The following is a 57671-nucleotide window of genomic DNA, read 5'->3' as shown; positions in this document are numbered from 1 at the left end:
CCGCGCTGCGAGTGCGGTAAGTAATCACCGTGGCGGCCAACGCGGCCCGATGCCGGCCGTATTTTTGGTAGATGTATTGAATCACTTGCTCGCGGCGTTCGTGTTCGAAATCGACATCGATGTCCGGCGGTTCGTTGCGCTCGCGGGATAAGAAGCGCTCGAACAATAGATTCATCCGGCCGGGATCGACTTCGGTGATCCCTAGGCAAAAACACACCGCCGAATTAGCCGCCGAGCCGCGTCCTTGGCAGAGGATGCCTTGTTCCCGCGCGTATCTGACAATGTCGTGTACAGTCAGAAAATACGGCTCGTAAGCCAAGTCGGCGATCAGAGCCAGCTCGTGTTCGATTTGTTGGCGGACTTTTGCCGGCTCGCCATGCGACCAGCGTTGGCGAACGCCGGCTTCAGTCAAATGCCGCAGCCAGGACGTGGGCGTATGCCCATCCGGCACCAGTTCTTGCGGATACTCGTAACGCAATTCGTTCAGCGAGAATTGGCAGCGTTCGGCAATGATTAACGATTGTTGCAGCCATGCCGCTGGATAAAGCTCGGCCAGCTGGGGCAGGGGGCGTAGGTGACGTTCGCCGTTGGTGAACAAGGCATAGCCCAGTTGTGATAAGGGTTGGCTGAGGCGAATTGCGGTCAGTGTATCTTGCAAAGCCCGGCGCGAGCGGCGGTGCATATGCACATCGTTGCAAGCGACAATTGGAATATCTAATTGCCTAGCCGTAGCTTGAGCCTGTTGGCAATAGCTTGCGTCGAGGCCGGATAGAAACAGGCCGATCCCCAGCCACAGATCGTCGGCAAACAGCTTTTTCAACCAGCGGCCATCGTCTGCCATGAATTGGTCGTTGGCTAACCAGATGGCCAGACAGCCTTGCGGAAAATGCTTGGTTAAATCGGGTCTAGTCAGCCGATAGCTGCCCTTTTCGGCTTGGCGGCGGGCGAGGGTAATCAAGGCGGACAGGTTGCCGTAGCTGCTTCTATCCGTTGCCAGCAAGACCAGTTTCAGACCGCCTTCCAAGACAAACTCGCTGCCGATGATCAGTTTGATATTGTGTTTCTTAGCTGCCAGATGCGCTCTTACCACGCCCGCCAGTGAGCATTCGTCGGTCAGCGCCAGTGCCTGGTAACCCAGGCTGGCTGCTTCCTCGACCAGTTCTTCAGGATGCGAGGCGCCGCGCAGAAAGCTGAAGTTGGACAGGCAGTGCAATTCCGCAAAACCGAGGTTTGGCGCGCGGGCCTCATCCGAACAGGCCATGGATAAACCACTGTTGTCTGGCGGTTAAATCGCGATATACCCACAGCTTACGACCGCGTTTATCTTGGGCGATGTGATAGTCGCGGCGGATCGGCAGGTCGTCCCACCAGCCGGACTCGATGCGTTCCGGCGAGGATAGCAGGCTAAGGCCGCTTAGCCGCACCGGTTCGGGATTAGTCAGCAGCCACAAAGGTCGAGGCGCTAAATCGGGATTTGCGGTCAGCCGGTTTGGCATGTCGGTCATGGCGCGTTCCGGGCGATGGTCGGCTTGCATACCTGGAAATGTCAAGGCGTGATGGCCCAGTCTGGCCTGCAACTGATCCAAAACCGCTTGCCATTCGGCTTCGCTGCCTGGGGTTTCGTGGTCGTCGAACAGGCTAAAGCGTTCCGGCTGAAACGGCGCTATGGCTTCGCTCTGCAAAGTAACGGCCAGCACCGGCGCGGGTAACGGCGAGCGTTCCAGTTTTTCGTACAGCAAGCCGCACCAGTGTTTAGGGTCGCGACTGCCCGCGCGAAAATCCAATGCTAAGCGAGTGGCGGGACGGTCGTAATGGTGCAGTTCCAGGGTGATGCCTAGTGTTGTGGCGTCGCGGTTTTTTAGAAATGCGGCAAATTCGCCGGCCAGCTGTTCGACAGCCGGAAAGAAATGCTCGATACGTTCCAACTCGATCGGCATCTCTCTGCTGGCCTGGAAGTGGGGTGGACGATGGAAAGCTTGTAAAACTTGAGTTTGTTGGCCGGCGAGTCTATCCAGTTGTTGCAATAACACGGCGCCATAGCGCTTGGTCAGACCGTCGCGCGGCAAGCGCCACAGGTCGGTGAGTTGGCGAATGCCGGTGCGGAATAGCCGGCGTAAGATTTTATCGTCCAGCGCCAAAGCTGAGATGGGCAACGGACCCAGTGCCGAGCGCAAGGCCTGGCGGTCGGTGACTATAATTTCCAAGCTTAGTCTTGCCAGTAAGGTGCTGGCAGCTGGGGATGGGCTAATGGCGATGAGCGGACGATGCCTAGCGGTTTGCAATGCCGTTCTTAGCTTATCTTGTAAGCGCTCTACACCACCGAATAGGGTCAGACAGGAACGAATTTCCAGTAGCAGGCAGTCCGGCTGATCCAGGCTGACCCAGGGACTGAAATCCAGCGCAATTTCGGCGAGTTGTTGTAATGCCTGGCGTTCGGCGAACGGATCGCGGTTCCGAATGCTCAAGCCGGGACACAGGGCTAAAGCGGCAGCGGGGGCCATGCCTGGTTCGACGCCGGCTTGCCGGGCTGCTTCCGAGACCGCATATAAAGGAGTTTGGCCTTTGCTCTGCGCCGAACAGGTGACGGCCTGATCTAAATCCAGATGCAGTGCGGCCAAAGCCAAGTCGGGAAAATACGCGCATAACCAAAGTTGGCTATTGGCTGCGTTGGGTTTGGCAATGGCATCGACCCGGTGCGCCGGGGTTGGCGATAGTGCTTTGGCGGTTGCAGCCATCGTTTTCTTATAGCGGCAAGATTAATGACGCGCGTTGCAAACTGCCGCGCGCCTTCAAAATGTGCAAGGCCAGGCCGGTCTCCGCCGGCTTGACTTCCAGACGTAATGCCGTATAGCCGCTGCCGCTACGTTGCTTTGGAAACAGTACTGCCAACGCGGAACCGGCTTCGGCGGCCAATTGTAAGCGGCGGATTTGATGATCGCTGAGCCGGCGCGGCCAAGCCAAAGTCATGCCGCAGCGGCCGCTACGCAGTAGTTTTTCCAGACTCCAGGGAATATCCGACTCTTGCCGGCAGTCTACTACCAGAACATAGGCTAGATCGATGCCGGCCTGCGCCAATGCCGGTGCGTAAGCTTGCTGCGGCGGGGCGATCCAGGCTATCCAGCGTTTGCTTTGCGTCATGCCGGCCATGGCCGGCAGCAGCAGGCTTAATTCGCCGATGCCTAAGCAGGGCGATAGAATTTCCAACACGCCGCCTAAGGGCCAGCCGCCACCTGGTAGCAAGGCATCAAGCTCGGCAAAGCCGGAAGGAATGACCGGCCAAGCTTGGTGTTCCGAACGCAAGCCGCGCCAGACGCCGGTTTGCGAGCGCAAGAGTTGGTCCAAGGCGTTTGCATTCATAGCCCGCTGCGAATCACGCCGACCACCACGCCTTCGATCACCAAAGGCTCGCGTTGCAAATTCACTACGATTACCGTGAAATCCGGATTGGCCGGTTCCAGATAAGCCATATGCGTTTTACTGTCCAGACGCAATCGCTTTACCGTGGCTTCGTCGTGAATCCGCGCCACGACGATCTGGCCGTTACGCGCTTCCGGCGTGCGTTGCACGGCTAACAGATCGCCATCCAGAATGCCGGCATCGCGCATGCTCATGCCTTGTACCCGCAACAGATAATCGGCGCGGTTGTCGAACAACTCCGGTCCCAGGCGGCAATAGCGCTCGATATGTTCTTCGGCCAGTATCGGCTGACCCGCCGCCACCCGGCCGACCAGCGGCAAGCCTTGCTCGGGAGCCGGCGTCGGTTTCAGTAGGCGGATACCGCGCGAGGCGGCCGGTACCAGTTCGATGGCACCCTTACGTGCCAAAGCCTGCAAGTGGCCGCGAATGCTGTTGGTGGAGCGCACATCAAAGGCAGCGGCGATTTCGGCGATAGTCGGCGGAAAGCCGTCCTGTAGCAAACTGCGCTCGATGAAGTTCAGGATTTCTTGTTGGCGGTCGGTAAGTGGTTTCATACTGTTTATATAGTTACTGCTTTTATGAGCAGTATAGTGCTGTTGGTCGGATTGACGCAAGCGGTCAGAACGGAAAGAGACTCCCGCTTGCTTGGCAGCGGTGGCAGAGATATGTTGGATTATGAAGGGATGTTAATTAGCTGAAGATATGCTCAAGCATTGGCCTAACAAGCGCTTACTTGGTACAGACCGGCAGAGCCCAAGAGTGCAGACCAAGGGCGAGTTATGGCAGGTGAAAAGGGATAGGCCGCCGGTCTCTAGCTGTTGGCGGATGGGGCGGTTAATCGGGATAAAGCTTAAGCAAGCTTCAATCCGGTTCCAACACCCGAAACAACATTTCCTTAACGGTCTGCGGGTCGAAAGGTTTGTCGCAAATCGCCGAGACCCCGGCTTTGTGGACATTGCTGAGGCGGGTTTCGTTTTCTTCGCTGGTGACCATCAAGATCGGTACGATGGAATTACCCAAATCCTGGCGGATGGTTTTTATCAACTGCTGGCCGTCCATCACCGGCATATTGTAATCGGTGACGATCAGGTCGAAGGCGTTTTGGTCACGAGCGAATACATCAACGCCTTCCTTGCCGTCCTGAGCCTGGGTGATTTTGACGATGCCCATATTGTTCAACACCCGGCTGATATGCTTGCGGGCCAGCGGACTGTCGTCAACCACCAAGACCCGCACGTTTTCGATGTCGTAATGTTCCAGGCTGATTTCTTGCGGATCGATGAACTCGATAGTGGCCCGTAAGGCGTTTTTCAAATCGTCGTGAGCGAAGGGCTTGGGTAGAATCGCCACCACGCCGGCCTGGCGGATGGTATCCAGCACCGCGAAACTCGATTCGCTGGAAATCAGCATGAAGGGGACATGGCTCAAAGCCTCGTCGCCGCGCAGATGCTCGACCAGTTCGGTAGCCATCATATCCGGCAGATACAGGCTGCTGATAATCAAATCCGGGCGATGATTATGCAAGCTTTCTAGTGCAGTTGCCGCATTGGCAACACCTTCGATTTTGGCAATTCCTTCGTCACGTAAGTGCTGCATGATGACTTTTAATTGCGTGGCTGAAGGTTCAATCAGCAAAATCGATAAGTCGGCAATATCTATAGCATGCATAATCGTCTGGCCTGGTTAATGTTGATCGAAATTGCATCCTGCATGCGCCGGCTGGAAAAAAAATCCCCAAGGGTAGCCGGCGAGATTAAAATTGCGCGTTGGTTTGCCGGTAAACCGGCAACATTTCACGCTTCAGGATAGACCTAAACCACCATGATTCAAGAAACCCTCGTCACCACCGTCAATCTGCAAGGCGATACGCACATCGCGCCGATGGGGGTGCATGTTGAACAAGATCAATACATTATCTTGCCGTTTCGGCCCTCGACCACGCTGGATAATCTGCTGGCTAACAAAACCGCTGTCATCAATTATTGCGACGATGTACGGATTTTTGCCGGTTGTCTGACCGGGCGTAGGAACTGGCCCTTATTGCCCGCCCAACAAGTCGCAGGGTATTATTTAGCCGACAGCTTGGCGCATACCGAACTACAGCTTGTCGGAAGCGAAGACGACGACACCCGGCCGAAATTGTTTTGCCGCGCTGTGCACACGGTCAACCATAAGCCGTTCCAAGGCTTTAACCGGGCGCAATATTCGGTGCTGGAAGCGGCGATATTAATCAGCCGGCTGGATAGATTGCCTTGGGAGAAAATTCAAGCCGAGCTGGATTATTTGCGCATCGGTCTGGATAAAACCGCCGGCGAGCGTGAGCGTCAGGCTTGGGATTGGTTAATGACGGCTATTGAGCAACATCGCCGGGGAGCGCAAGTATGACCGCGATGTTGGCTAGCGTGAATAGTTTGGCCGAAGCTTTGTTGGTCGAGGCCGCCGCCGTCGACATTATCGATTTAAAACAACCGGCTCGCGGCGCGTTGGGGGCGTTGGACGTTGCCGAGGTTGCCGAAATTGTTCGCCACTTGCAACCGGGTAGCTGTGTTAGCGCCACTATCGGCGATTTACCGATGCAGCCCGAATTGATCCTGCCGGCCGTGCAAGCCATGGCGGCTACCGGGGTAAATTATGTGAAGATCGGTTTTTTTCCGGGTGGTGACTGGCAGGCCTGCATTGCGGGATTACAAACGCTTGCCGAGCAGGGAGTGGCCTTGGTCGCGGTATTGTTTGCCGATACCCGCCCGGATTTTGCGATGATCGATGCCTTAGCCAAGGCCGGTTTTCGCGGGGTGATGCTGGATACCGCCGATAAACAGCTCGGCTCGTTGACGCGGCTGATGACCCTGGACGAATTGCAGAGTTTTGTCGATAGAGTCGCCAGTCTGGGCTTGCTGAGTGGTTTGGCCGGTTCCTTGCGAGCCGACGATGTAGCGAGTTTAGTGCAGTTAAGTCCGGATTATTTGGGGTTTCGCGGCGCCTTGTGTCGGGAGCATTCCCGCACCGCGCAACTGGATGTCGCGCAAATCGACAGACTTAGACAACATTGGCGCGCTTTAGCGTATTGAATGAGCCTGCTGATGAATTGACAGTACCCATCGCACTATCGATAGAACATAACAATAACACTAGCCGCTAACAGACTTAAGTCTACATAATATTGGCAGACCGGCAAACAGCAAGGGAACACTGTGGAGCAATATAGCGAACAAAACCAGGCCAGGCCTCTGCTTTGGACGGTGCTACTACTTTTACTTGCGCAGTTGCTTAGCTTGTATTTTCCGCTATCGGAATCCTTGCGGCCGTTTGTCAGCCAATCCTTAGGCGTACATACCTTGATGGAAGGTTTTTCCATCGTGATTTCCGCATTGGTTTTCGCCGTGGGTTGGAGCGTTTATCAAAAGGAAAACTCCGCCGGATTCATGATGCTGGCCTGCTGTTTCTTAGGCGTGGCGGTCCTGGATTTAATGCATACCCTGTCTTTCAGTGGCATGCCGGCCTTTATCACCGAAAGCGATCCGGAAAAAGCTATCGCTTTTTGGTTGATGGCCCGCGCGTTTGCGGCGCTAGGCTTAGTGATGGGTTTGCTGGTGCCAAGCAGGCAAATATCACCGGTATCGCGCTCATTGATGTTGAGCGGTGTGCTGCTCTATATTGTTCTGGGTTGCTGGCTGGTGTTTTTCCATCAGGACTGGTTACCGCGCACCTTTGATGCAGTTCAGGGCTTAACGTCTGTTAAAAAAGCCTGCGAATATCTATTGGCCGGCGTCTATGCTCTCAGTGCCATCGGCTATTTACTCCAAACCCGCCGTCAACATTCTTACGATCCGGCTGGTTTGGCGGCGGCTGCCGCTATCATGGCCATGAGCGAGCTGTTCGTGACCTTTTATGCCAGCGTGACCGATTTATATATTTTGCTCGGCCACATCTATAAAGTAGTCGCCTATGGCCTGATCTACCGTTCGGTATTTCTCAACAGCATCCAACTGCCTTACCAGAGGCTTTATCAAGCCCATCAGGCGCTGTCCGGTAGCGAAGCCAAATTTCATGCAATTATCGAAGAGTCGCCAATTGCTTATGTACTGCATGATAGCCAAGGCAATATCAATTATTTGAACTCGGCTTTCGTGAAAACGTTTGGGTATACGCTAAGCGATATTCCGACCTTGGCGGAATGGTGGTGGCATGCCCATCCCGATGCCGAATATCGGCAGCAGGTCATCGCTAATTGGCACAGTTATCAGCGTGTTCCCCATTCCGCGGCCGAGTCCAGCCAAACCGCGGAATTGAAAGTGTGTTGCAAGGATGGCAGGTGCCGGATGGTGTTGGTTGACATCGTCTTATTGGGCGATAGCTTGGCAGGTAATCAATTACTGATTTTGCGCGATATTTCCGAACGGTTGGAAGCGATGCACAAACTAGCCGATTCGGTAAACATGCTGCAAACCGTCATCAACACCATCCCCAGCCGCGTATTCTGGAAAGACCTGAATTACCGTTATCTGGGGGCCAACTTAGCCTTCAGTAGGGATGCCGGGCTAGATAGCCCCGCCGAATTGATCGGTAAATCCGATGAGCAATTAGTTTGGCGAGATTTAGCGCACTTATATCGAGCAGACGATAAGCAGGTAATAGAGAGTAATACGGCAAAATTGAATTACGAAGAAATGCTAATGGGGCCGGCAGGTAAAACCATGCATTTGCGAACCTCAAGAGTGCCCTTACGTAATTTGCAACAACAGACTATTGGTGTGTTGGGTGTGTACGAGGACATTACCGCGCGGAAAAGCGCCGAAGAGGAAATGCAACTGGCGGCCTTGGTGTATTTGAACAGTAGTGAAGCAATGATGGTCACCGATGCCACGGGCACTATCATCACGGTTAATCCGGCATTTACCACGGTAACCGGATATTCGGCGGACGAAGTGATAGGCCGCGCCTTTGTCGGCGGCGCTACAGAGCCTCATGATCAGGCTTTCTACAAAACCGTCTTGCGGGTAATCAATACCAACGGTCAGTGGGCCGGCGAAATCAGCGGCCGTCGCAAGAACGGCGAGGATTGCATCCAGTGGGTAACTATCAACTCCATTCTGAATGAGAGCGGTGGTGTGCACAGGCGGGTGGCCTTGATCGCGGATATTACCGACCGGAAAAAATCCGAAGAATTGATTTGGCGGCAAGCCAATTTCGATCCGCTGACCGGTTTGCCGAATCGCAATATGTTTTTAGATAGGCTCAATCAGGAAATCAAAAAGGCTTTTCGGCATGGTAGGCATGTGGCCTTGATGTTTCTGGACTTGGACCGCTTCAAGGATGTCAATGACAGCATGGGCCACTTCATGGGGGACGTGTTGTTGAAGGAAGCGGCGCGGCGCATCAGCGGCTGCGTGCGCGATTGCGACAGCATCGCCAGGCTGGGCGGCGATGAATTCACCGTGATTCTCGGCGAGTTGGACCAAGTGGAAGGCGTCAACCGGATCGCCCGGAATATCTTGCAGGGCTTGGCGGAACCGTTTCGGTTGGGAAATGAGACGGCCTACATTTCCGGGAGTATAGGCATTGCCCTATATCCGGACGATGCGCTGGATACCGATTCTTTATTAAAAAATGCCGATCAGGCGATGTACGCCGCCAAAAATCAGGGTCGCGACCGTTACCAATATTTCACTGCCTTGATGCAGCAGAACGCCCAACTGCGCATGCGGCTGGCCAACGATTTGCACGGCGCGCTGGCCCGGCAGCAGTTTTTACTGCATTACCAACCGATCATCGAATTCGCTAGCGGCAGCATCGCCAAAGCGGAAGCTTTGTTACGTTGGCAGCATCCGACGCTGGGAATGGTTAGCCCGGCCGAATTTATTCCGGTTGCCGAAGATACCGGGGTTATCGTTGATATTGGCGATTGGGTTTTCGACACCGCTGTGCGTCAGGCCAAACAATGGCGGCAAACCTACCATCCGGATTTCCAGATCAGCGTGAATAAATCGCCGGTACAGTTCCGCAAGCAAGCCATGGAAGCCAATCAATGGATAGTCTTGCTGCGGGAGCTGGAATTACCAGGCCAGAGCGTGATAGTCGAAATCACCGAAGGCTTAATACTGGATGCCAGCAATAGCACTCGCGAACAATTGTTGGCGTTTCGCGATGCCGGCATGCAAGTGGCTTTGGACGATTTCGGCACCGGTTATTCGTCCTTGGCCTATTTGAAAAAATTCGACATCGATTACATCAAGATAGACCAGGCGTTTGTCAGAAGTCTGGTGGCCGGCTCCAGTGACATGGCCTTGTGCGAAGCCATTGTGGTGATGGCGCACAAGTTAGGCATCAAAGTCGTCGCCGAAGGTATAGAGACCCAGGAACAATACGATCTATTAAATCGAATGGGCTGCGATTACGGACAAGGCTATTTAATTTCCAGACCGGTTCCGGCCGATCAATTCGAACTACTACTCGACAAGGCAGTAGCCCAAGCGCCGGGTGGCGATTAGCATATTTAGCCAATTACTAGGGCTAATGCTTTAGCCGCGTGTCACCGCCGCCAGCCTGATAAAATGCGCGGCATGAATACAACCTTGATGCAAATGACCGTGCTGATGCTGTGCGGTGCCGGTTGGCGGGTCTTGACGCCTAACCGTTTGTCGGCAGACCAAACCCGGCTGGTGTTAACCAGTGTGGTTTATTACTTTTTTATGCCGGTTATGGTGCTGGATGTGCTGTGGCGGGCGGATATTGGCTGGCAATCGTTACAATATTCAGCATTGGGTTCTATCAGTATCTTGTTGTCGATTTTGGCAAGTTGGCTGCTTGCTAAGTTGTTTAGATTTAAAAACCCGCAAACCGGGGCGGTGATTTTGGCGGCAGCTTTTCCAAACGTCACGTACCTGGGCTTGCCGGTATTGGAGCAGATTTTCGGCGACTGGACCCGGTCTTTGGTCATCCAGATCGATTTGTTTGCCGAAGCGCCGTTGGTATATACCTTAGGCATAATGCTGGCCCGCCATTACGGAGCAACCGGGGAACCAAAACCCAAATCGCTCTTGGCGTTTTTTAATGCGCCGCCGTTCTGGGCCGCTTTTGTCGCGGTCGTGTTAAACCTTAATCAGGTGCCGATACCGTTCTGGGTAGGTGGCTTACTGCAAAAATGTTCCGGAGCGGTGGCACCGTTGATGATTTTTTCTTTAGGCTTGGCGCTTAGTTGGCGGGATATACGTGTGCGCAACTTACCGTTCATCGCTCCCACCGCATTGATTAAGTTATGGCTGATGCCGCTGATTGCGTTGTGGCTGGCAAATTTGCTCAATTTGACCGGCCAGCCCAGGGCGGCGGCCGTGATGGATCTAGCCATGCCGAGTATGGTGATGGGCATCGTGTTATGCGACCGCTATAAGCTGGACAGCGGTTTATATGCGATGGCCGTGACGGTGACGACGGCCTTGAGTTTAGTGAGCTTACCGCTCTGGTATCGGGTGTTATGAAACAGATAGCCGAAATATTCTCGCAAGGCGAGGAAATCGTTTGCGGGCAAACCGTGGACAGTAATGCCGCTTGGCTCTCCCGGCAATTGGTTGAAATGGGTTTTACCCTAAAACGCCATACTGCGGTCGGCGACAACCTGCAAGATTTGGTTGCCCTGTTTAGGGAGATCGGTGAACGGGCCGATTGCTGTATTTGCACCGGCGGCCTAGGGCCGACCAGCGACGATCTCACCGCCGAGGCGGTCAGTATTGCCAGCGGCCAGTCATTGCAATTCGACGCCCGGGCCTTTGCAGACATTCAACAGTATTACGCGCGTCGCAATCGAGTGATGCCGGAAGCCAATCGCAAGCAAGCCCTGTTGCCGCAGTCTGCGATGCGCATCGATAACGCTTACGGCACCGCGCCGGGCTTTGCCCTGCAATTTAAACGCTGCTGGTTTGTGTTTTTGCCGGGTGTGCCCTCGGAAATGAAGCATATGTTCACCACTCTTGTAAGGCAGCAATTACTGGAGCGTTTTGATTTGCAGCCGGAGTGTTTGGTTAGCCTACGCAGCATAGGTATAGGCGAATCGGCGATTCAGCAGTGCTTGGCGGATTTTGATTTGCCGGACGGCGTGCAACTTGGGTTCCGTGCCGCAGTCGATGAGGTGCAGACCAAACTGTTGTTTGCCAGCAGTTTTCCCGAGCAAGAAAAGCGTGACTGTGTGGCCGCCGTTGCGGAGCGGATCGGCGATTACGTGTTTGCCATCGACGGCCTAAACGAAGCGCAAGGCGATCTGCTGGACGTCGTGAGCAAAGCCATGAGCCGGAAATCCTATTCCCTGGCCTTGCTGGAAACCGCCAGCCAGGGCCAGTTAGCCGCCAAATGCTTGGGATGCGACTGGTTGAGGCGCGTTGAAATTAATCTGGATTGGGGACGCAATACCGGTGCAGGTGAAGCGGGAGGCGGTGATGTACTGCCCATCGCCAAAATTTGGGCCGAACAACTCAAAGCCCGCGAGCAAACCGATTTTGCCTTAGTTCAGCTTTTTAGCGGCAGCGCCGCAGACTATCGGGATAAAGATAAAGCCATTGTCCTTTACAATGCATTAGCAACACCCAGCGGCGTGGTCTCGACCCAGCTCAATGCCTATGGCGCCCTTAAATCCAAACAAAACCAGGCCGCCTTACTGGCGCTGGACTTACTCAGACGTTACCTACAAAACAAATGCCTTTAATCCGCTTAACCAATGTTTCCATCGCCTTTGGCACCCACGCGCTGCTCGATAACGCCGCCTTTCAACTCGACGCCGGCGAGCGGGTCGGCTTGCTGGGCCGCAACGGCGAGGGCAAATCCACGTTAATGAAAATTATCGCCGGCGATATTCATGCCGACCACGGCGAAATCTGGAAACAGCCGGAGCTGCGTTTGGCTTGGCTGGAGCAGTCGCCCAATTTGGACGAAAACGAAACCATCTATGAAGCGGTGGCCGGCGGACTGGGCGAGCTGGGCCATTTGATTGCCCGCTATCACGAACTGCTGCACCACATGGACGGCAGCGAGCAATCGCTGCAAGCCTTGGGTGATGTGCAGCACAAACTGGAAGCCGACAACGGTTGGGAGTTTCAAACCCGCGTCGAAGCAGTATTAAGCAAATTGCAGTTGCCGGCGGATGTGCTGGTTGGCAGCCTGTCCGGCGGTTGGAAACGGCGAGTGGCCTTGGCGCGGGCCTTGGTAATCGATCCGGAAGTGTTATTGCTGGACGAGCCAACCAACCATTTGGATTTCGAAAGCATAGCCTGGCTGGAAGAGCAAATCCTGGCCTTCCAGGGCGCGGTGATGTTCGTCACCCATGACCGGGCGTTTTTGCAAAAACTGGCGACGCGCATTATCGATTTGGATCGCGGTCAATTGACGTCCTGGGCCGGTAATTATCAAGATTATCTGGCGCGCAAGGCAGCGGCTCTGGAAGACGAAGCCAATCAAAACGCCGAGTTCGACAAGAAGCTGGCCAAGGAAGAAGTCTGGATCCGGCAGGGCGTCAAGGCCCGGCGCACGCGTAACGAAGGCCGGGTTAGAGCCTTGAAACGTTTGCGCGCCGAACGTTCCGAGCGGCGCAACACCCAAGGCACCGCCAAGCTCAGTTTGAACAAAGGCGAAGCGTCCGGCAAAAAAGTCGTCGAAGCCATCGATGTGAATTTTCAATATCAGGACAAACCCATCATCAAAGATTTTTCGCTACGCATCGAGCGCGGCGACAAGATCGGTTTGATCGGCAACAACGGCGCCGGCAAATCCACCTTATTGAAGCTACTGCTCGGCCAATTGCAACCCACCACCGGCACTATAGAGCTGGGCACCAATCTACAAATCGCGTATTTCGATCAATTGCGCGAACAGCTCGACCCGGATATTTCGGTGGCCGACAGCGTGCTGGATGGCGGCGAGTTTGTCGATACGCCGGATGGCAAACGACATGTGATGTCTTACCTGGCCGACTTTTTGTTCGCGCCGGCCAGGGCGCGTTCACCGGTCAAAAGTCTGTCCGGCGGCGAGAAAAATCGCTTGTTGCTGGCGCGCTTGTTTACCAAGACTGCTAATCTTATCGTGATGGACGAACCGACCAACGATCTGGATTTGGAAACCCTGGAGATATTGGAAGAAAAACTGGTCGAGTACCAAGGCACCTTATTGCTGGTCAGTCATGACCGGGAGTTCTTGGATAACGTTGTGACCAGCGTGTTGGTGTTCGAAGGCGAGGGCAGGGTCGAAGAATATATCGGCGGTTACGCCGACTGGTTTGCCCTGATGGAGCAGAACAAGAAAGCTGAAGCGGTAAAAACCGCCGAACATGCCGTAAAAAAAGAAAAACCCAAAGCCGGCCCGGCCAAGAAGCTCAGCTTTAAGGAGCAGAGGGAACTGGAACAACTGCCGGCGCTGATCGAACAGTTGGAAACCCTGCAAACTCAGCTGACGGCGGAAATGAACGAGGCCAATTTTTATAAACAGAGCCCGGATGCGGTGGCCGCCAAGCTGGCGCAATTGCAGACTGCCGAGGCCGATCTGAGCCAGGCTTATCAGCGTTGGGATGAGTTGGAAGCCATGCAAGGCTAAGAGTTTCCGGCCGGTAATGCATCGCTAGGGGAGCAGTTCGATATTTAGCATTGCCACCAGCGTATTGGGTTGACCTTGTAAAAACTTGATGATCTCCATGCGGGCAGCGTCTGTGGAGATGTTTCGCGCTTGCATGGCACGCAACATATTCTCAAAAGCCAGGCGTTGTTTTACGCCGTTTTCGCTTTGATCTCGCCGACAGCCGAACTCGTCCATCAGCGTGGAGCCGCAGCGGCAGTTTCTGAATACTTCCACTAGAATTAAGCCGTCGTCCTCGATGGCCGACCGTAACGATGAACGACCATGGGGCATGTCTTGGGTTTCGATAAAAAACTGCTCGGCCGAGATATATACGTAACCGCAACTGCGGCAGGTTTTCGGAAACGTTGAGTCCAGCAAGGCGCGTAAACCGTCGAAATCTTGAATATCCATACCAATAAACCTGAGTCTTGAAAAAACCGGCAGAGTAAATGCATTGTGCCATAATGCCAGAGGTCGGTAATCAGACTTGACCCTGCTAAGAATGGATCGCGGATGAGTATTTTAACGTGGAACGACCAACTGCTGGTCGGCATAGACAGTGTGGATAATCAGCATCGGCATCTGGTCGGGCTGATTAATCGGCTGGACGAACTAAACGCATTAGGCGCCGATCTGCAAACTGTCATCGATACCGTCAAACAACTGCTCGATTACTCGGTTTATCATTTTCAGCATGAAGAGCAACTGATGGCGGATGTAAATTTTAATCCGCGATTGCTTGCCGAGCACCGCCAGCAACATCAAGATTTTATCGACAAAGTGCAGCAGGTGCAGATCGAGGCTCAAACGGATATTTCCGTTATTTCCAAGGATTTGCTGGATTTTTTGGTGGACTGGCTGTGCCACCATATTTTAAAAACCGACAAACTGATGGCGATCAGCCTGAACCAGGGTGTGGATGCCGCGCAAATTCTTATCGATAAGGATGAACATGTCGATATTTTGCACAGTAATTTGTACTCGGCCTTGCGGGAAAGCGAAGAGCGTTTCAAGGAACTTGCCGACCATCTCCCGGCCCTGATCTGGATCACCAACTCCAAAAATCTGCCGATTTTTTGCAATCGTTTCTGGTTTAAAACCTTTAACATCGAACGCGGTTTTGTCGACCGCCGGCAATGGCTGAACACGATACACCCGGATGATAGGGACAAGGTGGTGCAGACTTATCAGCAAGCCGCGCTGGAATTGACCAAGTTCAAGATTCAGTACCGGCTGTGTACCGCGGATGCCAAGGAAACCTGGATTTTGGAAACCGCCGTGCCCAGGGTGCGCAAGAACGGTAAATTTGCCGGCTTGATGGGCTGTGGGATGGACATCAGCACGCAAAAGCAGGCGGAAACCGCTTTGCTGAAACTGAACCAACAACTGGAAGAACGGGTTCGCGAGCGCACCCAAGCGCTGACAGAGGCGAACCAGACTCTGCAGATGGAAAAAAACCAACAAACCTTGCTCAATCAGCAACTCCAGGAAACCCAGGCCCATCTGGTGCAATCGGAAAAAATGGCCTCAATCGGCCAATTGGCCGCCGGGGTGGCGCACGAGATCAATAATCCACTCGGTTATATTTATTCCAATCTAAATAGCCTTAAACAATACATACAAGAACTCACCAAGGCCGCCGAGTTGGCTGAGCGTCTGGCCGGGCAGTTGGCGGATAACCACCCGGACGCGCAGGCTTTTAAACAGTTTAAAAATGCGGTCGATCTGGATTTTCTGAAAGGTGACGCCGCCGATCTGGTGGAAGAGTCTCTGGAAGGCGCGACTCGCGCGAAGAAAATCGTCCAGGATCTACGCGATTTTTCCCGGATCGATAAGCAGGGCCGGGAAATGTTCGATTTGGAAGCCGGTATCGATGCCACCTTGAATATCGTCAACAACGAACTGAAATACAAGGCCGAAGTGGTGAAGGAATACGGCGGTATCAAACCTTTCGAATGCGTCGGTGCGCAGCTGAATCAGGTATTTATGAATCTGTTGGTGAACGCCGCGCAAGCCATTGAGGACTTCGGCAAAATTACGGTGCGTACCGGTTATCAGGATGCCGATTGGCTGTGGGTCGAAGTGGAGGATAACGGCCAGGGTATGAACGAAGCAACCCGAGCGCGGATGTTCGATCCATTTTTTACCACCAAGCCGGTCGGTAAAGGCACCGGCTTGGGCTTGTCGCTATCTTATAAAATCATCCAGGACCATCATGGTCGTATCGAGATAGATTCGGAAATCGGCCGAGGGACTCGGTTCCGAATTTATTTGCCGACCTGTACCCCTGCCAGTTAACGAATATCGCAGCCGTGCCATGACCGAGCTTTCCCAAGACCCGCAAACCGTTGCCAACTTATTATTCGTCGATGACGAGCCTAATGTATTGAAGGCTTTGCGACGCTTGTTTCGCGGTGCGGAATATCAAGTCTATATGGCGGAGGGCGGCGCCGACGGCCTGGAAATTTTGGCGCAACATCCTATCGATTTGATTATCTCCGACATGCGCATGCCGCAGATGGATGGTGCCGAGTTTCTGACCAGAGCGGCCGAACGCTGGCCAAATATCGTGCGGATTTTATTGACCGGCTATGCCGACATTGAATCGACCATCGCCGCCGTCAACAAAGGCAAAATCTACAGTTATTGCAGCAAGCCTTGGGAAGACAACGAGCTAAAAATTTTGGTGAACAACGCGCTGGAACAAAAGCGCTTGCGCGACGAGCGTCGGCAACTGTTCGATATTATCAACCGGCAAAATCAGGAGTTGAAAGAGCTGAACGCCGGTTTGGAAGACAAGGTCGAAAAACGCACCGAACAGCTGAGAAAGTCCTTGCAGCTGATCGATCAAGCCCACGATGCCTTGAAAAAACAGTATGCCGATTCGGTTAAGGTGTTCGCAAAAACCATCGAAATGCGGCCAGGTATCAAAAGCGGCCATGCCAAATATGTGGCGGAAAACGCCAGGGAAGTAGGGCGGCGGCTGGGCATGGATGCCGCCGCACTGAAGGATTTAGTGTATGCCGGCCTGTTGCTGCAAATCGGCAAAATGAGCTTACCGGACAGTTTGCTGACCCAGTCTTTGTTAAGCATGAACAGCCTGCAACGCAAACGCTATTTAAACCACGCGTTGGAAGGGCAGGCGCTATTGAAAGGCCTGGAAACCTTGCATAACGCCGCGGAACTAATCGCCGCCCAATACGAACATTTCGACGGTTCCGGCCAACCTTTGGGTTGGGCTGGCTCGGAGATACCCTTGGGTGCCAGGATATTGACGGTGGTGCGCGACTATATCAATTATCTGGACGGCTCGATCACTGGCACCGCGATTACGACCGAGCAAGTGAAAGTGCGTTTGCTAAGTAAAAAAGCCAAGGACTACGACCCACTGGTGGTCGATACCTTTCTGGCGCTGCTCGCCGAATCGGAAACTGTCGACGAACGGCCGATAATCGAAATTTCCTGGACCCAGTTGCAAGCAGGCATGGAAGCCGCAGAGATTATTTGTAACGACGTCTTGTATTTAAAGAATCAGATTCTCAACGAAAAAAACGTCGAAGACATTCTTGAACTCAGGAAGCAAAAGAAAAATCTGATTTTGCGGGTGAGAATGGGCAGTGAGCGACAACGCGGTTAAATAAGCCGGAACGGTGGAAACCATTTTAGATAGGCAGGTAACTATGAGCAAAAAGCACCCACCCAAAGCCGATAAGCAGGTTTATAAAGACACTTTACAGCTACTGCAAGTGGAACTGGTCAAATTGCAGAATCACATCATCAAGCATGGCGACAAAATCCTGATTATCCTGGAAGGCCGTGATGCCGGCGGCAAAGACGGTACCATCAAGCGCATCATTCAACATCTCAGCCCCAGGGAAATCCGGGTGGTGGCACTGGGTAAACCGTCCGACCGCGACCTCAGCACCTGGTATTTTCAACGTTACACCCACCATTTGCCGGCCGCCCAGGAAATGGTGTTGTTCAATCGCAGTTGGTACAACCGGGCCGGCGTGGAGCGGGTGATGGGCTTTTGCAACGATGATGAATACCACGAGTTCATCGAAACCGTCGCTCACTACGAACAGCTGCTGGTGCGCTCCGGCATCAAGCTGCTGAAATACTATCTGGACATCAGCAAAGCCGAGCAAAAAGAACGCTTAAAGCAACGCCAGAAAGATCCCCTGAAACAGTGGAAAATCAGCCCCATCGACAAGGAAGCCCAAAAACACTGGCAGCAATACAGCGAAGCCCGCAACATTATGTTCGCCAGAACCCACCATTTATCCGCGCCCTGGACGGTCGTTAGATCCGACGATAAACAATCCGCGCGGATCAATATCATCAAAGATTTATTGTTTCGTTTGGATTACAAGGGCAAGGACGAAACGCTGGTCTTGCCGGATGCAAATATCGTATTTAATTACGAAGAAAGCTATTTGCACAATGGCATGATTGCGCCGTGAGGTGTAGATGGGAAAGGAGCTGGGTGAGGGCGATGAATTTCGAATTGCACCAAATTGTTTGCGTTGAAAGCCATATTCAAAAGTCGGGTGGGTAACGCTTTTCTGCCCACCATTTCGCGCGATTGCTTTAATTCCGCGTGTGCACAAAACCGTGCCCATCCTACCTGACTTGATATGCCGAATCGATTCAAGATGACATGCAGAAATTATTTAATCAGTTGTTAGCCATCTATATGCATGAGTTTGAGGAAATTGCACGTCCGGTCCTCTTCGAGTACAGCGATTCAGAATATACATATTGGGGCAAGGGGTCATCGTTTTTACTCGCAGATTCGAAGAATTACTTCTGGATTACAGCACAGCACGTAATGACGAATTTGGGAGGCTCAGCGGAAGCGCTCAGAATATTTCCGGCGGATAACTCGCGAAAATCGCTTCCATTTAATGAGAAGTACGTAATTAGGAAGGAAGGTGGAGACGATGAGGAGTACAAGGATATCTATGCTCTTCGTATTGACCTTGTAGCATTTGATAAATCTGGTGATACGCCATTGACGGCGCAGAATGTGGATACGGGTCTAATGTCGGCTGAGTCCCTGTCTGCGAACGACGAGCTGTGGATCATTGGATATGCAACTGAACGTAATTTCGTTAACTTTGAGGCACGAACGATCGAGAACACTAGAAGTGTAATTCGGGCCATTTATCAGGGCTATAGCGTCTCTGAGCATTGCCATGTTGCGAGGATCGAAACGTCAATCGGTCTTTCTAGCTTTGACGGGCTCAGCGGCAGCCCAGTCTTTTATATGCGACCATCAAGTAACGGTGCGCAAGATTTACAGTTTCCCATGCTGGTGGGAATGCTCCTGCGCGGGACAGCGGAAAGTTCAATGGTCCATTTCGTAAGTGCTCGTATTATTGTAGAACTAATCAGTTTGGCGAGTATTGATGACTAAAAATGGCCGGAGAGATGGAATCCTCATTCGTGCATTGGATAACCTGGTGATAAGCGAAGCGTCATCTACCCTACAGTTCTAGCATTAAGCGGGACCGGAGCAACCACTTGATAACGTAATTACCCCGGTCCCAGTCCTATTGCAATAAAAGACTTACTTAGCCCGTAGGGCGGATAAACGTAGCGTCATCCGCCATTGAAACTTAAATAGGTGGATGACGCTGAGCTTATCCACCCTACACTTCTAAAATGATGCCGGACCGGAGCAACTACTTGATAAAGTAATTGCTCCGGCTCCGAACTTTCTATAAGGAAAGACTTACTTAGCCGGTTCCGCAGGTTTAGCCGGGGCCGCTGCCGGAGCATCAACTTTAGCCACCGCCGCTTTTTCCTCAACCTGGGCTGCTTTTTCCGGTTCTGGCTTAGGTCCGATATAGCCTTTTTGCCAGGCGTAGGCGGCGCCGGCCAGCAGGATCAGCAAGAACACGTAGCTTTGCCAATGGCTTTGCTTTTCGCCGAACGGATCGACCATTTGCATTTCCGCGTCTTTCGGTAATTTGGCGACGCCGGTCAACAAGCGACCGAACGGGATGTTGATAAAGGCCTTGGCATTCACCGCCCAGCCGCAGGCATCCAGGACCGGCGCCAGATTGCGTTGGCGCAGTTTCAAGTAAGCGATGAACATGGACGGGCCGGAAATCGCCAGCATCACACCCACGATGGCCAGCGGCATTTGCCACCAAACCAAGCCCATGAAGCTACTCATCACGGCGGCCAGCGCGGTACCGATGGCGCCGATTGCCAAACCGATGGCAGCGAAAATCCCGGCGAATTTACCGACATCGAACGGGGCCGGCGGTTCCTTGCCTTGTCCGGCATTGGCGCCGGCTTCGGAAATGCCTTTAAAAGCATTGGCGTTAGCCGCTTTGTCGCGGGCCGCTGCACTTTTTTCCAGTTGTTCGTTAATCATCCGCGCGACGCGTTTGTACGGCGACCAGAAGGCTTCTTTGATACTGATCGGATTTTCGATAATTTTGACGATGGTCGCGTCCCAATCCAGGCCATTGCGGTCGTAAAACACGCCGTTGCGGCCGACGCGCAAATTGTCGCTGTCGCCGCCGGTAACCGCTGCGGCGATGGTCAGCGTTTCGTTACTGCCTTGCCGACGGCATACGCAGTAGGCCAGAAATATTTTGCTCAGTTCGGCCAGTTTGCTGTGGCTGTCCACGTCATCCACTTTTACGCACAATTGACAACTTCTGCCGTCCAGATACAAGGTACCGGCCTGGAAAATAGCGTGCGGTTCGGCACTGTAAAAATCGCGAAACGACACGAAGTTATTTAATAAGGTGTAAAGATCGCGGTAGTAATGCAGCAAGCGCACGACCGAGTCGATGGCGGTGGCTTGCGGTTCCAAGGCCAGATCCTGTTCGATCAAGCCGGTCAATTTGGCTTGCGCATCGCTTTGCAACAGGGTTTTGATGCGCTCCAGCCCCAAGCTTTCGACGGCATTGGCGGGCTTTTTCTGCAACCAGGCCTGGTAATCAGCAAACTGACCGATCACGCTTTGCCATTGTGCGTCGGACAAGCTGTCCAAAGCGCCCAGCAGCGGTGTCAGCACCAGGGTTTTTAACTGTTCTATCGCAGACCGCCAAGCCGGATTCAAGCCGGCATTTAACGGCAAGTTAGCGCCGGCGGCGATAGCGGCCAGCGGCAATTTAGCCAGTTCTTCGTTGCTTGCCGACAAGTCTATGCCGGCCAGTTCTTCGTAGCGGCTGTCGGCTGGGTTCAACAACTCGGTCGCGCCGGTGTCGAATTCCGCCAATTGGCAGCGGGTAAAAAAGTCGTCGATTTTCGGTTTTATTTGGGCCAGCAAGGCCGCTGCCGCTTCAGTGTCGGCGATTTGATTGCGAATCCGCACGGCTTCTGCGTCGCTCTGTTGCCACCAATCGAAGTATGCGCCGGCATCTTTAAAAAATTGCTCGATTTTCTCCAGATTAATACCCGGCTCGCCGCAGCGATCCTCAACCTCGCCCAAGCAGGCGATGATGTCGGTGATGGCTTGCTGGCCGGCTTCGTCGCCGGCGGCTTTAACCGGGATAATACCGTCACCGTTAAATTGAGTGTTGGCGAAGACCTTGGTCATGTCGGCCAGATCGTCGGTGGTGATTTCGGTCGCATCCGCCTTGCCCAGATTTTTTAAGATCTCGACGGCGGAGGCCAGTAGCTGTTGACCTTCTTCATCTTGATCGTTTATCGCCGCCAGCGGCAGGGTGGTCTTCTGTTGGATCAAATCGGCCGGGTTTTTCAGTACCTTACTCACCCAACGCACCGCCTCGATTACCTCATTGGCTCGGATGCGGCCATCGTTATCGGTATCCAGCAGCGCCAATGTTTGGTTGTCGAAGAACAATCCGTGCGTCGGGCAACTCAGTGCCGCCCATAATTTCTGATCCAGTTCCGGCAGTCCGATTAAATCGCTACCGCGTTTCAATTCAACCTGATCGAAACCGCCGAGTCTGGCAAACCGCCATTTTTCGGCAACATTACGGCTGGATATGGGCGTCATTGTGTGTCTCCTGAGTTGAGTAGTTTTTGTTATGTCTATCACGAAATTTCGCTAGTTTTACAGACTTGGGTCGCTTGACGCAACTTGCTTTGTTGGGTTGCAGGCCGGGCAGGAGACTTGCAACAACTCGCCGCTATGTCTATGCCTTAAAGGACGGGCACGGCCATCCAATTGGTTCATATCTTGGTATAAACGATTTTCGTGATTGATCACTTCGCGTTCGTGCTCGAATGGGTACAAGGTTTGGGCCATGCCGCCGCCGTCAATAAAATGCTGGCTATCCAGCAACATCAATTTGGCATGCAGCAATTCATGCAGTAAGGCGTCGGCGGGCGAGATGCTGCATGCGGGTGTGCTGTCGCAGCCCGGATCGTTCAGCAATTGCGCGCCCAAACGGGTGTCGAAGTAAATCGTCACGCTATCCACCCCAAATTGATTGCCAAAGGCCTGAGTTTGCCAAGTATTTTGCCGGTATTTGAGGATGAGTTTTTGGCCGCGCAGTTCGCTGAGCAAATTCACGGCTTGCGGGTAATGCGAAAAATAGTCGGCCATGACTGCCAAGTCTGCGCTGATATTGGCCGGATCGCTGGACTCGGCCTGATAGATAGCGCTGAGGAAATTGGCCATTTCCGTTTTCGCCAGCGGATCGCTGTTCAGCGTGGCCTGTTTTTGGCTGTAAGCGGCCATCACTTCTGCGGCGCTGGGCGGTTTCCGCAGGCGTAAGCGTATCGTCGCTGCGCCGTCCTGATCGACCGACAGCTTGGCCTGCATCGTATTGACCGGCTCGGCCAGTTGGCTGGCGACTGCATGCACGGCGTTGACCGGCTGCAAATCGTTGGCGGTTACGATGCGCGAAGAGCCCATCATGCCTATGCAAAAACTCAGCACCAGACTGACTTCACGGCGGCGGTTATGCAGGATAGAACTATCGTCGCGCTGCCGGCTGTCTTCTTTTAAGTAAACGCCGTAGCGCCGGGCGATGGCTGCCAATTCGGCAAAAGCAGCTTCGGCATCCCGGCTCAGGCCGGCTTGGCACACCAGGGCCGGTTTGCCGCCGATTAAGCAAGGATGTAGGAAGTTGCGTTCCGCCGGCTGTTGCAGATACCAGCGATTTAAATCGCCGGCTAGTTTATCGATTCCCTCGATGCGGCTCGCTGCGCCGGCAAAGGCCTGTTCCAGGGTTGATAGTCCATTCATGTGCTTAGTTGATGTCGGTGAGTTTATGGCTTCCGGTCAACTCTAACAGCGCTTGGGGGCTACCGGCAAGTCGGCTGCCGGCGCGGATTGGGCACTATCGCGCCAAGCTGGGATTGTCATAAAACAGTCATGTTTTCCCAGCATAATCCAACCATGATGAAATTTGCCGGTTTTTCAAAATTCGCTTTCGATTGGAAAGCAGCGGAACGAGAAGTGGTGGGTGGCGCCTATCTGCAATGGCTTGCCACAGCCCTGGCTACGGTTTATTTGCTTGGGGTGTTGTATGTAAATCTGTCCACCGCGTTGGCGGACATAGATCGGACTTCGACAGAGGCTGCTGCATCGGTGCCTACCGAGACGGCCGCGCAAAATCCGCCCATGGATTTTTCAGAAATCGCCACCTGGCATTTGTTTGGGCAAAGCCCGGAGAGTGTCTCGAGTAACGACGCCGTTGCGGAGACGCAATTGCAGCTGAAACTGCTGGGTATCATGTTTTTATCCAAGAATCCGGAAAATGCCAGCGGCATCATTCAAGCCGACGACGGGCAGCAAAAGAAATATAGGCTGGGCGACCAGCTGCCCGGCGGCGCGGTGTTGCAGGCTGTCGAACAAGACCGGGTCTTGCTAAAACGTGGCGAACGCCAGGAATCCTTGTTATTAAAAAAAGATAGCGTCCGCGCACCAAGCGCCACCGAATAATCCCCTCCCTTGTAAACTGCAAATGAAAACACGCTTGTTGATCGGCTTTCTGCTGGCTATTTTCTGCCCGATGCTGCTGGCGGAAAAAGACGAATTCTCGCTGAATCTGAAAGATGTCGATATTCGCGCGCTGATCGAAACGGTTGCCGATGTCACCGGTAAAAACTTTATTATCGATCCGCGCATCACTGGCAATATCTCGGTAGTGACTTCCACACCGATGAAATCTGCCCAGGTTTACGATGTATTCCTGTCCATATTAAAGGTGCACGGTTACTCGGCGATTCCGAACGGCAACGTCGTCAAGATTATTCCGAATGTCACCGCCAAGCAGGACGGGGAGGAAAGCGAGTTGCGCGGCAATCCGCAGAACGGCGACGAGCAACTGACCAGGGTGTTGCAGGTGCATCATGTCGATGCCACGCAACTGGTACAGACCCTTTTGCCGTTGATGCCGCAATACGCGTTTATCGGCGCGGTGCCGGAGAGTAACACCGTGATCCTGTCCGATACCGCCGCCAACGTTAAACGTTTGGCGGCGATGATCAAGCAAATCGATAAAAGCGATTTGCAAAACATTGAAATCATCAATTTGCGGCACGCCAATGCCGCGGATTTGATTCTGCCGCTGAACACGCTAATAACCAGTAACAGTGCCGGCAAAACCACGCCGGTCGCACCGCCGATGGTGGCCGACGAACGCTCCAATTCCATTATTCTCGGCGGAGAGCCGGAGATGCGCTTGCAGATGCGCGCCTTGATCGCCAATCTGGATACGCCGATGGAAAAATCCGGCAACACCGAAGTGATTTATATGCGTTATGCGGTAGCCAAGGAATTGGTGGAAACGCTGACCGGGGTGGGGTCTTTGAAGGACGAAAAAGCCGACCAGCCCAAAACCAAAGCCACCACCAGCAAGGATTTTGATATTCGCGCGGACGAAGCGGCTAACGCGCTGATAATCACGGCGCCGCACGATTTGATGGCGACCTTGAAATCGGTGGTCAGACAATTGGATGTGCGCCGCGCGCAGGTGCATATCGAAGCGATTATTGCCGAAGTCAGCTACGACAAATCGCAGAATATTGGCGTCGAATGGCAAACCAAGGAAGACGGCAGCGTATTTGCGGCCAGCAGAAAAGGGGAGGGCAACTCGCTGGATCTATCGCAATTTATTTCCTCCGTCGGTAAGGGCTTGAGTATCGGTTATTTGGCAGGCAGCGAGTTAAAAGCCTTGTTGACCGCGTTTGCCAACGATACCGACGTCAACGTGTTATCCACGCCGTCGCTGGTGACGATGGACAACGAAGAAGCCAACATGATCGTCGGTCGCAACATCCCGTTAACCACCGGACAATACACACCTTCCGTCGGCGGCAGCCTGAGTACCCCATTTCAAACCATCCAACGCGAAGACATCGGTATTAAACTCAAAGTTTTGCCGCAGATCAGCGAAGGCAATGCGGTCAAATTAAAAGTCGCGCAAGAGGTTTCGAGCGTTGTCCAAGGTACTACCGGTGCTGATTTGCAGACCAATAAACGCAAAATCGAAACCAGCGTATTGGTCGATGACGGCAAGGTGTTGGTATTGGGCGGCTTGATCCAAGACGACATCACCGAAACGGTGGATAAGGTGCCGCTGTTGGGGGATATTCCTTATCTGGGCTACTTGTTCCAAACCAATTCGACGACTATCACCAAAAAGAATCTGATGGTGTTTTTGCGCCCGCAAATCATCAGGGATGCGGGTAAGTCCAGCGGCTTAACCCACGACAAATACAATTACATTCGCGACAAGCAGCGAGAGTTTAACCAGGATGGCGTGCTGTTGATGCCGGAACAGAAACAGCCATTGCTGGACAACTTATCGGACGACAATTCGGCTGTAGAAGACAATCGCGGCGAGGCTGGCGGCAATGGCAACCGCTGACCCAATAGCGCCGGCGCCGACCGATAACAGGCTCCCGTCTTACGGGTTTGCCAAACGTCACGGCGTGATCGTTGCGGAATGTTCCGCGCAGCAGGCGCGTATTGTCTATCAACCTAAAGCCTCGCTAACGGCGTTGTTGGAAACCCGGCGCTTTGTGGCTAGACCGGCCAGTTATGAAACAGTCGGCGCGGAAGAATTTGAGCGCTTGCTGCAAGCGGTTTACGAACACAAAACCGGCCACGCGCAACAGATGGTCGACGATATGCAGGACAACCTGGATTTGTCCGAGATGGCCCAACATCTGCCAAAGCCGGAAGACTTACTGGAAAGTGAGGACGAAGCGCCGATCATTCGTTTGATCAACGCGCTGCTCACCGAAGCCATCAAGGAAAACGCCTCGGACATTCACATCGAATCCTACGAAAAACGCATGGTAGTGCGGTTTCGGGTGGACGGCACCTTGCGGGAAATTATCGAGCCGCAGCGCGAATTCGCGCCCATGGTGATTTCCCGGCTTAAAGTCATGGCCAAGCTGGACATCGCCGAAAAGCGCTTGCCGCAGGATGGTCGTATCTCCTTGAATATCGGCGGCCGCACTGTGGACGTGCGGGTATCGACCTTGCCCTCCGGCCACGGCGAACGAGTGGTATTACGTTTGCTGGATAAGCAGGCCAACCAATTAAGTCTGAAGCAAGTCGGCATGTCAGATTACGAGCTGAACAGCATTCAGCAGATGATCGCCAGGCCCCACGGCATCATTCTGGTAACCGGGCCTACCGGCTCCGGGAAAACTACCAGTTTGTACGCGGTGGTCAACCAACTCAATCAACGCAGTCGCAATATTCTCACCGTCGAAGACCCCATCGAATATTATCTGGACGGCGTCGGCCAAACCCAGGTCAATGCCAAGGTGGATATGACTTTTGCCAAGGGCTTGCGCGCAATTTTGCGTCAGGACCCAGATATTGTGATGGTCGGCGAGATTCGCGACCGGGAAACTGCCGAGATAGCGGTGCAGGCCAGCTTGACCGGTCACTTGGTGCTGTCGACACTGCATACCAATACTGCCGTGGGCGCTATAACCCGGCTGCGCGATATGGGCATAGAGCCGTTCTTATTGGCGTCCAGCTTGGTCGGTGTGATAGCCCAGCGGTTGGTGCGCAAACTGTGCCCGCATTGTAAAAAACCGGAACAGATGCCGGAACAGGATTTAGCCAAGCTGGGGTATCGCAGCGAAACCTGCGAGCCAGTTACCGTTTATCAACCCCAAGGCTGCCCGCTGTGCCATAACCACGGCTACAAAGGCCGGGCCGGTATCTTTGAAATGATCATGCTGGATAGCACGATGCAGCAGTTGATACACGATGGCGCCGGCGACCTGGAACTGGAACGGCATGCCCGACTTTCCTCGCGCAGCATCCAGCAAAGTGCGCTGGAAAAAGTGCTGAACGGCGATACCAGCATCGACGAAGCCATCCGTATCACCTTAAAGGATTAATCTGGTATGGCGGTCTTCGAATATCAAGCGCTGAACGGCAAGGGCAAGTCGGTTAAAGGCACACTTGAGAGCGACACGATCAAAACCGCGCGCCAACAATTGAAGGCCAATGATTTAACCCTGCTGGACATTCAGGAAGTTCATAAAAAAGAACGCAGCGGTCAGTCGCCCTTATTGGCGCAAAACATCGGCATGCGCGCACTGGCGCACATCACTCGGCAGTTGGCGGCTCTGTTGAAGTCCGGCTTGGCGATTGATGAAGCCTTGGGCATTATCGCCAGGCAACTGGAGTCGGCGAGGGCCAGAAGGATATTGCTGGCGATCAGAAGCCGAGTTCTGGAAGGGCAAAGTCTGGCCGTGGCATGTCAGGCCTTTCCCAGTACTTTTCCGCCCCTGTACCGCGCCACTATCGAAGCCGGCGAATCCTCGGGCAAGCTGGATCAGGTGCTGGAAAAACTGGCCGATTATCTAAGCGACAAAGGCCAACTGCATCGCAAGTTACAAATGGCCATGATTTATCCGGTGTTGTTGTCGTCGGTGTCCGTATTGGTGGTCATAGGCCTGTTGGCTTACGTGGTGCCGGAAATTACTGGCGTGTTCGACAAGATGGGCCACGAGCTGCCGGCTATTACCCAGGCCTTAATTAGTTGCAGCGATTTTTTGCAGAGCAACGGCTTGCTGTTGCTGATCATAGCGGTGGGCTTGTCTGTGGCGGCGAAGCTGATTTTGCGCAGGGAGCGGCCGCGCATGCTGTTTCACCGTTGGCTATTGACCATGCCGATTACCGCCCGCTTTTCCAAGGGCTTAAACACTGCCCGCTTTACCCGCACGTTGGCGATTTTGACCAATAGCGGCGTCGAGCTGCTGGAAGCCTTAAAAATCTCCAGTCAGGTGTTGTCCAACAATGCCATGCAGCAAGCAGTCGCACACACTGCGATCCGCGTCCGCGAAGGGCAGAGTTTGAACAAGGCGCTAGAAGCCAGCGGTTTCTTCCCGCCGGTGACGATACATTTGGTCGCCAGCGGCGAAGCCAGTGGGCAATTGCCGCGTATGCTGGAAAGCGCCGCCGACGATCAGGAGCGCGATATTCAGGCGCTCACCGAATTGACCATGGGTTTATTCGAGCCGGCTCTGATTTTGTTCATGGGCCTGGTGGTGCTGACCATAGTGCTGGCGATTCTGTTACCGATATTTGAAATGAACCAATTGATTAGATAGCGTTTTGTCATACGCCTGTCACGTTGGCTTTCTAATCTTCTCCCAGTTGTCCCGTATGCCGGGGCGTGCTTAAACCAATACGATTTTAAACCGCTATGAGCAATAAAAAACAGCAAGGCTTTACCCTGATCGAAGTGATGATTGTGGTCGTGATTTTGGGCATTTTGGCGTCCATCGTCGTGCCGAAAATCATGGGCAGGCCGGACGAAGCCCGTGCCACCCGCACTTTGCAAGACATCAGAGCCATCAGCGCCGCGCTGGATCTGTATCGCCTGGATAACTTCAGCTATCCGACTACCGATCAAGGCCTGGAAGCCTTGGTACACAAGCCGGCCAATCTGCCGCAAGGCGCGCGTTGGAAGCAGGGCGGCTATCTCGATCAACTGCCGGTCGATGCCTGGGGCAAACCGTATTTTTACATGCAGCCCGGCGCGCACGGCGAATTTGATTTGTATTCCTTCGGGGCCGACGGCGTGGAAGGCGGCAGCGAAGCCGGCGCGGACATCACCAATTGGGCGCAAAAATAACTCAGCTTAAGGGCTTAAACATTCGTGGCTTTACGCTGATCGAGCTATTGATTGCGATGGTCCTGATCGGCGTGATGAGCAGCATGGCGATGCTGGCGATGGGCAATGCCGATCACAGCAAGCAGCAACAATTGGAAGTTGAGCGGCTGGCAAAATTGCTGGAGCTGGCTGAGCAGGAAGCGATGATACGCGGCGAAAGTATAGGTCTGGAGTTGGTCGGTCAAGGGTATAGGTTTCTATCGCCGACCCAAGGCAAGTGGCGGCCGGAGAATACTGATGCGGTCTTCAGACAGCGGGATTTGCCAGCCGGTATGACCTTGGCGTTGACCCTGGACGAAAAGCCGGTGTACCTGACTAAGCACTTTGGCAGCAAGGTGCATCCCGAGCCGCAGATTGTATTTACCCCGGACGGGGCCGCCGATGCGTTCCAAATTGCGTTGGATTTAGCAAAAAGCGATCTCCGGTTTTGGCTGAGCAATACGGCGGACGAGGGCTTAGCGGTTGCCAGTGTCGCCATCAAGCCATGAAATATTCCGGTAACGGCGGCTTCACGCTGTTGGAAGTGCTGATTGCTTTGGCTCTGTTAGCCATTCTGATGGCCGGCTTGATCAAAATTACCGCTGATAACACCAAGAATCTTTGGTATCTGGAAAACAAAACGATAGCCGCGACGATAGCCGCGAACCATGCGGTGCAATTGCGCCTGGCTACCGAAAAACCGGAAAACCAGGATGGCTGGGACACGATGGCAGGCCGGCGTTGGTATTGGCAGGCCAAGCGTGGCGTGACGCCGAGTGTCGGCGGCACGGTCTGGGATTATCGGATAGAAGTGTTTCTGGAAGGCGACAAGTCGCCTTATGCCGGATTGCTTAGTTATGTTCCGACCGGCCATGAATAATAGCGCCAGTCGCGGCTTCACCTTGCTGGAAATCCTGATCGCGATGGCCGTGTTCGCGATCATGGCGGCCATGGCTTACGCCGGCTTGAGCGCGGTGTTGGATGCCAGAGCGGGCACGGAAAAACGCTCGGACAGCATCGCCGCGTTGCAGCAAACCCTGTATTTGTTGAACGAAGATCTGGCTCAAGCCTTGCCGCGCCAGGTGCGGGACGAATTCGGCAGCGAACAGCCGGTGTTTTCCGGCGGTAATGGCGAGGACTTGCTGACCTTGACGCGCAGTGTGCCGGAATGGTCGGCGTTGGCGATGCACAGTCAATTGCAACGTATCAGTTATCGTCTGGAAAACGGCAGCTTGTATCGGCAGGTCTGGACCGTGTTGGATCGTACCCAGCAGACGCAATTTCGCCGGAAAAAATTGCTGAACGTCGCGGCGCTTGATTTGCGGTTTTACGGCAGCGACTGGACTACGCATTGGCCGGCCGGTGGTACCGGATTGCCCAGAGCGGTGGAAGCGAATTTTAACGTGGCCGGCTTGGGTGACATTCAGCGGCTGTTTCTGGTGCGGGAATGAGGTCGCTACATCAGGCGCAATCCGGGATCGCGTTGATCACCGTCATGTTGATACTGGCTATCGCTACCGTTGCCGTGGTGTCGATGTCCAGCGCGCGGCAGTTGGATATTCGCCGCACCGAAAATCAGCTGCGTAGCGCGCAAGCCTGGGAATACGTGTACGGCTTGGAAAGTTGGGCCATCGGCCGGCTGGCTGCCGACGCCACGGCCGGTAAAGTAGATGGTTTGGCTGGAGATTGGTCCATACCGTTGGCAAGGACAAACGTCGTCGGCGGCACGATGCAAGCACAGATTGAGGATTTGCAGGGCCGGATTAATCTGAACAACGTATTGGTGGAGGGCAAAATTTCCAAGGACGATATCAAGCGCCTGGAACGCTTGCTGGCCATTCTAAAACTGAAAACCGAGCTGGTGCAGGCGATTGCCGATTGGGTTGATGCGGATATGGATGTCAGCTATCCGCACGGCGCGGAAGACGAAACCTACACCCGCCAAAAGCCGGCTTACCGCGCCGCTAACCGGCAATTTGCCGATGTCAGCGAGTTGCTGTTGGTGCAGGGCATGACGCGCGAGACCTATCTGAAATTGCTGCCTTATGTCTACGCGGTGGAGGGTTACGCGCCGCTGAATGTCAATACCGCCAGCGCTACGGTGTTGCGTTGCTTGGCGGACGACATCAGCGCCGATCAGGCGGAATCCATGTTCAGAGCCCGAGGCAAGCCTTTTGCAAAAGTCGCCGAATTTTTAAAGGATGAAACGGTTGCCGACGCCGGCATCGGTAAATATGGCTTGGGTGTCAGTTCGCAAAACTTTTTATTACAAGGGCAAATCGATATGGGCAAAACCCATTTGCAGTTTGAGTCGCAATTGCAGCGCGATAATGGTGGCGCGCAAGTGGTGAAGCGCCAGCGCCAGGGCTTGGCGCATGGCTGAAAAACTGCTGGTCAGATTAGGTGCCGAATCTGCCGATAAACTGGAATGGTTGAATCTTGCCGTGCCTGATAGTCGGCCGACATCAGGCACGATGGCCGAGTTGGCAGCGGCTGCGCAGGGTAAGTCTGTACTGCTGTTATTGCCGGCCGCTTCAGTATTGTTGCTGGAGATCGAGCTGGCGGTTAAAACCACCGCGCAACTGAAAAAAGCCTTGCCGTTTGCGTTGGAAGACCTACTGGCCGAGGACGTGGAAAATTATCATCTGGTTTGGTTAAAGCAGGACCGGGATAAACTCGCCGTGGCGGCGATTACGCACGACACATTAGCGGCGCGGCTTACTCCGTTTCGCGAAGCCGGTTTAGAGCTGGCAGCTGCGTATCCGGAAACCTTATGCCTGCCGTATCGGCCTGGACAAACGACTTTGTTGCTCGAAGAAAGCAACGCAATTTTGCGCAGCGCTGCCTATTTGGGCGGCGGCGTGGATGCGCAATTTCTGCCGCAACTGCTGGAAAAAGCCTGTGCCGAAGGTGCCGATTTCCAGACTTTACTGATATGCAAACACAGCGAAGACACCCAGCTGCCGGATGGTTTGGCAAATAACGGTTTGGAAACAGTCATAGCCAAGCCTTTGCAATTCATGGCGAGCTCAGTCGAGTCATTGCCAGCCGAGCTGAATTTGTTGAGCGGTGCGTATGCCGTCAGTCATCGTCCAAAAGGCCGCTGGCAACAGTGGCTGCCGGCGGCCATCATTTTGGCTGCGGCCTTGGCGGTGCAGAGCTACGCTTTACTACATACCTATTGGCAACAACAAGCCGAACTAAGCGAGTTGGAAGCGAAAAGCCAAGAGCTGTTCAAACAAACTTTTCCCGATGTGAAACGCATCGTCAATGTCAAAGCTCAGGCCGAGCAACAGCTGGCGCAGCTCAGAAAACAACAGGCTTTTGCCGGTAGCGGCTTCATGCGCTTGATCTACCGTTCCGGATTGGTGTTGAAAGACGCGCCGGCCGTACACTTGAAAAAGCTCAATTTCCTGAACGGCGGTTTGCAGTTACATCTGCTTGCCGACGACATCGGCCAACTGGAGCAATTCAAACAGCAGTTGCAAATCAGCATGCAGGTGAAAATTCAATCCGCCGACAGCGGCGCAAACGGCGTGGAGGCGCAACTTGAGATTCGCGAAAAATGATTTAGCGCAGCGTTTTGCCGAATTAACGCCCAGAGAGCGAGTACTGGCGCTGGGTGGTGTGCTGGTCGTGCTGATGTATGGCGCTTACCTGCTGTTTTACCAACCAATTGCTGAACAAAGCCGCTTGCTGACCCTAAAAATCCAGGCGCAACAGCAAATCTATACCTACTTAGAACAAGTCGGTAACGAAGTGGCGGCTTTGCGGCAACAGGCTACGGTTGATGCACCGGCATTGGAAGGCGCTAATCAATCGCCGATGGCGGTAGTCGATTTCAGCAGCCAGCAGCTGGAGATAAAACCGGCGATCAAACACCTGTCGCCGGAAGGCGAGGATAAAGTCAGCGTCTGGCTGGAACATCTGGCCTTCGACCGACTGATGTCCTGGCTGGCGATTCTGGAAACCAAACACCGCTTGCAAGTGCTGCAAATCGATGTCGAAAAACCGGCCGATGCTGATGGCATCGTCAATGCCAAGGTCTTACTGGGTGTTGTTTAGTCTGCTCAGGTATCGTCGCTCCCTCGCAGGCGGGAGCCCAGTTGCCGCAGCTGATTTGCTGCGCGGTCCCAAGGCGTCCAGTTTCCCCTGAATGCCGAGTCCAGAATTCATTGATAGCTTAAAACTTGCCTTCCATGGCACTGGATGCCCGCTCTTGTGCCCTGTGGGTATCCCGGCGGGCATCACGGACTTCTTGGGTTTAGCTGAAGTAGCTCAATAGTCAGGATACGCCTTGCCGTCCACAGCTCACGACAATTCATACCTGGACCACGTCCCACTGCTATTAAGTTAAGAGCGGATGGTTCTATCTCCCCTCATCCCAACCTTCTCCTGGAGGGAGAAGGGGCTTCTTCCTTCGCTCAATGGCAGTGAGGCAATGCCCGCAAAAAGAATCTTAAATTTCATAGCTACCGCCCGCGCCCGATCATCCGCTGAATTTTCGTGTTAGCGGTCGGCTTTGTAATACAGATGTATTACATGTCACGTGAATTTAACAATGCTGTAACCGAAAAGCCGCTATTGCTCTGGAATAATCCGCGTCAAGTTGAAGGGTCGAGGATCGGCAGTTCAGCAAGGATTCAGGAGCAACTAGGGAACACGGACGGCACGGACAAGGAGCGGCTAAGGAAGAGGATAGGGAGGAGGCTAAGGGGGAAATGGTAGCGGGGGCAACAAAAGCGGCGCTGTCAGGATGTTAGATAGCGTCGAGTACGATCTAAAGCGTGTAAAAGCCAAACTCGTTGTGAAGCGGGGACGGAAAGTCACAGGTCTTGCAGGTCAAGACGGCTGGGCTGTCACCTTATGTCATTAATCGAAATTTAAACATGAGGTTTTAAAAATGAAATTGTCTAAAAAATTGTTGGCAGTTGCAGTATTGGCGGCGGCCGCTTCAGGCGCCGCGGAAGCGCGTATCCAAGCTATCGGTGATGCAACAGCAGACGGTAGCGAGTTTTTGTTCAACCTGGTTGACTACACAGCGAAAACTTCATTTACACTGGATTTGGGTATCACTGTTGAGCAATTTCTGGCTAACCCTAGCCAATCATTGTCTTTCTCACTGAGCGACAACAACTTTCAATCATTCGCTGCTGCTTACACTGCCGGCAACGACGTTGCTTGGGGAGTTTCTGGTGGTCATGGGATCCTGGCTGACCTGACTGACCTGCCTAAATTTGGTTTCTACACAACGTCAGTAGTTCCTTCTCCTGCCGTCATCGATAGCAATGCAGGCGACATTGGTAATACTATGAGTAAATGGAACGTTATGGTTGGTTCTGTTCAAACTCAAGATGCCAATTCTAACAATCTGAGCACCTTTAGAACTGTTGGCCAACAAGGTTATACAGCTGTTTACGGTAACGATTTCCAAACTGCTTTGCCATTTGCCGCCCAAGGTCAGTTAGGCAATGCTTTGGCGTTCGTTCATGAAAAAGTCAATGCCGACGATTTCGATACTGGAGAATTGGAAACTTTCCCAGGTACATGGAATTTTTCATTTAGCGGTAACGTGGGTTCTTTGACCTATACCGCTGCACCCGCTGCTGTGCCACTGCCTGCCGCAGTTTGGATGTTCGGCGCCGGCTTGATGGGCGTACTGCGCGCCACTCGTCGTAAATCATTGGCGGTTTAATCCCGCAAACGTCTTGAGCCGGCCGGATTCTGCTTTGCTGGTTCCCCCTTCATGAACGGGTCGGCTCAAACTTTAAATTCAATCAATTGAGAGATATACAATGAAAAAGCAATTATTGTCTGCTGCTATCGCAGTGGCTTCTCTGGCAGGTTTCTCGCAAGGTGCATCCGCACATGCGCCAAGCGTCACGCCGGATATCGAAATCTTTATGTCCGGCGCTAGCGCGCAAGACAAAGCCCTGGCGGCATTGTTTGTTAATTTGTGCGACGCCGGTACTTTGGATGTATTTAAAGACAACGGTACAGCGGGTTCCGAAGGTAAAAACCATAGTGCTTATTTCTGCACACTGAACTCTACTAACGTACCCGGCCTGACCGTCAACGGTGCTGCCGCAACCACGGCTAAAGTATTGTTCCACAAACGTTCTGCCGGCGGTTCTGCGCAAGGTGTTAACCCGCTGATCGACGGCGTGGCGATTGCTGCTATGCGTATTGACAACGGTAACTGCACCCAACAAGGCGCGACCAACACTTGGTTTTGCAACGCCAGCGGCGCTAACCTGACCAACGTGCTGTCCGATGCCGGTATTTCCGATGTCGAGCCAAAATTGTTCGTCGGTCCTAACAAACCTTCAAACGCTAGCGAAGTTGATCCAGTTAAAGCAGATGCCGCACTTAACGTGGTGCCAGCAGCGGCCTTGGTATTTGGTGTGCCGGTTTCCGATAACTTGTATGTGGCTTTGCAAAGAGCGCAAAACCTGCTGGCCGGTTTTGGCGGCAGCTGCGCACCTGGCGATTACACCGAAGCCTGTATGCCGAGCTTGAGCAAACAACAAGTGGCTGAATTGATCTCCGGTCAAATCAAAAGATGGTCCGAGTTTAAAGTAAACGGCACTGCCTTAACCAGCTTGACTGCCGGTTTGACTTACACCGATTCCGACGGCACTGTCAGAAACGTTACCCCTAACGATACCAAAGTGCATTTTTGCAAACGTATCGACGGTTCCGGTACCGGCGCGCAACAATACGTCAAATTCCTGAACAACCCTTGCAGTTCTGCCGGTTTGTCACCTGATTGGCCTGGTTCTCCATTGGCGGGCCCCGTGAAACATGAAGTTAGCGGTTCGGGTGATATGGAATTGTGCTTGGAAGACTTTGCCGATGGTGAAACTGCTTCTAAACAAATCACCACTACCAACCCTGACGTGTTCAACACTGCGGTTAACACTGCCGGTAACAGAGGCTGGGCCATCGGTCACCAAAGTTTGGAAAACAACGCCACGCATGCCAAGCATTACCGTTTTATCAAAGTGGACGGTGTAGCACCAACTCTGGAACAAGCTTTCAGAGGCAAATACATGGATTGGGTTGAGCAAACCTTCCAATGGCGTAAAGCTATCAGCGCCGATAAATCCACTGTTATCGCTAAAATCGCTGCCGACGCGGCCGCACCAACCATTTTGGCTACCGAGTTGAACATTAGTTTCGTTCACCCATTCGGTCAATCAGGTTATTTGGCTATCGGTAACGGCAACAACTTTACCGACACGTTCAATGTCAATTCACCTGTTATGCCTTACTCGCACGCGGTAGCGGGTTCTTTGAGCAACTGCCAAGTGCCGGTTATCAAAAACTCTACCAACACCAGCAAACCGATGTAATCAGCGTGTAACAAACCTTTAGTGTAATAGCTAGAGGTTCGCGCAAGGATGCGCATTGAATACAAACAGCCTTCGCTTGCGGAGGCTGTCTTTTTTTGCGATGGGTGAAATGAAACAACATTTGTTTTTAGGCTCGGTCCGTTTCGGTTTGGCGGCTGTGTTATTGACGGCTAGTGCGCTGGTTTGCGCGGAAGAAGCCGGCAATCAATTCGATTTACTGGAGCTGCGCCTGAAAGGCAGCACTTTATTGGACCGGAAATTGGTAGAACGCTGCGTCTACCGGTTTTTAGGCCCGAAAAAAACCATCGATACCGTGGAAGAAGCGCGTAGCGCACTGGAAGAGCTGTATCGCAGCAAAGGTTATCAAACTGTCTCTGTGGATATTCCCGAGCAAAACGTGGTGGGCGGCGTGGTGTATTTACAGGTGACGGAAGGCAAGGTATCGCGTTTGCGAGTCACCGATTCCCGTTACTTCTCGCTGGGTGCCATCAAAGCCAAAGTACCCGAGCTGGCGGAAGGTAATGTGCCCAATTTACCGAAAATGCAGGAGCAGCTGACCGCATTGGCCGGCGAGAGCGAGGACAGGAGCGTAGTACCGGTGCTGCGGGCCGGTGAAACGCCGGGTACGCTGGAAGTGGATCTCAAAGTTAAAGACGAATTGCCCTTGCACGGCAAAGTGGAAGTCAATTCCCGCAATACGCAGAACACCAGTCGGTTACGGACTTTGGTGTCATTGCGTTATGACAATCTTTGGCAAAAATTTCATAGCGCGTCGTTCATGTATCAAACCTCCCCGGAAAATCCGGACGAAGTGGAAGTGTTGGTTGGTAGTTATGTGCTGCCTATCATCGACGACGACAAGCGTCTTGCTCTATACGCGGTCAGTTCGTCTTCCACGTCGCAAATTGCCAGTGCCGGCGCGTTATCCGTGATCGGTACCGGTGATATTTACGGCGCGCGTTTTGTGTCGCCGCTGAAGACGCTAAACAATTACACGCACACCGCGACGCTGGGCGTCGATTACAAAGACTTTAAGGAAGATTTGAATTTATTAGGTTCGGATACCTTAAAAACCCCTATCAGTTATTTGCCGTTCATGGCGCAGTACAGCGGTAATTTGCGCGATGCCGAGTCTTTGTTGTCTTTCAATGTCGGGGTCAACTTTGCGATACGCGGCTTGGGCAGCGATGAGCAGCAGTTTGCCGACAAGCGCTTTTTAGCCAGATCCAATTTTATCTATCTGAGTGGTGGTATGGACTACCGGCATAACTTGCCGTGGGGTATGGAAGTGGCGGCGCGGATGTCCGGACAGATTACCGATTCGCCGCTGATCAGTAACGAGCAATTTTCGATGGGCGGTTTTCAAACCGTGCGCGGCTATTTGGAAACTAATGCACTATCCGATGACGGCGTGACCGCCTCGCTGGAATGGTATAGCCCAAGGCTGGTGCCGGACGCATGGGACGAGTTCGACAAAATGCGGGCACTGGTGTTTGTCGATGCCGGCAAAGGCTGGATTGTCGACGCCTTACCGGGCAACGCCAACGAAATGGCACTGGCCAGCACCGGGGTGGGTTTACGTTTCGATATGTTCAAGCATGTGCAAGGCGAGTTTGATTTCGGCATTCCGTTGCTGGACCAAGGCACTGTCAGGCGCGGCGAGAACAGGGTGGACTTTAGGATTGCAACACAATTTTAGGGTGCGGCGGCTGAATGGTTGCGGAAGACGGGAGCGAATTAACTGGTGTCTTTGGGTTATTCGCTCCGGTCTTTTGTTACTTAAGAGGAGCTCTAAAAACGCGTCATTTCCGCGTATGCGCGAGCCGCAGACTGCGCTGCAAATCCGGTTTGTGATTTTCAACGCCCCTCATTTTTCAGGGGCGACCACTAAGTAATATTATTATTTTTGCCTTACTAATTATTTATTATGAATATTACATATTTGTTACAAATCTATTTTCTGTAATAAATATGTAATATTTTATATTGCCTTGATACTACTTTTGTACAGTTATTATGCGGCTGTTTTAAATTAGTATTTACTCCGAATTAAATGGTTATTTAGGCAGTTAAAAGTTATTTGTATTTATTCACCGCGAAGCACAACAATCCCTCTCCAACGGGAGAGGGCAGGGTGAGGGGGGGTGAAAACGAGGCAACTTACCGTTTTATTTAAATATTGCTAAACCCGTTGCGAAGCGGGGGCGGAAAGCCGCGGGTCTTGTCAGTCAAGACAGCCGGGTTGCCAACCGATTTTTTATGCGGTTGTTTCTTCGATTGGCACAGGCGATATTATGACTAATAGACAACAGCACCAGCATGACGACGCGGTATTTTTCAGATTAAATCCCATTGCGGCTTGCGTAAAGTCGGCAGTCGCCGGCAGTATGCTGATCGCTTTTGTCTCGCCGGTCTGCGCCGAATTACCGGTGCCCAGCGCGGTCTGGGCCAGCATGGGCGGCGCCAACCGTTCCGTAGTCGGTAATAATATGACCATTAATCAGGAAACCGACCGGGTTATTCTGAATTGGGATAAGTTTAATGTCAGCGCCGACAGTTCCGTCGAGTTCAAACAGCCCAGCGCCAGCGCCATTGCCCTAAACAAAATCGTCGATCCCAGCAAAAATCCCAGCCAGATTTTGGGCTCGGTAACCGCCAACGGCCAGATATATCTGGTTAATAAAAACGGTTTCGTGTTCGGTAGGGATTCCGTGGTCAATGCCCGTGGGCTGGTGGCGTCGACGATGGATGTCAGTTTCGAAAAAACCTTTGATAAGGAAACCATAGGCACTGTCTCCAAGGATGGTCGCGCTGCTTTTCAAGGGTCCGGTGATTTTTATCAAAAAAACGGTGACGGTAGTTTCAAGCTGGATGCCGACGGTCAAAAAGTCCCCATCGAGATCAAAGTGGAAAGCGGGGCGCGGATCAAGTCCAGCGAGGCCGGCCGCATCCTGGTGATTGCCCCGAGCATCATGAACAAAGGCGATGTGGAATCGCCCGGCGGTCAGGTAATCATGGCGGCGGCGACCGACAAAGTGTATTTGCAGGAAGCGCCAACAGCGGATGATAGGACCAATAACGATGTGCGCGGCTTGCTAGTGGAAGTCGAGACCGGCGGTAAAGTGGAAAACTTGGGTAACATCGCCGCCAATCGCGGTAACGTCACCTTGATGGGCTTTGCCGTCAAGCAAAGCGGCAAGGTATCCGCAACCACCTCCACCAACGTCAACGGCACGATCCGCCTGTTGGCGCGGGAAGGTTTTACTACCAAAACCGAAGGCGGCGAGACTGTTATCACCGCGAAAGCCACCACCCGCACCGCGGATAAAGGCGACGGTTTGGGCCGTTCCGCACAAGTGACTTTGGGCGCGGGCAGTACCACCGAGATTCTGCCCGAGGTGGAATACATCGAGGAAACCCAAACCCTGGAGTCCGGCGAAACCGTCAAGGTGTTGGTAGAGAAAACCGCTGTACCCGGTCAGGTGCAGCCGCAATCTCGGGTCGAGATTATGGCTGATAAGGTGCATTTACAGGCTGGGTCGGAAATTAACGCGCCTTCGGGGAAGGTATCAATTACCGCGACTAAATCGCCGTTAAATCCGGTTGCCGACAACAGCCTAAAAAACGATAGCCGGATCCTGATCGATGCCGGCGCGAAAATCGATGTGTCCGGTACAGATAAAGTCATCCGCACCATGGAAAGCAATGTCTTGGAAGTGGAGCTGCGCAACTTTGAATTGAAAGACGCGCCGTTGCAAAAGACCGGCATATTAAAAGGTAAGACCGTCCTGGTGGACATCCGCGAAGGCACGCCGCTGACCGATATTGCGCCCACCGTGGCGGGGATTGGTCGGACGGTCGCCGAACGGATGGTTAAGGGCGGCGAGATCGCGCTTAACTCCGAAGGCGATGTCATCCTGGAAAAAGGCGCGGTTCTGGACTTTTCCGGTGGCGAGATTACCTATCTGGATGGCTTTATTACCACCAGTAAGCTGCTAGCCAATGGCCGCTTGGTCGATATTAGCGAAGCCGATCCTTTGGTGCCTTACGAGGCGATTTACGGCGAGGTGGTGAAAAAATATCAAAAATGGGGCATCACCAAAGTCTGGAAAATCGACGGTCCATTCACGCTGGCGCGTTTCGAGCCGGGTTATGTCGAAGGTCAGGACGCGGGCAGCTTAATGGTCAGAGCTAACAACGCGATTTTAGACGGCGAACTGCTGGGTAAAACCACCAACGGCAGGCGGCAGCGGACGCTGGCCGAGCAAGCCAAGGGCAGCCGTCTGACGGTAGATATCGCGTTTACCCAGAGTAATGCGCAGGCATTGATTTTCTCCGCTGGCTTGCAAAACAGCATTGATTTGGATATCGACGACGTGTTCCCGGTCGGAAATGACGGTTTGGCCATGGCTTTGGCCGTGGATGCCAACAAGCTCATCGACGGCGGCGTGCATACTGCGGTGTTTAAAACCAACGGTAACATCAGCGTCGCCGACAATGCGACCCTGCGCTTGGTCGCCGGCGGCAATCTGACGTTACAAGGCGGCGCGGTTGACGTGCGCGGCAATATCGTCGGTGCCGGGGCCACGGTAAAGCTGGAAACCGCCGAAACCAACGGGGCGGGATTGCAAGGCGAGATTAACCTGGCTTCCGGGGCGACGATCGATTTGCGCGGGGAATGGATTAACGATTTCGCCCAGCCGGAAAATCTTGACGGCAAGACGGTGGCCATAGACGGCGGTACTTTTATTGCCAAGGCCAAGGGTAACGGCGGCGGCGTGAATTTGCGGGCCGGCAGTTTGATCGACATCAGCGCCGGCGCCTGGTTGCACGAAGACCGTACGCTGGAAGCCGGTAAGGCGCAAAGAACCACAGGTAAGGGCGATACCTTGCAAGAGGGCGGCATTGTGTTGGTCGCCGAACCTGCCATAGACAACGCCGGCGCCAACGTGCTGATGGAGGGCGTTATGCACGCCTATGCCATGCAACAAGGCGGCGGCTTTACCGTAAAAGCCAACGCGGTCGCCATTCGTCGGGAAGAAACCCCGAGCAGAGGCGATGGCGGCGTGCAGCCTTTGCAAATTGCCACTGCGTTTTTCGGTGAAGGCGGCTTTGCCGAGTTCGATATCGGCGCAAATCTGAACGGATTGACGGTGGAAGACGGCGCCAATATTGAGCTGAGCCAACAGAACAGAGTACTAAATAACACCTATCTGGAACAGGCCAACGCCGACGGTATCGAAGCATTCTCGGATTTGACGACGTTGTTGCCGGAACTGCGCGCACCCAGCAAATTGACCTTGCGATCCGATCATGCCGCCGGGATTAATGCCAACAGCAATTTGCTGGTGGCTGCTACCGCAACGATTAACGCCGACGATTTAAGCAGCGTTACGCTGGAGTCCGATTCGTCCCTGGTGCTGGATGGCCGGATCGTCGCGCATGGCGGTACCGTGGCTCTGGATATTATTCCCGATCAAAGTGAGGTCGATCCGCAGTACCAGCAGAATCAAGGCATCTGGCTGGGTAGCACTGCCCGCATCGATGTGTCCGGCGGCAGTCAAATTACCGTGGACGGCTTGGGCCGGCGTATCGGTAAGGTTTTTGACGGCGGCAAGGTGGTCGTCAATGCGCAACGCGGCTTTTTTGCCTCCCAGGCCGGCTCTTTGATCGATGTGTCCGGTAGCCAAGACATCCTGGATTTACCGGTTAATAGTCCCGCCGCGATAGGTGCGAGTTTTGCTGCCACGCTAGTAGGTTCGCATGCCGGCAGCATCAATATTACCGCCGCCGAAGGCGCGTTCCTGGACGGCGATATGCAAGCCGCCGGCGGCGCTGCGCCCGGCACCTCCGGCGGTAAGCTGTCGGTGTTTCTTAATGTAGACAATCGTGCCGATCCGGATGTAGAAAACTCCATCTTTCCGCGCGCGCCGCGCATTTTGAAAATCTCCCAGGAACGGAATGTACCTTTTTCTGCGGCTTTTTCTAAACCGGGCGATTCATTACCCAAGAAAGATTCGCCCGGTGATCGGCTGACCGGCATTGGCTATCTGGCCGCCGAGCAGATTAGTGAGGGCGGTTTTAGCTCTGTGGATCTGGCCGTATCCGGAGAGAAGGGTGAGATTCGTTTTACGGGCGATGTCGATCTGCAACTGAATAACGCTATTGCTTTGGATGCAGTCAATTTCGGTTGGGAGCGGAAATCCGCCGCTGATACCGGTAATGTGCAAATCAGCGCCACCACCGCGACCTTGGGGTCGGATAGCTATCGCGCACCGATAGTAAAAACCAGCAACGGCGATGGCCGATTGGCGGTTAATGCCGATTTGATCGATTTGGTCGGTGGCTCGGTAACGACCGGTTTTAATACGGTTGATCTTGCCGCCGATGGCGATATTCGCCTGAAAGGCATACGGATCGACAGTAAGGAACTGGATTTTGTCGGCGAATTTAAAACCTTTTCCAAGCTTAATTTAACTGCGGCGCAGGTTTATCCCACCTCCTTGACCGAGTTTACCTTGGCGGTCACCGGCGATCAGAACGGCACGGTGACTTTCAACAAAAGCGGTAAGGCCGCGCCGGTGCTGTCCGCCTTGGGCAGTTTGACCGTGCAGGGTCCGAATATCGTCCAAAACGGCGTGCTGACCGCGCCCTTGGGCGAGATCGTTTTGGAGGCGACAAAATCGGTGACCTTCGGCGCCGACAGCATGACGTCGGTTTCGGCCAAGGGGCAAATCATCCCGCTGGGCGTCACCCAGGGCGGCCTGGAATGGCTGCTGCCCTTGGCCGGCACCGGCAACAATCTTAACGTGGTCAACCCCGATCTGAAACCGGCTGAAACGGATAAAAAGCGGGTGTTTGAAAGCCCAGAGAAGAAAATAACCGTTAAAGCCGCGCAAATCCTTCGGGAAGACGGTGCTTTGATGGATTTATCCGGCGGCGGCGATTTATTGGGCTTCGAATTTATTCCCGGTGATGGCGGTTCGGTAGATGTTCTTGATACTGATCAACGCTTTGCGGTAGTGCCGGGTATATCCGGTTATTCGCCGTTCGACCCCAAATCGTTTCCCGAGTCAGGTTTGAAGACTGGCGATAGCATTTACATCGGTGCCGGTAGCGGCCTTGCCGCCGGCTACTATGCCTTACTTCCGGCTCGTTACGCCTTATTGCCGGATGCATTTTTGGTGTCGCCGGTCGCCGGCAGCGCCAATGCAATTCCCGGCACCAGTAGAACCCGGGTCGATGGCGCTGCTGTCGTTACCGGCTACCGGAGCGTTGCCGGAACAGACATCCGCGATCAGTATTGGTCCGAGTATGTGGTCGAAGCCGGCAGCATTGCTAAAACTCGTAGCGAATACAACATCAGCTCGGCCAACCAATTTTTCGCGGATAGAGCGGTAAATAAAGAACTGGCGATTCCGCGTCTGCCGCAAGATGCCGGGCAATTGGTGCTAAACGCCAAAACCCGTCTGGAGCTACCCACCGTGGTGGCCGATGTGGTCGAGGGCGGACGTGGCGGCTTGGTAGACATCGTGGCGGATAAATTGGCCTTGGGCACAACCGCCGCAACCGACGATGTTGAATTGTTGGTTAGCGACCTGGATAAGTTTAGAGTGGATAGCTTGTTGCTGGGGGCGGTGAGAAGCTTTGACGCCGCGACCGGCCACACCAAGCTGGATGTCATCGCCAAGTCGGTGACGGTAGCCCAAAACACGACCTTGAAAGCACCGGAGGCCTTGCTGGCCGCCAGCGAAACCGTCACGCTTGAACAGGGTGCCAAAATCGAAGCCAGCGGCGCGGTTGCGGATACCGATGGCGATACGGTGCTTGAGGTGAACGGCGACGGCGCGTTGCTGCGCGCATCGGCGGGCAAACAGGCAACGATCAACCGAACCGGCGCCAAGGGCTTGAAAGGCGATCTAAACATAAGTGCCGGCGCGGTAATTTCGGCCGGCGCGGGTTCGGTGGCGTTGGACTCGACACGGCGGACCAAAATGGCCGGCGAATTGAATCTGGCCGGCGGTTCCTTGTATCTTGGCGCGGAAACTATCAACCTCGGCGAAACCGCCGGCGTATCGACTGGCCTGTCGCTGGATAATACTCAGCTCGCACACTTGACTGTTAACGAGTTGGTGTTGAGCAGCCGGGGTATGGTCAACTTGTACGGCGAGTTATTGCAAACCGATGCCCTTGGTCAGCCTTTTCAATTCGGCGATTTACGCATTGATGCCTTGGGTCTGGCCGGTAAAGTCAATGTCGGGAAACCCCTGTCTTTGAATGCGAAAACCCTGAGTATTGCCAACAGCAAGTCTACGGGCAGCGTTTTGCCGGGCGACGGCAGCGGGGTATTGAATATCAATGTGCAACAGCTGTTGTTGGACCAAGGTAAATTCCAGCTGTCGGGTTTTGCCGCAGTCAATGTTAATGCCGGCGAGCGTATGTTGGGCAAGGGTGACAGCACCTTAACCGCATTGACTGACTTGAGCGTGAATACGCCGTTTGTCAGTGCCGAGAATGGCGCTAAAACCATCATCAATGCCAGCGGCCATGGCTTGTCTCTCACGGGCGGTAGCCAGACGCTAACTGCCGGTACCCAAGGCATAGCCGCGCAATTATTGTTGGAAGCCGATAGCATTGGTTTGAACACGGCCTTGTTGTATAAAACCGGTAATGTGGCCTTGAATGCCTTGCAGGGTAATGTGACTTTGGGTGGTAATGCATTGATCGATGTGTCCGGCGCGGTGGCTTATGCCGGTCTGAGCAAGCCGGTGAATCTGTCCGGCGGCAAAATCGGTCTGAGTTCTCAGCATGGCAATATCAGCGCTGAAGCGGGCAGCAAGCTGCTGTTGAACGCCAGTAACGCCGAGATGCTTGCCGGTTTACTGTCCGCGCAAGCCGGCGCCGGCCAGGTGCAATTCAACGGTTTTATCGATGCTCATGGCGTCGGTAAGGCAAACGGTGGCCGGGTCGCCGTTGACACCGGCAGTTTGAGCGCCGGCGGTTTTAGTGCTTTGAATAATGTATTTGCCGCCGCTGGGTTTAGCGGTGCTGTCGAACTGAGAACGCGTAGCGGCGATATCGTGGTTGACGCCGGGCAAACCGTGAATGCAAATGCCATCAATCTATTCGCCGATACCGGCAATATCAGCGTCGATGGCACCTTGGATGCGTCCGGGGCGAATGGCGGTTCGGTGACGCTGGCAGCCGAAGATCTGCTGACGCTGAATAGCTCGGCGCTGATTCTGGCGAACGCGCAAGCGGCGAATGGCAACGGCGGCAAGGTCAGTTTGTCGTCTATCGATGGGTCCGCATTAGATGGCGCGGGCATTGATATCCAGTCCGGTGCGCGCATCAACGTTGCAGCGGCTGGAGCCGGTGCGGCGGGCGAGGTGTATTTACGTGCCGACCGCGACGATACCGACGGCGACGGTCTGGCGGACATTAACGTCAAAGCCATCGCCGCCGGTACTATCGTTGGCGATACCGACGTCACCGTTGAAGGCGCGCGTATTTATAACAATAGCCGTATCGCCTCCGCCGAACAGCAGGCGATGCATAACGATAATCTGGCCTATATGAGCGATTTGGCGGCGGCTAATGTCGCTAACAGCCGCTTCGGCGCCGACTTTACCATTATCCCCGGCGTAGAAGTTCGCAGCAGCGGCAATTTGACCATCGCCGAGACGTGGGATTTGGGAAAACTCGATAGCGGAGAAGCCTGGCGTTATGGCGCGAATAACGATCTGGTTGGGGTGTTAACGCTTAGAGCGAAAGGCAATTTGTTAATCAATGCCAATTTGAGCGACGGCTTTTCCACCGGCGTTTTGAATTCCGCAAGTTTTGGAGCGATCAACGTCAGCGATTATTTGCAAACCGGTGCTTCATGGAGTTACCAGCTGATCGGCGGCGCCGATTTGGGTTCCGCCAATGCGATGACAGTGCTGGCCTCTGCCAGTCTGTTGACCAGCGCCGGCAGCGGCGACGTCAGTTTAGCCAATGATGTCAGCGTGCGGACCGGCACCGGCGATATTGATATTCGCGCGGCTCGCGACTTGGTCTACGGTAATGCAAGCTCTTCAATCTACACGGCGGGCCGCGCGGATGCCGACGACGCCAAACGCTGGGGTAGTGGCGGGCCGGATTTAGCCGCGCTGTTCTATGCCGAATATCCCGTGGATGGCGGCGATATCAGCATTCAGGTTGGGCGCGATATCGATGCCAAACCTAGTGCGCAGTTGCTCAGCGATGCGTTGGTACGTACCGGCGATTGGTCCAACAGCAATCAACACAGTACGGAATTTGATTCGGAACGTCCGACAGCCTGGGGCGTGGCCTTGGGTATTAGCGATTCAAGTGGCTTTTCTCGTCAGCATCAGCAAAGCGTAACCGCCTTCGGCGGCGGTAATGTCCGCATCAGCGCGGGCGGAAATGTCGAAGACTTGTCGGTGATGATCCCTACCACCGGTAAACAGGTAGGTGAAAGGGATACGCCGGTGGCGGATGCCACTGTTATCACGTTTAAGACCAATGTGGTCGAAGTGAACGGCGGTGGTAATCTGCAATTGCAGGCGGGTGGGGATATCGCCGGCGGCGTGTTTTATGTGGATGGCGGGGCGGCGGATATTTATGCGCACGGATCGCTGAAAGCCGGAACCAACAAAGGGCTGAATCCGATACTGGCTTTGGGCGATGCGCAGTTTAATGTAGTCGCCGGCAAGTCCATGGCCCTGGAAGCGATTGTCGATCCGATGTTCGTGACCTTGCCGGATTCGGTCGATTTGATCAATGGCTCGTCGAATCGGTTTTTCCGCTACAGTACCGACAGCAAGGTGACATTGACCACGCTTTCCGGCGACCTTGGCCTGGAAAACGACATCGCCAGTTTGAAGAAGGCCACCAATACCAATATTTCCGAAGGCTTTTTGGTTTATCCCGCCGGCCTAAAAGCCTACGCACTGAACGGCAATATTGCCGTGGACAAGAGCTTCACCTTGTACCCATCGGCGCAGGGTGACTTGGAGTTATTTGCGGCTGAGAATTTAACCGGTAAGGGTAATCCGCGGATTATTTTGAGCGATGCGGAACCAGCGGCATTACCTAGCGCCGCATTGCCCTTCGTCGGGTCTTCCTTAACCGACTTGGACAATGTGCTGAAGGTTCTGGATATTCAGCAACCGCAATCGCCCACCGCGATACATGCCAGCACGCCGCTGCACGCCAATGACCCGAATCCGGTGTTGATTAGCACCGGCAGCGGCAGTATCGGCCGTATCGACGACGATATGGTGTTTGTATTGGCCAAGCCGGCCGAGGTCAGCGCTGGTCAGGATATTGTCCGCGCCACGTTCAATATTCAACATAACAACGCCGACGCTGTCAGTATCTTTAATGCCGGCCGGGATATTCGTTACACGATTAATATTCACCCCGATACCGGCAATATCATCGAAGCCGATCAAGGTATAGACGTGGCCGGTCCCGGACAATTAACCGCGCTGGCGGGCCGGGATGTAAATTTGGGATCGTCTATTGGTATCACTTCCTCAGGCGATCAGTCCAATGCCGCGCTGGCGGATGACGGTGCCAACATTACCGTGATTGCCGGTTTGGCTGGCGGTGCGCTGAACAGCAATGGCTTTGCCGAAGGGTTTATGCTCAACTCGGGTAAATACGTCCTGGAAAATCAGCGCTACCTGAATTTGTTCGTGCAGGAAATGCGCAGCATCACCGGCGACTCTTCGTTAAGCGTCGATTCCGCCAAACTGGCATTTAGCGGGCTTTCCACGGTGGATAAGGCCCGCCTGGACAGCAAGCTGTTAAGCGTCGTGCAAAGCGTGTTTTTGCAGGAGGTAAAAGCCAATGCAAGCACGCTGGCCAAAGCCACTACCAAACAGGCTCAGGATCTGGCCGAACTAAAACTGCTGGCTACCATCGAGTCGCTGTTCCCCGGTACCACCTTATTGGCTGGCAATAGCGATTACCGCATTGACGCTGCGAACGGCATTGTAATCAACGCCGATACCAGTGCCAGCAATATCTTGAACAATCTGAATGCCGTGTTACAGCAGAAAATCGAAGCGGAGTTGGCACGGCAGGGTAAAACCTTTGCCAGTGCTAGCGACCGCGAGAAAGACGACGCCCGCGAACTGGTTAGGCCCAAGCTGGGCAATATTTCGCTGTTCTTGAGTTCGATACAAACCAAGGACGGCGGCGATGCCAATCTGTTTACTCCCAATGGCGGCATCACCGTGGGTTTGGCGACCGCCGATATTGGCTTGGCAAAGGAAGATGATGAGTTGGGCGTGATCGTGAAAAAGCAGGGGGAGGCCAATCTGCTGGCCCGCAACGACATCGACGTGAACATCCAGCGCGTGGTGACCTTGGGTAACGGCAATATAACCGGCGGTTCCACTGAAGGCGATGTCGATGCCGGTCGTAGCGCGCAAACCGCATTGGCGGCTCCGCCGCTTAAAGTCAGTTACGATGCGGCGGGTATGCCGGTACTGGAAGTATCGCCGGTGTTGCAAGGTGGCGGTATCAGAACGGTGGGAGCAGGGGACGTGTTGTTGTTTGCACCGCGCGGCATCATCGACGCCGGTGAGGCGGGTATCAGAGGCAATAACATCACGCTGGCCGCAACCGCCATCGTCGGCGCCGATAATATCGATATCGGTGGTTCTGCCGTGGGTGTGCCAGTGGCTGCGACCGGCAGTGTCGCGGCCGGTTTGACCGGCGTCAGCAACGTGGCGGCTGCGGTCGGCAAGTCGCTGGATAGTACCGGCAGCGTCGGCAAGGAAGCTGCCGAAAAACTGGCTAAGGCAGCGACCAACACCTTGGGTATCTTGAGCGTGGATATTTTGGGTTTTGGTGAATAGCCTGCTGTCTTGCTATTCAGGCTGAAAATGGCCGAATTGCCCGCTGTGTTCGCAGCGGGCAATGGGTTTGCCGCCTTTCGCGGCCACCCCGGCCCTATATCACCGGTATTTCGTTCGAGCTGAGCTCGTCAAAGCCCAGAGTGGTGTGCCCTTCGACAAGCTTGTATGGTAGAGGTTAAGAGAATCGGGGAGACTTTGGTTGTCGGGATGGAGGGACATCGACAAGCATCTGCTAAGACAGACCTCACTGAGAAATCATCCCATCGCGTCTTCCAGAGTCGATGAAGAATCTAGCGGTTAGACCGCCGATTTGTGCACAAGCTTACTCGGCAGACGCACCACCCCGACTCTCTTATTTTTCAACAGGGGGAGGACGTATGACAAGCGAAATGTTGATCGGTATCGATGTAGCAAAAGATGAACTGGTGATAGATTCAGAGCAGGGTTTGTTGACGCTTGCCAATACGGCAGAGGCCATCGATGCCTGGCTGAAGACGTTACCGACCGGGAGTTATATTGGCCTGGAAGCCACCAGCGATTATCATCAACTCATGGCAGAGCAAGCGGTATTGATAGGCATGGTCGTCTATGTGCTGAACCCACGGGATATGCGCCATTATGCCCTGGGTTTGGGCAGACGGGGCAAGACGGATCGAGTGGACGCCCAAATGATCCGGCGATTTATCACCGCTGAACGGGATCATTTACGTCCCTATCAACCTGCTTCGGCGATGCAGCACCAAGTGGCTTTACTGCAACGGCGCCGTGCGACGGTCGTCAAGCATCGTCAAGCTCTGCAAAAAGCCTTGCGAAGCGTGAAGGAACTTGAAGCGCCACTCATTGATACCGTGGCCGCCTTGGACGGATTGCTCAAGCATATCGATCAGCAACTGGATGACTTATTAACTTTGCAGCCTGCACTGAAAGCCGAGGCCAGACGTCTTGAGAGCATACCGGGTATTGGCCGGCAAACCTCAACACAGCTGGCTGTCTTGTTTGATCGGGTCCCGTTAAGCCGCAGCGATGCCGTAGTAGCCTTTGTCGGGCTGGATCCCCGAGCCTGTGACTCAGGCCAAAAGCGGGGCCGCCGACGCGTATCCAAACGGGGACCGGGTGAACTGAGACGGCTGTTATACAACTGCGCCCAGGCAGCCGTCAAAACGGCTGTGTGGAAACCCTATTACCAAGAGTTAAGAGCCAGAGAGTTCTCGGCAACTCAGGCGCTAGTGATTATCGCCAGAAAATTATTACGCATCGCATTCTCGCTTTGGCAACAAGCCGATGCCCGATTTGACGCTCAGAAAATTGGTTGCCTCAACAATGCAGCTTGACGAAAACCATAGAATCTCAGTACCCGCAAGGACATTTAGGCGAACAGTATTTAAGGTCCGGCTTAATAATATTTTTTCCAGTTTTTTCGATACTTTACCGCTCGTCATAATCATGTAAAAAAACGTTGGGATAATCCAGTTTATGTTTTGATTTGAGAGTGATCATGAAACGGATTGTGTTATTAGTAGCGGCCCTGTTGGCGATGCCCGGACTGGCCCAAGCTTGGTGGAACGACGACTGGGGATATAGAAAGAAAATAACCATAGACGCCCAGCAATTGCAGCAGGGCGGCGTGACGCCGGTAGCGGAAGGCTTGGTGCTGGTGCGTTTGCATACCGGCAATTTTAGCTTCTTCGCCGATTTGGGCGAAAACGGCAAAGATTTGCGCTTCATGGCCGGCGACGATAAAACCCCGTTGAAGTTTTATATCGAGAAAATCGACCCGCTCAATGAGATGGCTTTGATTTGGGTGAAACTGCCCAAGGATATTGCGACGACCGACGAGCCGATGTTCTGGATGTATTACGGTAATCCCAAAGCCGTGGATGGCCAGGATGCGCCGGGTATTTTCGATGTGGCGCAAGCGGTGGCCTATCACTTCGAGGCCGGTCCGGTGAAAGACGCTACGGCGTACGCCAATCAACCGGCTACCGCTACGCAAACGGTCGTGGAAGGTGGGGCCATTGGCGAAGCTGGCGGTTTTAACGGCAGTCAATCGATACGCATTGCGGCAACGCCCGCCATTCAGATGGCTGTCGAATTTGGCTGGACAGTTTCGGCATGGGTGAAAATCGATCAGGCCCAAACCGACGGGGTGATATTTGCGCGCGATGGGCTGATTTTATCTGTTAGAGGTCAAACCCCGGTTTTGGAAGTTAATCGTAAGCAGTTGGTCAGCTCCGCCGATCTGAATTTGGCCACTTGGCAGTATTTGTCGGTCGCCGGTAACAAGGACGGTTTCACGCTATACGTGGACGGTAAGCCGGTCGGTATCTTGCCGGCGAGTGTGCCGTCGCTGTTGGGCGATATGAGTATCGGCGCGGCGGTGGACGGTTCACGCGGCTTAGTCGGCGCCATTGACGAGTTCGGTATTGCCAAAGTGGCGAGGGATCAGAATTACCTACAATTCGCGGCGCTGATGCAAGGCCAGTCGTCGGCGTTGTTGAACTATGGTGAAGACAGCACGCCCGACAGCGAAGAGGGCGGCGAATCCTATTTGATGTCGACGCTGGATAACGTCACCGTGGACGGCTGGGTCATCATCGGTATTCTGGGGGTGATGTTTGTCGTCAGTACCTTGGTGATTGTCAGCAAGGCGATTGTCTTGAATCGCACGCGTAGTGAAAACAAAAAATTCGAAGAAGCCTTCAGCCAATTAGGCGCCAAAAATATAAGCAATCTGGATCACCAGGACGAAGACGGCCAGGAAGATTATGACGAATCGCCGTTGTTGCTGTCCTTGACCGGCAATCATGCGGCTTTTGCGGGCTCTTCCATTTATCGCATCTACCATGTCGGTGTGCAGGAAATGAATAAACGTCTGGCTAAAAGCGTGGGTGCCGAAGCGGCCGAACAAGGCTTGTCCGCCCAGGCATTGAATGCGGTAAAGGCCTCCATGGATGGCGTGTTGGTGCGGGAACTGCAAAAACTGAATTCGCAAATGGTACTGCTGACCATCGCGATTTCCGGCGGACCGTTCCTGGGATTGCTGGGGACCGTGGTCGGGGTAATGATTACCTTCGCGGCGATTGCGGCCAGCGGCGAAGTGAATGTCAACGCTATCGCACCGGGTATCGCAGCGGCCTTGGCGGCGACCGTAGCCGGTTTGGGCGTGGCGATTCCGGCTTTGTTTGCCTACAACTATCTGGGCAGCATCATCAAGGCGGTGACCGCCGACATGCATGTGTTCGTCGATGAATTCGTCGCCAAACTCGCCGAGCAGCATAGCTGAGTTGAAAAGAAATGTAGGTCGGCTTAGGCGTTAGTCTTAAGCCGACATGTTGGCTTCGATGTGCCGGATTGCGCTCTATCGAGCGAACCCAACTTCCGAAACCCGATCTGTGGATCACGAGAATACTCAATGAAAGTTCAAGAAGAAAACGCAGCGTACGACGAAATCAACGTCACGCCGATGCTGGATTTGGCTTATGTGTTGCTGGTGGTGTTCATTCTGATGACCACGGCGGCCGTGCAAGGCGTGCAGGTCAATCTGCCCAAGGCCAGTAATACGCCCAGTTTGGCCAAGCCGCAAACCAAAGCCATCACGGTGACGGCGGACGGTACTTTGTTTCTGGATACCTTTCCGGTGACGATGGAGCAACTGGAATCGACGTTGATGCAATACAAGGCCGCCAATCCGGAATTGCCGGTGGTGGTTAAGGGCGATGCCACGGTCCAGTACCAAAGCGTCGTCGATATTCTGGCTTTGCTCGGCAAACTGGAAATTACCCAGGTTGGTCTGGTTACCCAAAATCTGACCAAATAAAGCCTTGCGACATGTCAAACAAGAAACATTGGCGGGTTTATATACCGATGCTTATCGCTGCCGTAATCGCCGCTATCGCGATTTTTTACGTCGTTAAGATCATTATGGAGTTCGTCGACAAAAAGCCGACGAAAAACGAGAAAAAAATTCAGGCGGTTACCTTATTTAAACCTCCACCCCCACCGCCGCCACCGCCGAAAGTAGAAAAGCCGCCCGAGCCGGAAATCAAGGAAAAAATCAAGGAACCCGATCCGGAACCCGAGCCTGAGCCAGAACCCGAGCCGGAACAGGCACCGCCGCGCGATCTGGGGCTGGATGCCGAGGGCACGGCCGGATCGGACGGTTTTGGTCTGGCAGCCCGTAAGGGCGGCACCGGGTTGTTCGGCGGTGGAGCCGGCAACCCGTTTGCCTGGTACGGCGGTTTGGTCAAGAACGGCATTCTGAACATTCTCAGCAGCCACGAAGAATTGCGCCGTAAAGGTTATACCGCCATCGTCAAGGTCTGGCTGAAAGCCGACGGCTCTGTAGAACGGGTGGAATTGGCCAAGGGCAGCAACGATGCGGACATAGACGAATTGCTCAGCCGCTTGTTAAACAAATTCGACCGAGTCGCGGAGGCACCGCCGCCGGGCATGCAGCAGCCGATTAAGTTAAAAATTTCATCACGTATTTAAGTATCCACAGGTAAAACAATGGCGAACAAAAAACAGCTGATGGCCCTGGCACTATCAGGGCTGATCGGCACCGTGCAGGCCGGAGAAAAGGAAGAGTTGCTGAAACTGCGCAATACCACCACTAATTTGATCAAACAACTGGTCAAACAAGGCGTGATTACCGACAAGGCTGCTAACGAGATGATCAAGCAAGCCGAAGTCGAAGCGGGCCAGCAGGTGGCTGAAGCCAAGGCCTCCGGTGCCAAGGAAGCGGTGCCGGCCGATGAAGTGCGCGTGGCTTATGTGCCTGACTTCGTCAAAGACGAGATTCGTCAGCAGGTGCGCAGTGAGCTGCGCGAAGAAGTGGTCGGCGATGTGATGCAAAAGGCCAAGAACGAGCAATGGGGTATGCCGAATGCGCTGCCTGACTGGATCAAGCGCTTCAAATTATCCGGTGATATTCGTTTGCGCTCGCAGCATGAATACATGGCCGACGAAAATATCGCCAATTCTTATATCGATTGGCAGGCGGTTAACGAAAGAGGCGGTCTGAGCGCGGCGGGTGTGGATCAATTCTTGAATACCACTACTGACAGACAACATTTTCGCGAACGCTTGCGCTTGGGTATTGATGCCATTGTCACTGATGGATTGAAGGCCGGTGTGCGTTTGGCCACGGGTAATCAACGCGATCCGGTATCCACCAACCAGTCTCTGGGATTTACTGGGCAAAAATACGATTTCACCGTGGATAGGGCTTATCTGCAATACGATGCGTTCGACGATAACAAATTCAAATGGCTGACCTTGTCGGGCGGTCGTATCAAGAATCCCTGGTATACCGGCGGCGGCGAATTTACCGGCGGTAGCGAATTGGTGTGGGATACGGATTTATCTTTCGAGGGTTTTGCCGGCACTGTGCGCCACCGTTTGGGCGGTTCGGACAGCTTGATGGCCAACGACGATCAAACCCATTCCGTGTTTGCCACGGCGGGTGCGTTTCCGCTGCAAGAGTCGGCACTGAGCAGCGATAAATGGTTGTTCGGCGGTCAGGTCGGGGTCGATTGGGGCTTTATCAATCAAGACAATTTAAAGGCGGCGCTGGCTTATTTCGATTATGTCAACGTCGAAGCCAAGCAAAATACTAGCGTTTTAGGTACTTGCGATCTCAATACGCGTGGCAACACCGCTTCACGGCCTGAATTCATGCAGGGCGGCAATACCTTAGCGTCGATCTGCCGAGAAGGCACCGGGGCGTTGGCTTCCAATCCGGGTATGGTCGGCTTGGCGTCCGATTACAACATCGTCAATGCCAATATTTCCTACGAAATGGCCATGTTCGCTCCCTATCGCTTGCGTTTAAGCGGTGATTACGCCAAAAACGTCGGCTTTAATAAAGCCGCGGTGAGCCGGATGCTGAACGGTACCGTGGTCGAGGGCAAAACCAACGCTTGGCAGTTTAGAGCGGATTTCGGTTGGCCGCGAGCCGAAGTGGCCGGGCATTGGAATGTGTTTGCCGCCTACAAGTACGTGGAGCGCGATGCGGTATTGGACGCTTTCACCGATTCCGACTTCCACCTCGGCGGTACCAACAGCAAAGGCTGGTTCATTGGCGGTAACTATGGCTTGATGAAAAACGTCTGGCTGACCGGTCGCTGGTTGAGTGCCGATATCATCACTGGACCCCCTCTCGGTATCGATGTGTTGCAGATCGATGTCAATACGCAATTCTAGGTAGGTTGCCAATGAACACATTTCCGATAGTTGCCGTTTTATTTCTGCTTGTCAGTAGCGGCTGGTCTGCCGGTCAGGCCGCGCCGCGTGAGGCCGCCAAGAACGACGGCGCCGTGTTAAAGCTGCAAGCCATGGTCAAAAGCCTGACGGCCGAGCGGGATGCGGCAAAGGCCGAATCGGCCAAGTTAGCCGAGGAATTGCAGGAGCTTGAGCAGTTGAAAAAAGCGCATTCGGCGGCGGTTGCAGCCAAGGAACAAATCAGCAGCGAGTTGTCCGCGCAGCGAAACTCCAACGGCGAGGTGCGAGAGCGTTTAGAGAAAACCAATGCCAGACTCTCCGACGTGATTGAAAAGCATAAGGAAGTGAGTCAGGCCAAAGCCGATTTGCAGGCGCAATTAGCGGCAATAAATGCCAAACAGCAAGCAACCGAACAGCAATTGGGTGTGTGCGATACTCATAATTTCAAACTTTACGAGGCCGCCAAGGAATTGCTGGAACGCTACGAAAACAAAGGCGCACTGGCTAGTGTGTTGCAGAATGAAGCCTTGCTGCAATTCAATAGTGTCGAAATGGAAACCATTGTTCAGGAATATGAGGACAAGTTGAACGCCGGTAAATATCAAAAACAATCCGCTGCGGATAGCGGCACAGCGCCGGCTGGCGTCCAATAGTTTCTGTACTCAGGTGCGGCAACATGCCGCACCTCGACCCTCGCCGATTTACCGAAAGCCTTAAGGCTTGGTCGCGTAAATAAGTTAAAATCCCAAAAAGCGGCGCTCCATCATGGCGGCTACATAATCAAACGCACGAATTATCGAGAGACTAATGGCAACGAAACAAAATTTTTTAAAAAATCTAGGCATTGTTGTGTTATCGACCGGCTTGGTGGCCTGTAACGGCGCCGATGAACGGAAAGCGAAATACATGGAAGAAGGCAAACAGCTATATCAAGCGGGCGATTATGAAAAAGCGTTGCTTGCCTATAAAAACGTGCTGCAAATCGATCCTAAGGACTGGGAAACTCACTTTCAAATCGCGGAAGCCCTGAGCAAGCAAGGCAAAATCGAAAATGCTTTTAAGGAATATAGTACCGTCGTTGCCGGCAACGAAAATCACGTGATGGCGCGGGTGCGGGTCGGCCAGTTGTTATTGTTGAATCGTGCGGTAGACGATGCAGAAAAAATGGTTGGCGAAGCGTTGGCGAAGGAACCGGATAATGTCGAGGCGTTGGTGTTGTTCGCCGGCGTACAAGCAGCCAAAAATAACAGCGACGGCGCGATTATGACGGTGGAGCGCGCCTTGAAAAACAGTCCGGACGATGTGCCGGCGACGTTGATGATGGCGTCTATTAAGGCGCGTTTGGATAAAGTCGATGAAGCGATTGCTTTATTGAAGCAAACTATTGAAAAGAAGCCCGATAATGTTGCATTGCGCAGCATGCTGGCCGGCTTGTACGCTAAAAACAATCAGATTGCCGATTCAGAGGCAATGTTGGTGGAAATTGTCAAACTGGAGCCGCAGCAATTACAGCATTACCGTACGTTAGCTTTGTTCCAAGTCGGTACCAAACAAGTCGATAAAGCCGAAGCGACTCTGCGCGACGCGGTCAGCAAATTGCCGGACAACGATACCGCCAAGACGTATTTAGTCGATTTCCTGTTGGAAAAACGCAGTCCGGAAGTGGCCATCGCCGAGCTGCTGCCGATGATAGAGCAAAAGCCGCAAGCGTATGAGTTGAAATTCAAACTGGCCAATATCCAGCTTTCCAAAAAGGAAATCGATAAGGCCGAAGCGACTATGAAAGAAGTCGTCGAACAGGATAAGTTGGGACCGAGCGGCATCACCGCGCGGAATAAATTGGCTGCCTTGTATGCCATGACCAAGCGTGGCGACGAGGCTAAAGCCTTGATCAAAGAAGTGTTGGATAGCAATCCGCGCGATGCTGAGGCTTTGACGCTACGCGGTCAGTTTGCCTTGGGTGAAAACAAAATTCCCGATGCAATTTCCGATTTTCGCTCGGTATTGGTTGATCAACCCAATAATATCGGCGTATTGAAAATGCTGGCCGCGGCCCATCTGCGCAATAACGAGGAAGAACTGGCCAGAGAAAACATGGAAAAAGTGGTTGCCGTCGCACCGGGCGATGAGACCGCCCG

At 53.6% G+C, this 57671-nt stretch carries 40 protein-coding genes and 2 riboswitches (2 of these 42 running past the window's edge); of the genes, 32 read left to right on the top strand and 8 right to left on the bottom strand.

What is annotated here, in order from left to right; translation table 11 throughout:
- From ACR64Q_RS12765 to ACR64Q_RS12745, 5 genes are all read right to left on the bottom strand, one after another.
- Window positions 1-1261: the 5' portion of an error-prone DNA polymerase gene (locus ACR64Q_RS12765; RefSeq protein WP_313732266.1), read on the bottom strand. The gene continues 2027 nt to the left of window position 1, outside the view; the window shows 1261 of its 3288 coding nt (coding positions 1-1261); it begins with the start codon at window positions 1259-1261; its stop codon lies beyond the left edge, outside the window.
- Window positions 1245-2735: a Y-family DNA polymerase gene (locus ACR64Q_RS12760; protein ID WP_313732267.1), complete on the bottom strand. Its 1491-nt coding sequence runs from the start codon at window positions 2733-2735 to the stop codon at window positions 1245-1247. Before ACR64Q_RS12760 ends, ACR64Q_RS12765 begins: the two co-directional genes overlap by 17 nt.
- A 7-nt stretch (window positions 2736-2742) precedes the next feature.
- On the bottom strand, window positions 2743-3357 hold the full coding sequence (gene imuA / locus ACR64Q_RS12755; RefSeq protein ID WP_026601212.1) for a translesion DNA synthesis-associated protein ImuA: 615 nt from the start codon (window positions 3355-3357) through the stop codon (window positions 2743-2745).
- Entirely contained in the window at window positions 3354-3971 is a 618-nt protein-coding gene (gene lexA, locus ACR64Q_RS12750; RefSeq protein WP_313732268.1) for a transcriptional repressor LexA, read from the bottom strand. The genes imuA and lexA overlap by 4 nt, the downstream gene beginning before the upstream one ends.
- A gap of 307 nt (window positions 3972-4278) precedes the next feature.
- A complete protein-coding gene (locus tag ACR64Q_RS12745; protein WP_026601210.1) occupies window positions 4279-5085 on the bottom strand; it encodes a response regulator in 807 nt (268 codons plus the stop codon).
- A 153-nt stretch (window positions 5086-5238) separates the two neighbouring features.
- On the opposite strand from ACR64Q_RS12745, the gene ACR64Q_RS12740 reads away from it, so the two are divergent.
- From ACR64Q_RS12740 to abc-f, 6 genes are all read left to right on the top strand, one after another.
- Window positions 5239-5802 carry a DUF447 domain-containing protein gene (locus ACR64Q_RS12740; protein ID WP_026601209.1) on the top strand — a complete coding sequence of 188 codons (564 nt, stop codon included), beginning with the start codon at window positions 5239-5241 and terminating at the stop codon, window positions 5800-5802.
- On the top strand, window positions 5799-6485 hold the full coding sequence (locus ACR64Q_RS12735) for a (5-formylfuran-3-yl)methyl phosphate synthase (RefSeq protein ID WP_026601208.1): 687 nt from the start codon (window positions 5799-5801) through the stop codon (window positions 6483-6485). Before ACR64Q_RS12740 ends, ACR64Q_RS12735 begins: the two co-directional genes overlap by 4 nt.
- Before the next feature lie 123 nt (window positions 6486-6608).
- Complete coding sequence (locus tag ACR64Q_RS12730) at window positions 6609-9905, top strand: bifunctional diguanylate cyclase/phosphodiesterase (protein WP_026601207.1); 3297 nt, start codon at window positions 6609-6611, stop codon at window positions 9903-9905.
- Window positions 9906-9977: 72 nt separating this feature from the next.
- Window positions 9978-10892 (top strand): AEC family transporter, encoded by a 915-nt coding sequence (locus ACR64Q_RS12725; protein WP_036276945.1) that lies wholly within the window; start codon window positions 9978-9980, stop codon window positions 10890-10892.
- On the top strand, window positions 10889-12109 hold the full coding sequence (locus tag ACR64Q_RS12720) for a competence/damage-inducible protein A (RefSeq protein WP_313732271.1): 1221 nt from the start codon (window positions 10889-10891) through the stop codon (window positions 12107-12109). Before ACR64Q_RS12725 ends, ACR64Q_RS12720 begins: the two co-directional genes overlap by 4 nt.
- Window positions 12100-13986 carry a ribosomal protection-like ABC-F family protein gene (abc-f, locus tag ACR64Q_RS12715; protein ID WP_313732272.1) on the top strand — a complete coding sequence of 629 codons (1887 nt, stop codon included), beginning with the start codon at window positions 12100-12102 and terminating at the stop codon, window positions 13984-13986. The genes ACR64Q_RS12720 and abc-f overlap by 10 nt, the downstream gene beginning before the upstream one ends.
- A gap of 24 nt (window positions 13987-14010) precedes the next feature.
- Here abc-f and ACR64Q_RS12710 read toward each other — a convergent pair whose 3' ends face one another.
- Entirely contained in the window at window positions 14011-14418 is a 408-nt protein-coding gene (locus tag ACR64Q_RS12710) for a hypothetical protein (RefSeq protein ID WP_313732273.1), read from the bottom strand.
- A gap of 102 nt (window positions 14419-14520) precedes the next feature.
- Here ACR64Q_RS12710 and ACR64Q_RS12705 point away from each other — a divergent pair, with 102 nt between their 5' ends.
- The 4 genes from ACR64Q_RS12705 to ACR64Q_RS12690 all read left to right on the top strand — a co-directional run bounded on the left by ACR64Q_RS12705 (window position 14521) and on the right by ACR64Q_RS12690 (window position 19426).
- Window positions 14521-16305 carry a bacteriohemerythrin gene (locus ACR64Q_RS12705; RefSeq protein ID WP_026601202.1) on the top strand — a complete coding sequence of 595 codons (1785 nt, stop codon included), beginning with the start codon at window positions 14521-14523 and terminating at the stop codon, window positions 16303-16305.
- Between the two features lie 19 nt (window positions 16306-16324).
- Window positions 16325-17644: a response regulator c-di-GMP phosphodiesterase, NosR family gene (gene nosR / locus ACR64Q_RS12700; RefSeq protein ID WP_313732274.1), complete on the top strand. Its 1320-nt coding sequence runs from the start codon at window positions 16325-16327 to the stop codon at window positions 17642-17644.
- A 43-nt stretch (window positions 17645-17687) separates the two neighbouring features.
- Window positions 17688-18470 carry a polyphosphate kinase 2 gene (gene ppk2, locus ACR64Q_RS12695; protein ID WP_026601200.1) on the top strand — a complete coding sequence of 261 codons (783 nt, stop codon included), beginning with the start codon at window positions 17688-17690 and terminating at the stop codon, window positions 18468-18470.
- Window positions 18471-18667: 197 nt separating this feature from the next.
- On the top strand, window positions 18668-19426 hold the full coding sequence (locus tag ACR64Q_RS12690; RefSeq protein WP_026601199.1) for a hypothetical protein: 759 nt from the start codon (window positions 18668-18670) through the stop codon (window positions 19424-19426).
- Between the two features lie 318 nt (window positions 19427-19744).
- Here ACR64Q_RS12690 and ACR64Q_RS12685 read toward each other — a convergent pair whose 3' ends face one another.
- The gene (locus tag ACR64Q_RS12685; protein ID WP_313732275.1) at window positions 19745-21994 is read right to left on the bottom strand and encodes a hypothetical protein; all 2250 of its coding nucleotides are present in this window, start codon (window positions 21992-21994) and stop codon (window positions 19745-19747) included.
- A gap of 57 nt (window positions 21995-22051) precedes the next feature.
- Entirely contained in the window at window positions 22052-23191 is a 1140-nt protein-coding gene (locus ACR64Q_RS12680) for a hypothetical protein (protein ID WP_313732276.1), read from the bottom strand.
- Between the two features lie 153 nt (window positions 23192-23344).
- Between ACR64Q_RS12680 and ACR64Q_RS12675 the strand changes: the two genes are divergently transcribed.
- From ACR64Q_RS12675 to ACR64Q_RS12570, 22 genes are all read left to right on the top strand, one after another.
- A complete protein-coding gene (locus ACR64Q_RS12675; protein WP_313732277.1) occupies window positions 23345-23890 on the top strand; it encodes a type II secretion system protein N in 546 nt (181 codons plus the stop codon).
- A 22-nt stretch (window positions 23891-23912) separates the two neighbouring features.
- The gene (gene gspD / locus ACR64Q_RS12670) at window positions 23913-25820 is read left to right on the top strand and encodes a type II secretion system secretin GspD (protein WP_313732278.1); all 1908 of its coding nucleotides are present in this window, start codon (window positions 23913-23915) and stop codon (window positions 25818-25820) included.
- A complete protein-coding gene (gene gspE / locus ACR64Q_RS12665; RefSeq protein ID WP_313732279.1) occupies window positions 25807-27318 on the top strand; it encodes a type II secretion system ATPase GspE in 1512 nt (503 codons plus the stop codon). The genes gspD and gspE overlap by 14 nt, the downstream gene beginning before the upstream one ends.
- A gap of 6 nt (window positions 27319-27324) precedes the next feature.
- Window positions 27325-28536 (top strand): type II secretion system inner membrane protein GspF, encoded by a 1212-nt coding sequence (gene gspF, locus ACR64Q_RS12660; RefSeq protein WP_313732280.1) that lies wholly within the window; start codon window positions 27325-27327, stop codon window positions 28534-28536.
- 95 nt (window positions 28537-28631) lie between these two features.
- Complete coding sequence (gene gspG, locus ACR64Q_RS12655) at window positions 28632-29063, top strand: type II secretion system major pseudopilin GspG (protein WP_313732281.1); 432 nt, start codon at window positions 28632-28634, stop codon at window positions 29061-29063.
- Complete coding sequence (gene gspH / locus ACR64Q_RS12650) at window positions 29048-29590, top strand: type II secretion system minor pseudopilin GspH (protein ID WP_313732282.1); 543 nt, start codon at window positions 29048-29050, stop codon at window positions 29588-29590. Before gspG ends, gspH begins: the two co-directional genes overlap by 16 nt.
- Window positions 29587-29961, top strand: a complete 375-nt coding sequence (gene gspI / locus ACR64Q_RS12645) for a type II secretion system minor pseudopilin GspI (protein WP_313732283.1) — start codon at window positions 29587-29589, stop codon at window positions 29959-29961. The genes gspH and gspI overlap by 4 nt, the downstream gene beginning before the upstream one ends.
- Window positions 29954-30532, top strand: coding sequence for a type II secretion system minor pseudopilin GspJ (gene gspJ, locus ACR64Q_RS12640; RefSeq protein WP_313732284.1), 579 nt, complete (start codon window positions 29954-29956; stop codon window positions 30530-30532). Before gspI ends, gspJ begins: the two co-directional genes overlap by 8 nt.
- On the top strand, window positions 30529-31464 hold the full coding sequence (gene gspK, locus ACR64Q_RS12635; RefSeq protein ID WP_313732285.1) for a type II secretion system minor pseudopilin GspK: 936 nt from the start codon (window positions 30529-30531) through the stop codon (window positions 31462-31464). Before gspJ ends, gspK begins: the two co-directional genes overlap by 4 nt.
- On the top strand, window positions 31457-32650 hold the full coding sequence (gene gspL, locus ACR64Q_RS12630; protein WP_313732286.1) for a type II secretion system protein GspL: 1194 nt from the start codon (window positions 31457-31459) through the stop codon (window positions 32648-32650). Before gspK ends, gspL begins: the two co-directional genes overlap by 8 nt.
- A complete protein-coding gene (gene gspM, locus ACR64Q_RS12625) occupies window positions 32631-33146 on the top strand; it encodes a type II secretion system protein GspM (protein ID WP_313732287.1) in 516 nt (171 codons plus the stop codon). Before gspL ends, gspM begins: the two co-directional genes overlap by 20 nt.
- A 720-nt stretch (window positions 33147-33866) precedes the next feature.
- Window positions 33867-33945: riboswitch (cyclic di-GMP riboswitch) on the top strand.
- Between the two features lie 39 nt (window positions 33946-33984).
- The gene (locus ACR64Q_RS12620; RefSeq protein WP_020482307.1) at window positions 33985-34776 is read left to right on the top strand and encodes a hypothetical protein; all 792 of its coding nucleotides are present in this window, start codon (window positions 33985-33987) and stop codon (window positions 34774-34776) included.
- Window positions 34777-34876: 100 nt separating this feature from the next.
- Entirely contained in the window at window positions 34877-36436 is a 1560-nt protein-coding gene (locus tag ACR64Q_RS12615; RefSeq protein WP_026601185.1) for a hypothetical protein, read from the top strand.
- Window positions 36437-36545: 109 nt separating this feature from the next.
- A complete protein-coding gene (locus tag ACR64Q_RS12610) occupies window positions 36546-38135 on the top strand; it encodes a ShlB/FhaC/HecB family hemolysin secretion/activation protein (RefSeq protein ID WP_152428810.1) in 1590 nt (529 codons plus the stop codon).
- A 472-nt stretch (window positions 38136-38607) separates the two neighbouring features.
- Window positions 38608-38686: riboswitch (cyclic di-GMP riboswitch) on the top strand.
- A 44-nt stretch (window positions 38687-38730) separates the two neighbouring features.
- Window positions 38731-49311 carry a filamentous haemagglutinin family protein gene (locus ACR64Q_RS12605; protein WP_313732288.1) on the top strand — a complete coding sequence of 3527 codons (10581 nt, stop codon included), beginning with the start codon at window positions 38731-38733 and terminating at the stop codon, window positions 49309-49311.
- Between the two features lie 377 nt (window positions 49312-49688).
- Window positions 49689-50642, top strand: coding sequence for an IS110 family RNA-guided transposase (locus ACR64Q_RS12600; RefSeq protein WP_313732289.1), 954 nt, complete (start codon window positions 49689-49691; stop codon window positions 50640-50642).
- A gap of 164 nt (window positions 50643-50806) precedes the next feature.
- Window positions 50807-52594, top strand: a complete 1788-nt coding sequence (locus tag ACR64Q_RS12595; protein ID WP_026601183.1) for a DUF2341 domain-containing protein — start codon at window positions 50807-50809, stop codon at window positions 52592-52594.
- Between the two features lie 129 nt (window positions 52595-52723).
- The gene (locus ACR64Q_RS12590; RefSeq protein ID WP_020482301.1) at window positions 52724-53128 is read left to right on the top strand and encodes an ExbD/TolR family protein; all 405 of its coding nucleotides are present in this window, start codon (window positions 52724-52726) and stop codon (window positions 53126-53128) included.
- An 11-nt stretch (window positions 53129-53139) separates the two neighbouring features.
- Window positions 53140-53802, top strand: a complete 663-nt coding sequence (locus tag ACR64Q_RS12585) for an energy transducer TonB (RefSeq protein ID WP_036275632.1) — start codon at window positions 53140-53142, stop codon at window positions 53800-53802.
- Window positions 53803-53820: 18 nt separating this feature from the next.
- On the top strand, window positions 53821-55515 hold the full coding sequence (locus ACR64Q_RS12580) for a putative porin (protein WP_313732290.1): 1695 nt from the start codon (window positions 53821-53823) through the stop codon (window positions 55513-55515).
- Between the two features lie 11 nt (window positions 55516-55526).
- A complete protein-coding gene (locus tag ACR64Q_RS12575) occupies window positions 55527-56186 on the top strand; it encodes a hypothetical protein (RefSeq protein WP_313732291.1) in 660 nt (219 codons plus the stop codon).
- Window positions 56187-56340: 154 nt separating this feature from the next.
- On the top strand, window positions 56341-57671 hold the 5' portion of the coding sequence (locus ACR64Q_RS12570; RefSeq protein ID WP_313732292.1) for a tetratricopeptide repeat protein. 1057 nt of this gene lie beyond the right edge of the window; only the first 1331 of its 2388 coding nucleotides appear in the window; its start codon is at window positions 56341-56343; the stop codon falls past the right edge of the window.

This window comes from Methylomonas sp. 2F7 (assembly GCF_057126975.1).
The sequence above is the reverse complement of the archived record's forward strand: the minus strand, read 5'-3'. Positions and strand labels throughout refer to the sequence as shown.

Excerpts from the sequence above, each read along its gene's own strand:
- ACR64Q_RS12605 (WP_313732288.1), top strand. The coding sequence starts at position 38,731 with ATGACTAATAGACAACAGCACCAGCATGACGACGCGGTATTTTTCAGA.
- ACR64Q_RS12745 (WP_026601210.1), bottom strand. The coding sequence starts at position 5,085 with ATGCATGCTATAGATATTGCCGACTTATCGATTTTGCTGATTGAACCT.
- gspI (WP_313732283.1), top strand. The coding sequence starts at position 29,587 with ATGAAATATTCCGGTAACGGCGGCTTCACGCTGTTGGAAGTGCTGATT.
- abc-f (WP_313732272.1), top strand. The coding sequence starts at position 12,100 with ATGCCTTTAATCCGCTTAACCAATGTTTCCATCGCCTTTGGCACCCAC.
- ACR64Q_RS12725 (WP_036276945.1), top strand. The coding sequence starts at position 9,978 with ATGAATACAACCTTGATGCAAATGACCGTGCTGATGCTGTGCGGTGCC.
- gspE (WP_313732279.1), top strand. The coding sequence starts at position 25,807 with ATGGCAACCGCTGACCCAATAGCGCCGGCGCCGACCGATAACAGGCTC.
- ACR64Q_RS12595 (WP_026601183.1), top strand. The coding sequence starts at position 50,807 with ATGAAACGGATTGTGTTATTAGTAGCGGCCCTGTTGGCGATGCCCGGA.
- ACR64Q_RS12580 (WP_313732290.1), top strand. The coding sequence starts at position 53,821 with ATGGCGAACAAAAAACAGCTGATGGCCCTGGCACTATCAGGGCTGATC.
- ACR64Q_RS12610 (WP_152428810.1), top strand. The coding sequence starts at position 36,546 with ATGAAACAACATTTGTTTTTAGGCTCGGTCCGTTTCGGTTTGGCGGCT.
- gspJ (WP_313732284.1), top strand. The coding sequence starts at position 29,954 with ATGAATAATAGCGCCAGTCGCGGCTTCACCTTGCTGGAAATCCTGATC.
- ACR64Q_RS12685 (WP_313732275.1), bottom strand. The coding sequence starts at position 21,994 with ATGACGCCCATATCCAGCCGTAATGTTGCCGAAAAATGGCGGTTTGCC.
- ACR64Q_RS12710 (WP_313732273.1), bottom strand. The coding sequence starts at position 14,418 with ATGGATATTCAAGATTTCGACGGTTTACGCGCCTTGCTGGACTCAACG.
- gspK (WP_313732285.1), top strand. The coding sequence starts at position 30,529 with ATGAGGTCGCTACATCAGGCGCAATCCGGGATCGCGTTGATCACCGTC.
- gspG (WP_313732281.1), top strand. The coding sequence starts at position 28,632 with ATGAGCAATAAAAAACAGCAAGGCTTTACCCTGATCGAAGTGATGATT.
- ACR64Q_RS12615 (WP_026601185.1), top strand. The coding sequence starts at position 34,877 with ATGAAAAAGCAATTATTGTCTGCTGCTATCGCAGTGGCTTCTCTGGCA.
- ACR64Q_RS12720 (WP_313732271.1), top strand. The coding sequence starts at position 10,889 with ATGAAACAGATAGCCGAAATATTCTCGCAAGGCGAGGAAATCGTTTGC.
- lexA (WP_313732268.1), bottom strand. The coding sequence starts at position 3,971 with ATGAAACCACTTACCGACCGCCAACAAGAAATCCTGAACTTCATCGAG.
- ACR64Q_RS12690 (WP_026601199.1), top strand. The coding sequence starts at position 18,668 with ATGCAGAAATTATTTAATCAGTTGTTAGCCATCTATATGCATGAGTTT.
- ACR64Q_RS12705 (WP_026601202.1), top strand. The coding sequence starts at position 14,521 with ATGAGTATTTTAACGTGGAACGACCAACTGCTGGTCGGCATAGACAGT.
- gspL (WP_313732286.1), top strand. The coding sequence starts at position 31,457 with ATGGCTGAAAAACTGCTGGTCAGATTAGGTGCCGAATCTGCCGATAAA.
- ACR64Q_RS12575 (WP_313732291.1), top strand. The coding sequence starts at position 55,527 with ATGAACACATTTCCGATAGTTGCCGTTTTATTTCTGCTTGTCAGTAGC.
- ACR64Q_RS12620 (WP_020482307.1), top strand. The coding sequence starts at position 33,985 with ATGAAATTGTCTAAAAAATTGTTGGCAGTTGCAGTATTGGCGGCGGCC.
- ACR64Q_RS12735 (WP_026601208.1), top strand. The coding sequence starts at position 5,799 with ATGACCGCGATGTTGGCTAGCGTGAATAGTTTGGCCGAAGCTTTGTTG.
- ppk2 (WP_026601200.1), top strand. The coding sequence starts at position 17,688 with ATGAGCAAAAAGCACCCACCCAAAGCCGATAAGCAGGTTTATAAAGAC.
- gspD (WP_313732278.1), top strand. The coding sequence starts at position 23,913 with ATGAAAACACGCTTGTTGATCGGCTTTCTGCTGGCTATTTTCTGCCCG.
- ACR64Q_RS12590 (WP_020482301.1), top strand. The coding sequence starts at position 52,724 with ATGAAAGTTCAAGAAGAAAACGCAGCGTACGACGAAATCAACGTCACG.
- ACR64Q_RS12675 (WP_313732277.1), top strand. The coding sequence starts at position 23,345 with ATGATGAAATTTGCCGGTTTTTCAAAATTCGCTTTCGATTGGAAAGCA.
- gspF (WP_313732280.1), top strand. The coding sequence starts at position 27,325 with ATGGCGGTCTTCGAATATCAAGCGCTGAACGGCAAGGGCAAGTCGGTT.
- ACR64Q_RS12760 (WP_313732267.1), bottom strand. The coding sequence starts at position 2,735 with ATGGCTGCAACCGCCAAAGCACTATCGCCAACCCCGGCGCACCGGGTC.
- ACR64Q_RS12680 (WP_313732276.1), bottom strand. The coding sequence starts at position 23,191 with ATGAATGGACTATCAACCCTGGAACAGGCCTTTGCCGGCGCAGCGAGC.
- ACR64Q_RS12740 (WP_026601209.1), top strand. The coding sequence starts at position 5,239 with ATGATTCAAGAAACCCTCGTCACCACCGTCAATCTGCAAGGCGATACG.
- nosR (WP_313732274.1), top strand. The coding sequence starts at position 16,325 with ATGACCGAGCTTTCCCAAGACCCGCAAACCGTTGCCAACTTATTATTC.
- ACR64Q_RS12585 (WP_036275632.1), top strand. The coding sequence starts at position 53,140 with ATGTCAAACAAGAAACATTGGCGGGTTTATATACCGATGCTTATCGCT.
- ACR64Q_RS12600 (WP_313732289.1), top strand. The coding sequence starts at position 49,689 with ATGACAAGCGAAATGTTGATCGGTATCGATGTAGCAAAAGATGAACTG.
- imuA (WP_026601212.1), bottom strand. The coding sequence starts at position 3,357 with ATGAATGCAAACGCCTTGGACCAACTCTTGCGCTCGCAAACCGGCGTC.